We start from the raw sequence: 55,085 nt of genomic DNA, 5'->3' as shown, positions 1-55,085 counted from the left end.
GCCGACCGCGGGCACCTTGCCCACTGACCGCCCGCTCTTCGGCGCGCTGCTCGCCGGCACCGTCGTCCTCGTGGCCGCACTCACCTTCCTCCCGGCGCTCGCGCTGGGTCCGCTCGCGGAGGCATTGACATGAGCACCCCCACCGACCTGCGGTCCGCCGAACCCGCCGCGTCGGCCACGCCGTCGCCGGTGCCGGCGGGCGCGTTCCACCCCCGGCAGATCGGGGCCGCGCTCCCCGAGGCGTTGCGCAAGCTCCATCCCCGCGCGCAGCTGCGCAACCCCGTGCTGTTCGTGGTGTGGGTCGGCTCGGTCCTGGTCAGCCTCGACGCGATCGTGGCCCCGACGGTGTTCGGTTGGCTGATCGCGCTCTGGCTGTGGTTCACCGTCCTGTTCGCGAACCTCGCCGAAGCCGTTGCGGAGGGGCGCGGCAAGGCGCAGGCGGAGAGCCTGCGCCGGACCAAGCGCGACATGGCCGCCCGCCGGCTGGGCCAGGACGGGCGCGAGGAACACGTCAGCGGTAGTGCGTTGCGGATCGGCGACCGCGTCGTCGTCGAGGCGGGGGAGATGATCCCCGGCGACGGCGATGTCGTCGACGGGATCGCCACCGTCGACGAGTCGGCGATCACCGGGGAGTCGGCCCCGGTCGTGCGGGAGGCGGGCGGGGACCGCTCGTCGGTCACCGGGGGCACCACCGTGCTGTCCGACCGGATCGTCGTGGAGATCACGACGAAGCCGGGGGAATCGTTCGTGGACCGGATGATCGCGCTCGTCGAGGGCGCGGCGCGGCAGAAGACGCCCAACGAGATCGCCCTGACGATCCTGCTGTCCGCGTTGACGATCATCTTCCTGCTCGCGGTCGTCGCCCTGCAGCCGATGAGCGCCTACGCCGGCGTCGTGCAACCCGTGGTCGTGCTGGTCGCGCTGCTGGTCTGCCTCATCCCGACCACCATCGGGGCCCTGCTCTCGGCGATCGGGATCGCCGGGATGGACCGGCTCGTGCAGCGCAACGTGCTGGCGACATCGGGTCGCGCGGTCGAGGCGGCCGGGGACATCGACACGCTGCTGCTCGACAAGACCGGCACGATCACCTTCGGCAACCGGCAGGCGACCGCGCTGATCCCGGTCACGGGCACGGAGTCGGAGGCGCTCGCCGTGGCCGCCCGGCTCTCCAGCCTGGCCGACCAGACGCCGGAGGGTCGCAGTGTCGTGGCGCTGTGCGCCTCGGAGCACGGGCTGCCCGCGGACGCGTCGGCGGAGGAGGCGCGCGCTCGGTTCGTGCCGTTCTCCGCCCGGACCCGGATGTCCGGGCTCGACCTGGAGAACCGGGTGATCCGCAAGGGGGCGGCCGCCGCCGTGCTCGCGTGGGCCGGGGTGGAGTCCCCGGAGGTCGACGCGTTGGTCGAGCAGATCTCCGACGACGGCGGCACACCGCTGGTGGTCGCGCAGGCCCTCACGGACGACGGCGCCGACGCGCGGGTGCTCGGCGTGATCCGGCTCTCCGACGTGGTGAAGCCCGGGATCGCCGCCCGCTTCGCCGAGTTGCGGGCCATGGGGATCCGCACCGTCATGGTCACCGGCGACAACCCGCGCACCGCTCGGGCGATCGCGGCCGAGGCCGGCGTGGACGACCACATCGCCGAGGCCACCCCCGAGGACAAGATGGCCTACATCCGCAAGGAGCAGGAGGGTGGTCGCCTCGTCGCCATGACCGGCGACGGCACCAACGACGCCCCTGCGCTCGCGCAGGCCGACGTCGGGGTCGCGATGAACTCGGGCACGGCCGCGGCGAAGGAGGCCGGCAACATGGTCGACCTCGACTCCGACCCCACGAAGCTGATCGAGATCGTCGAGATCGGCAAGCAGTTGCTGATCACCCGCGGTGCGCTGACCACGTTCTCCGTGGCCAACGACCTCGCGAAGTACTTCGCGATCCTGCCCGCGATGTTCGCCGCCCTCTACCCGTCGCTGGGCCTGCTCGACATCATGGGCCTGGCGTCGCCGGAGTCGGCGATCCTGTCCGCGGTCGTGTTCAACGCGCTGATCATCATCGTGTTGATCCCGCTCGCCCTGCGCGGGGTGCGCTACCGGCCGACGTCGGCGTCGCGGCTGCTGCGGCGCAACCTGCTGATCTACGGGATCGGCGGCGTCGTCACCCCGTTCATCGGGATCTACCTCCTCGACCTGCTCCTGCGACTCGTCCCCGGGATCTGACGTGCTGACCACTCTGACCAGGCAGGCCGTCACCGGCCTGCGCCTGCTGATCGTCCTCATCCTGCTGTGCGGTGTCGCCTACCCGCTGACCGTGTGGGCGGTGGCGCGGGTACCGGGTCTCGCGCACTCCGCCGAGGGCTCGGTGATCACCGGTGCCGGCGGCGCACCCGCCGGCTCCTCCCTGATCGGTGTCGACCCGGTCGCGCCCGACCCCGCCGCGGACCCGTACTTCCACACGCGGCCCTCGGCGTCGTCGACCGATGTGCTCGGCCCGGCCGACACCACCACATCCGGCGGATCGAACCTCGGTGGGTTCGACCAGGGCCTGCTCGAGACGATCGCGCAGCGCCGGGCCCTCGTCGCCGCGCGGGAGGGCGTCGCCGCCGCGGCGGTGCCACCGGACGCGGTGACCGCGTCCGCATCCGGCCTCGACCCGCACATCAGCCCGGAGTACGCGGCCCTGCAGGTCGAGCGGGTGGTGCGCAACACCGGGCTGCCCGCCGACACGGTGCGCGACCTGGTCGCGCAGGCCACCACCGGCCGGGTGGCCGGATTCCTGGGGGAGCCGACGGTGAACGTCACCGAGCTGAACCTCGCGGTGGCGACGGCCCGGTGATCACCGGTTCGAGGACACCGGGGCTACCGCGTCAACTGCCCGGCGGTGGTGCTGATGAGCTCGTCGGTGACCCACCGCGCCACGCCGGCGGGGAAGGGCGCCGGCAGCCCGAGGACGATGTGGCCGAAGCCGGCATCGATCGCCTCGCGGATCGCGTCCCGGGTGGTATCGGGCCGGTCGTAGGAGACGGGCACGTGGATCGAGCGGGTGATCGAGGCGGGGTCGCGCCCGATCTCGGTGCAGTAGCGGTCCAGCAGCGCACTGCGGCTGACGGCGTCGTCGATGTCCCCGCCGGGGATGTTCCAGACGTCGGCGTGCTCGGCCACCACGCGCAGCGTCGCGGACGCCCGACCGCCGATCATGATCGGCGGATGGGGGCGCTGCACGGGCTTGGGGTTGCCGAACGCCCCGGTGAGCTGCACGTGGGCGCCGTGGAAGTCGAACGGTTCGGCCTCGGTCCACAGCCGCCGGATCACGGTGCACGCCTCGCCGAGGGCGGCCACGGCGTGCGCGGCGTCGTGGTAGGGCAGGCCGTGCGCGTCGTACTCGCGCCGGGCCAGCGGGTGGCTGGGCCGGGAGCCGGCGCCGATGCCGAAGTCGAGCCGTCCGCCGGAGACGATGTCCACGGTCGTGGCGATCTTGGCCAGCACCGCGGGGGGCCGGAAGCGGTTGCTGGTCACGAGCAGGCCGAGGCGTAGCCGCCGGGTCTGTGCGGCGAGCGCCGAGAGCAGCGTCCAGCCCTCGAGGATCGGGCCGTCCGGGTCACCGCCGATCGGCATGAGGTGGTCGAACAGCCAGGCGTGCTCGATCTCCGGGATCGTGTCCGCCTCGCGCCAGACCCGCAGGATGTCGTCGTAGTCGACCTGCATGGGGGCGGTCAGGATCCCGAATCGCGGCCGGAGCGGGTGCGACATGGTGATCAGTGGTCCTCTCGGGGTCGCGAGCAAGTGGAGCGCTGCTCCGGTAACGATACGGAGCGGCGTTCCACTTGGCAAGGTGGCCCCGTCTTCAACCCCACGAAGTTCGGCCTGTAGGGAGGCATCGTCGTGTCCAGACGCGGGTCCGGGGAGACCGGCCGGACCGGCAGGCGTTGCTGGCCTCGTTGCAGGTGATCCAGCAGGGAGCGGCGCTCGGGCTGCGCACCGTCCGCAAGGTCTTCCTCACCGACCGCTCCAACCTGCCACGAAGCTCCTCGTCGGTGGCCTCCGGTGGGGCCGACCTCGTGCAGCTGATGCCCTGGCCGGTGCTCGCGCACGTGGGCAGTGCCCGGCTCGCGCCGTTCGGCTCGTTCATCGCCGGGGGATTCGTCGCGGACTGCGACAGCATCGAGCAGGCGATGGACCTCGGTGCTGTCGGCGTCTCCACCAGCGACACCGAGCTGTGGGACTACACCCGGCCGGACCGCTGACCGGTGGGGTCAGCGGATCGCGACCAGCAGGTGGCGATCGGCGACCTGGCGCATCACCGCGACCTCGGCGAAGCCGGCACCACGCAGCGCCGCGGTGAACTCCCCGAGCGTGGCACCGCGGTGATCGGCAGCGCGGGCGCCGAAGCGTCGCTCGCGCTCGGTGAACTCCGCCGGGTACAGCTGCGCCGCGCGCAGCCCCTCCCACCATCCCGCCCAGTCGTCCGCACCCGAGGACGCGAGCGCGCCGGCGGCGAGTGCTTGCCGATGTTCCTCGGCCAACGCTCGCAACCGGGGCGTCGCCGCGTCGAGGGGGAGCGTGTCGTAGTTGACGAACACGGCGCCCGGGCGAAGCGTCGCGGCGAGTCCCGCGACCAGCCGGTGCAGCTCGGCCGGGGTCAGCCAGTGCAGCGCGGTGGCGGAGACGGCGGCGTCCAGCGGTCCGTCCGCCGCGGAGGCGAGGTGGTCGAGGGCTCGCGCGTCGCGCAGGTCGTCCTCCACCCAGGTGATCGCCCGGCTCGAGGTCTCCCGGCCCAGCGCGAGCAGCACCGGGTCGAGATCGATGCCGAGCACGTGTGCCTGCGGCCAGCGCTCTGCGGCGCGGCAGGCCAGCGTTCCCGGGCCACAGCCGAGGTCGACGAGCGCACCCGGTGTGGCACCGAGCCGGTCGACGATCTCGAGCATCAGGTCGACGACGGTGCCACGGTCGGGGACGTAGGCCGCCTGCTGTCGGTCCCACCGGCGCCGCCACATCGCCGGTGCCCCCGACGTCGTGGTGGTGATCATGCCGTCTCCCGCTGCCGCAGGCCGAGCAGCGCGGCGGCCATCCGATCGATCGCCCTGTCCAGGATGTCCGGGGCGCTGGCGAAGTTGACCCGGAGGAACCCCTGCCCACCGGCGCCGTGCTCCTCCCCGGAGGTCGTGGCCACGCCGGCCTCGCGCAGCAGGAACTCCCGGGGGTCGTCGATCGCGAAGGAGCGCAGGTCGAACCAGGCGAGGTAGGTCGCCTCGGGCATGCCGACGACCTGGTCCAGCCCGACGGCGGCCGTCCGCTCGACGAGCAGTCGCCGGTTGGCGTCGAGCAGCCCGAGGACCTTCTCCAGCCAGGGACCGCCGTCCCGGAACGCGGTGATGGTCGCTTCGATGCCGAGCGGCGAGATCCCGCCCTTGGCGGCGCGGGGGAGGCGGTCCCACAGCCCGAGGTCGGCAGGGTTGGTGAGGGCGACGATCGCGCAGCGCAGACCGGGGATGTTCCAGGCCTTGCTGGCACTGGTCAGCGTCACGGAGTGCGCCGCGGCGGCCGGTCCGAGCGATGCGTACGGCGTGAACGTCGCCCCGTAGCTCAGCGGGGCGTGGATCTCGTCGCTGATGGTGCGCGCACCGTGGGCCTCGACGAGCTCGGCGAGGGACGCGAGTTCGGCGGCGGTGAAGACCCGCCCCACCGGGTTGCTCGGGTTGCACAGCAGTACGGTCCGAGCGCCTTCCACCAGGGCGCTGCGGATCGCGTCGAGATCGAGGGTGTAGCGGTGTCCGCAGCGCTGCATCGGCACCTCGATCGTCCGGCGTTCGGCCGCGTCGACCGCGTCGCGGAACCGGCTGTAGGTCGGGGTGATGACCGCCACCGGGCTGCCGGCCGGCGTGAGGTGCTTGATCGCCAGGACCATGCCCTTGATGACGTCGGGCATCAATCGGATCTGCTCGGCGGGGACGGTCAGGCCCCGGTCCGTGAGCCACTGCGCGGCGACCTCCGGGAGCCCGCTCATCGCATCCGGCAGCGGATAGCCGAACGCCTGCCGCTCCACGGCGTCGCGCAGCCGCACCATGATCGGCCCAGCCACCGGGACGTCCATCTCGGCGACGGTCAGGTCGATGACGTCCTCGGGGTAGACCGACCAGCGCTTGTTGTGCCGGGCCCGGGAGTGGGCCGCCGTCCAGCCCAGCAGCGCGCGCCGCTCGTCGGCGAGCGACGGGTCCGCCTTCGCGGTGGTCATCGGGCCGCCGCCGCGTCGGATCGGTCGGTGCGCGTGACCCGGGCCAGGAAGGTCTGGGTGCGGGCATGCCGCGGGGAACGGATGACCTCGGCCGGCGTACCGCTCTCGATGATCGAGCCTTCGTTCATGACGTGCACGTGTGTCGCCACTTCCTCTGCGAATGCGATTTCGTGGGTGACGACGAGCATCGTCACCCCGTCGTGGGCGAGGTCCCGCATGACGCCGAGCACCTCACCCACCAGCTCCGGATCGAGAGCCGAGGTCGGCTCGTCGAACAGGAGGACCTTCGGTGCGGTCGCCATGGCGCGGGCGATGGCGACACGTTGTTGCTGCCCGCCGGACAACTGCGCGGGATAGCGCTGCGCGTGGTCGGCGAGCCCGACCCGGTCGAGCAGTTCGAGCGCCCTGGTCCGGGCCGCGTTCCTGGCGACCCCGTGCCCGTGCACCTGGCCTTCCGTGACGTTCTGCTCGACCGTCAGGTGGGCGAACAGGTTGAAGTGCTGGAAGACCATGCCGGTGACGCGGCGTTGGGCGGCGAGCCGCCGGGGACTGCACTGCACCGGACGCTTTCGCCCCTGCTCGAAGCCGATGACGACCCCGTCGATCTCGACGTAGCCTTCGTCCGGCGTCTCCAGCCGGTTGAGGCAACGCAGCAGCGTGCTCTTCCCCGATCCGGACGGTCCGAGCAGGCACGTCACGCTGCCGCGATGGATCTGCAGGTCGACGCCCCGCAGGGCGTCGACCTGCCCGAACCGCTTCTTGATGCCCACGGCGCGCAGGAACGGTCGGTCGCTCATCACGCTTCCGCCAACCGGGCGTCGTAACCACGGGAGTAGCGCACTTCCACCCGGCGTTGCACCGCCGTCAGCAGGGCGACGATGACGAGGTACCAGCCGATGACGACCATCAGCAGCGGAATCTGCTGGAAGTTCTGCGTGTAGATGAGCTGGGCCTGGGTCATCATGTCTCCCGCGCCGATCACGAACACGACAGAGGTGTTCTTCAGATTGATGATCAGTGCGTTGCCGTAGGCGGGTAGCACGATCCGCATGGCTTGCGGCGCGACGATCCGGCGGAACGTGGTGACGGGGGTGAGCCCGCACGCGGCGGCGGCCTCGATCTGGCCGCGCGGCACCGCGGTGATGGCGCCCCGGAAGTACTCGGCGAGGAATGCCGCCTCGCCGAGTGCGAGCCCGAGAACGGCCGCGGTGAACTGGGTGATGAGCTTGGTGCTGTCGAACACCACGAGGTCCGGGCCGAACGGCAGGCCCACCCCGATGTAGGGGAGGATCGCGGCGAGGTAGTACCAGAACAGCATCTGGATGACGGTGGGAACGGTGCGGAACACCATCACGTAGAGGCGCGCCGCACCCACCAGCACCGGGTTCCCGGACAGCCCGGCCAGCGCGACGAGCAGGCCGAGCACCGTCGCCACCACCTGGGAGACCGCCGTGAGACCCAGGGTGATCAGCAGGCCCTCCAGGATCCGCGGGTCGAAGAGGTACTCACCGACGACGTGCCAGGACAGCCGCGGGTTGGTGGCCGCGCCCCTGACCAGGTCGGCCAGGAACACGAGCACGACGGCGGCGAGCACCCAGCGCACGACGTGGCGCCGGCGTCGCGGCGCGAAGTCCGCCGGGTCGAGGTCGGGCCCCGCAGGTGGGCGGGGTGGGGCAGCGGTGAGGACCGGCGGCTCGACGCTCACGAGTTCCCCCCGCCGTCGAGACCCTTGCCGAGGTTGACGGCGAAGAAGCCGGCGTCGGGCGGCACGATCTCGGTGAGCGCCCACTGCTGCGCGATCCGCTGGTACTCCCCGCTCTGCCAGAGCCTCCGGAACGCGTCGGCCACGGCCTGCACGAGCTCGCCCCGCCCCTTGGCGAACGGCATTCCGAGCGGTTCGCTGCCGTCGACGGCCAGCTTCCCGACGAGCTCCAACTCCTCGGTGTTCTGGGCGACCACGTAGGGCGTGGTCGTCATCCCGTCGACCAGCGCCTCGACCCGCCCGGTCTCCAGCGCCGTGCGGGAGGCGTCGTCGTTCTGCAGCGTCTGGACATCGATCGCCGGTAGGCCGGCCTGGGAACAGAGCTCTGCGACGCGCGTGGTCAGCACGCTGAACTCGTAGTCCCCGCTGGTGACGGCGACGACGCGGCCGCACAGCGAGGTGGGGTCCGTGGTGACGCCGGGGTTCTCGCCCTTCCGGACGACGATCACCGAACCGGACACCGCGTAGTCGACGAAATCGGCGGCCTCCTGCCGCGCCTCGCTGTCGCTCATGTTGTAGAGGGCGGTGTCGTACCGGCCGGACCGGACTCCCGCCAGCACCCCGTCGAACGGAACGGCGGCGAGCTCGACGGCGATCCCGAGTTCCCGGCTCAGCGCCCGCGACAGGTCGATGTTGAACCCGACCAGCTCGCCCTTCTCGTTCTTGAAATGGGTCGGGACCTTGTAGTCGCCGGTCGCGACCACGAGCTTTCCGGCGGCGACCACGTCGGCGGGAAGGCCGGTCGCGCTCACCGGACCGTCCTGCGCGATCTCGTCCGGGTCGACCACCGCGCCGCACGAGGCGAGCAGCGCCACGGCGGCGCCCGCTGTCAGACCCCGGCTCATGCGGTGGAACCAGCGTTCACCACGGTGGGAACTGCTGCGTGCCATCGGATTCTCCTCAAGATTCAGCAGGTGTTGGCGTCCCCCTCGATCACCTGCTAGGAGTCTCGGGTATGTGGTGGACCCGAGGTAGACGTCCGTTCCCTGCCCCCGGTGTGAGGCCCAGCCTGTGACCGGGACGGCACGGTCGACGACACCGCTGCTGGGGGAGAGCGTCGAGACCCTCGACCTCATGGTCTTCCTCGCCGTGGCGCGTTGCGGCAGCTTCACCGCCGCCGCGGCCGAGCTCCTGCTGGCAACCCCGTCGGTCAGCGCCCGGATGACCTCGCTGGAGCAGAAGGTCTCCAGCGAGCTGTTCGTGCGCACGCGGCGTGGTTCGACCCTGACGCCCGCAGGCGAGCGGTTCCTCGCCTACGCCCGCCGGTGCCTCGAACTGCTGCACGATGCGCACGACGCCGTCCGTGCACCGGAACGACGGCGGCTGGTGGTCGCGGCTCCGGCGAGTCTCGGCCTCGTGGTCTTCCCCGCGGTGCTGGACGTGCTGAGCGCGGCCGCGCTGAACGCGCACACGCGCGTGTCGCACTCGTCCGAGGTGATCGGACAGCTGCTCGACGGAACCGCGGACGTGGGCCTGCTGCTCAGCCGGATGGCCCGCCCGGGGGTGATCGTGCGGCGGCTGCTGCGCTCGAACATCGTCACCGTCGCGCACCCGGACAACCCGCTGGCCGGACGGCGGGCCGTCGCCGTCACCGACCTGCTGGACAGCGCCGTGGCCGTGTACCGGTGGAACGTCGAGGCGGAGGTGCTCGCCGAGACGTTCGCGCACCCCCGCCGTCCGTCGGACCGTCCCGTGCACTTCGTCGGCCTGCCGTCGGTGGCCCTCGACATGCTGGATCACCACGGCTACGTCGCGATCGTGCCGGCCTTCGCCGCTGCGGACGCCCTGCGGGCCGGGCGGGTCGTGGAGCTGCCGTTGGCGCTGCCCGGCTGGGCCTTGGAGGTGCAGCTCGCCCACCGCGCCGACGCGGCGGAGAGCGCCGGCGTCCGTGCGTTGCTGGCTTCCGAATCGCGCATCGTCGCCGCCCTCACCGCCGGGCAGAGTGGTGCCGACGGGTGAACGACGGTGCGCTCAGCGCTCTGCCGCGGAGCGCCTCGCCAGACCGTTCTGGTAGGCCCACACCACGGTCTGCAGCCGGTCCCGGGCGCCGATCTTGGTCATCGCGCGTCCGAGGTGCGACTTGACCGTGCTCGTCTCGATGTACAGCTCGTTCGCGATCTCGGCGTTCGACAGGCCCGTGGCGAGCAGGCCCACGATCTCGGTCTCCCGCGCCGTGAGCTGGTCCGCCGCCGCGGTGTCGGCCGCGGGCGCCGGCCTGCGCCGGGCGAACTCCGCGATCACCCGGCGGGTCACGGCCTGGTCGACGAGTCCGTCGCCGCCGGCGAGGCGCCGGACCGCGTCGACGCGGAAGCCGGCCCGCACGACCGCCTGGTCGTCGACGAGCATCACGGTGATCATGCGGGGTTCGTGTCCCTTCGCCATCGCCGCTGCCGACGGCGCGTGCTGCCGTGCGTTGGGGTGTGACTCCTGCGCCACCCCGACCGCGCAGCCGGCTCTCTCAGCGGGCCGGCTGCGCAGGCTCGTTCGGCGGGCTCCGCGGTCAGACCGTAGCCGGGGTGCCGACCGACGCCTTGGGGTCCGGCCCGTAGGAGTTGGTGGCGGTGTTGCCCGCGGTCGCGAGGAACACGATGAGCACGATCGCCCCGATCACCGGGATGAGCGCGATGAGCACCCACCACCCGGACCGGCCGGTGTCGTGCAGCCTCCGAACGGTCACGCCAAGGCCGGGCAGCAGAACGGCCAGGGAGTAGAGCAGGCCGAGCACGCCGGAGCTGCCCGCTGAGAACGACAATCCGAGCAGGTTGTCCAGCCCTGCGAGGACGATCGCGATGATCGCGCTGAACAGGACGAACATCCAGTACTCCGTCCGCCGGCTGCGGCCGGCGAAATCGACGTACTGGCGGAGCACCTTGAGATACCACTGCATGAAAAATCCCCACAGTTGCGAGTGAAGTCGCCTGACGGCGGGCGTGATCATGGCACATCGGCTCGGCGAGCGATGACACGGTCGGGTATCGGATCCGTCCGAACGTGGCACCAGCGAGAGTACGCCGGGTAAACTGCGCGCCGCCCGATCAGTTGCCGATCCCTGCCCGATGGCGTGCCGCCGCTCCTGGACACGGTGAATCGAGGAGACGGCCGCTGTCGCGAGGAGGAGGTCGGATGGGCGCCGGGGCGCCGCACTAGGGTGTCCGGGTGCCGATGACCGCGAAGTTCGCGACCACCTGCGGGGTCTGCTCGTCCGCCATCCGGCCCGGCGAGGAGATCCGGAAATCCGGCAGCAGGTGGGCGCACACCGGTTGCGCCGGCGATGCGGGAGCAGCCGGTCGGTCGGGCGGCGTCGCCTCCGACGCCGGTCCGGCGCGGTCCCCTCGCCACGAGATGCCGGCCGCCGAGGGGGCGCTGGAGGTGTGGACCGACGGCGCGTGCTCGGGCAACCCGGGCCCGGGCGGTTGGGCGTGGGCCACCCGGGACGGGCGGCAGGGCAGCGGCGGGGACCCGGCCACGACCAACCAGCGGATGGAGATCCGGGCGGCGCTGGAGGCGGTGCGGGCGCTGGAGGGCCCGCTCGTGATCGTGAGCGATTCGACGTACGTCGTGAACTGCTTCCGCGACGGCTGGTGGAAGGGCTGGCAGGCCCGCGGGTGGGTCACCAGCGCGCGCAAGCCCGTCGTGAGCCGGGATCTCTGGGAGCCGCTGATCACGCAGGTGAACGAGCGCGGCGACGTCTCGTTCCGGTGGGTGAAGGGCCACTCGGGCGACCTGATGAACGACCTCGTCGACGCCCTCGCGGTGGAGCAGGCACGCGCGGTGGTCTGAGGGGCGGTGGCCCCGCGGTCACCAGTTCGCGGGGGCGTAGTCCTTGAGGAAGCAGGAGTGCAGGTCCTCGCCCGCCTCGCCGCGCACGATCGGGTCGTACACGCGCGCGGCGCCGTCGACCAGGTCCAGCGGGGCGTGGAAGCCCTCGTCGGCGAGCCGGAGCTTGGTGGGGTGCGGCCGCTCGTCGGTGATCCAGCCGGTGTCGACCGCAGTCATCAGGATGCCGTCGCTCTCGAGCAACTCGCCCGCGCTGGTGCGGGTGAGCATGTTCAGGGCGGCTTTGGCCATGTTGGTGTGCGGGTGACCGGGGCCCTTGTAGGCGCGGCTGAACTGGCCTTCCATCGCGCTGACGTTCACCACGTACTTGCGCCGCGCGGGCGACGCGGCCAGCGCAGGCCGCAGCGCGCTGATGAGGATGAACGGGGCGGTCTGGTTGCAGAGCTGCACCTCGAGCAGCTCGAGCGGGTCGATCTCGTGGACACGCTGGGTCCAGCTGTTCTCCGGCGCCGTGTCGGGCAGCAGCCCGCCCGCGTCCACCGCGGTACCCGCGCTGATCCGCTCCGGTGAGGCGCTGCGGGCGGTGAGGGCGAGCGCGGTGAGGGCAGCGGGGGTCCGGTGCCCACCGACGACGCCGGTGAGCGCGGGCGGGTGGTCGTCACGGACGTGGTCGAACGTGAGCACCTCCACCGGCGAGCCGGCAGGCAGCGGCGCGCGCTCGGCCGCGACGAGGGGCGCGTAGGCGTCGGGGGAGCGGCGCACGGTCTGCGCCGCGTTGTTGATCAGGATGTCGAGTGGGCCCTGCGCGGAGACGGTGTCGGCGAGGGCGGCGACCTGGGCCGGGTCTCGCAGGTCGATGCCGACGACGCGCAGCCGGTGTAGCCAGTCGGCGCTGTCGGGCAGGCTGGAGAAGCGGCGCACGGCGTCGGTGGGGAACCGCGTGGTGATCGTGGTGTGCGCGCCGTCGCGCAGCAGGCGCAGGGCGATGTGCATCCCGATCTTCGCCCGGCCGCCGGTGAGCAGGGCGCGCCGCCCGGTGAGATCGGTGCGGGCGTCGCGCTTGCTGCGGTTCAGGGCCGCGCAGGGCGGGCAGAGCTGGTGGTAGAACGCGTCCACCTCGTGGTAGCGGTTCTTGCATGTGTAGCAGGCGCGCGGGCGCAACAACCTGCCGGCGGTGGCTCCGACAGCCTGCGACACCAGCGGCAGGCCCTGCGTCTCGTCGTCGATCCGGCCGGGCGCGCCGGTGGCGGTGGCCGCGGTGACCGCACCGTCGGCCGCCGCGACCGCATCCCGTTTGGCGGCCCGCCGGGCCAGCTTGACCGACTTGTAGATGCCTGCGGTGGCCCGGCGGACGCGGACCGCGTCGGGGTGTTCGGGTGGGAGGGCGGTGACCTCGGCGAGTACCCGGAGGCACGCCTGCAGATCGTCGGGGTCGATGCCGGACACCCGGGAAGCTTACGTGCGGGCTATTCCTCGATCTCCGCCAGCGCCTTGCGCGCCTGCTCGAGCTCGGCCTCCAGCGCCGCGACCCGGGCGGCGCGCTGCTCCCGCGCCGCGCCGATCACGGCGTCGATCGGACCGGCCAGCTCCGCGTGCAGCTCCTGCACCGCCCTCGACACGGCCGTGGCCGACACGGGCAGGCCGCGGCTGAGCCACGTGCTGCCCTGCTTGAGCTCGGCCTGCCAGTCGCCGTCGGCCGTGCCGGTGACGGTGAGGGTGAGCTCGATCGTGCGGGTGGTGCGCGCGGTGGAGCCCTTCGGCCTGCCGCGACGCGGCTTCGCGGGCTCGGTGGCGGTCGGAGCGTCCGGGCTCGCGGTGCTGCCGGCTTCTTCGGGCGTGCTCATCGCTGCGGGTGCTCCCTCGTGACGACGTGGTGGGCCGGGCTGATCCTAGAACAACTGTTCGACGGCCTCGTCGGCGGCACGGCTCGGCCGGAGTTCCTGCCGCGCAACGGCGGTACGGGTAGGGTCAGCGGGTCAGGTCGGGCGGGCACACCGTGTGCGCCTCGTGCAGATCGCCGCCTGACGCACGGTCGCGTCGGCCGCAAGCCCACCGGCGCGACGATCGAGGGAGTACGGACGCATGAGCTGGACCGGAGACCCTTCCCACGCCAACGAGACCGGGCGCTTCGCCGCCGCACAGGCGGCCGCGGCGGTCGAGTCGGACATGCAGCACCGGCGCGCCGCTCGCGTCGTCGCCGGACACTCCACCGACGCCGAGGACTGCGCGGAGATGCTGGCGATGCTCGGCCTGGCCGGGCGTGGGGAACCCGTGGCGCGCTAACCGGACCCGCCGTGCAGGTCCGAGACGTCGGTGCGGAACTGCATGGACCGGTAGGGCCAGTTCGTGGCGGTGTTCCACTGGCTCACCACGAGGTGCAGCTCGCGCACCGTGGAGCCGGGTAGCACGTACCCGCCGTAGAGCTGCGCGACGTGCCCGCCCGCGTGGTCCTCGCCGTCCCAGCCGCAGCCGCGCAGCACCGTGGCCAGGGGGGCGGCGTGCAGGTCGGCCGTCGGCCCGTCCAGCACCCGGACGTCGATGCGGTAGCGGCCGTCGTCGAACACCGACAGCACCCAGCGCTCGCGTTCCCCGTCGGGGACGCGGCGCAGGGACAACTCCCCGAACCGCCCGTCGAGCACGAGGGTGGGCGGGTTGCCCCATCCCCACCGGCCGGCGTCGAGGCCCCAGGTCTGCCACGCCGCGGGGTCGGTGAGCGCTGTCTCGGGCACCCGGTGCAGCAGCAGGCCGTGCGCGCGCTGGAAGCCGGTGGTGAGTGCATACACCCAACCGTCCGCGCCGCGTTCCCAGGTGAGCATCTGGAACAGTCCGTCGTGCCGCTCCGCGGGCCAGCGGGTGCCGGTGGGACGCCAGGTGCGCCCGCCGTCCCGGGAGCGGTGCAGCTCGGTCCAGAGCACGTTGCCCAGCTCCCGGCACACCATGACGTGCAGGTACATGTCGTCGCCGATGGTGAGGACGTCGGTGGGCAGGACGGTCGTCAGTCGACGCAGCCGCAGGCCCCGGCGGCGCCAGCCGTGGTGCAGGTAGCGCACCACCTGGCGGGCGTGCGCACCGCGCCCGGCGGAACCCGTCCAGCGCAGCCCGGTGCGGACGCTCGCCGGGTCGGCGAACAGCACGACCGGCGAGCGCCAACCGGGGCCGCCGACCCCGGCGTGGCGGAACGTGTCGCCGAAGACCGAGACCAGGTGCCCGTGCGGGGCGGTGGTGGTGGTGCCCAGGTCGGTGCCACCGATCCCGAACCGGTCGGTGATCCCGGGGCCCGTGAGGTCGGTGACCTTGGTGGCGAGCCGGTCGGTCACGCCTCTGCGGACGAACGGCGCCGCCCGGACGGACTGGTGCTGCGGAGCCTGGGCCTGCCCAGCCGGAGGTAGAGGCGGGTGGTCGTGCCGTGCGGCCCGACGTGGGTGCGGACCAGGTCCGCGATGTGGTGCACCACCTGGAGCCCGCGGCCGCCGAGGCTCGTGTCCGGCGGGCGGCGGCGGCCCGCGAGCGGATCGTCGAACCGTCCGGAATCGCGGACCTCGCCCGCGAGCATGCCGTCCTCGACCCAGACGTGCAGGGTGCCGCGGCCGCCTCCGTGCTGGATGCTGTTGGCGGTGAGCTCGCCGATCCCGAGGACGAAGTCGTCGACCCGGTCCTCGGAGAGCCCGGCGTGCTCGGCCCCGGCGGCCGCGATCCGTCGGGCGGCGCCGAGGAGCGAGGCGTCGAAGTCGAACGGCCGCGCCGGCGGCTCGGGGAGTGCCGTGTTCATCCTGGAGACGGCGCGCTCGGGCGCGTAGGTGCTGCTGGCCCGCCGCCCGCCGTCCTCGATCAGGAGGGGATGGGTCTGCGCGGCGTCCGCGAGAACCGCCGCGTCGAGACCCTCCGCGTCGTAGGGGCACAGGACGGTGACGTGCCGCCCGCGGAACGACAGGTTGATCAAGGCTTCGTGCTGCACGCAGGCCGGGTACTCCAGCGTGGTGCGGCCGGGCCAGATCGGCTCCCCGATGATCCGCACGTGCCGGTCCGGATGCCGGTCGGCGGCGGCGTGGAGCACCTCCGCCAGGATCCGGCCGGGGTTGCGCCCCACCTCGGACATGTCGAGCAGCAGGACGTCCTGCGCGGCGTCGCCCAGCGCGGTGCGCAGCAGCGACAGGTTCGGCCGGGGGACCGCCACCGCGACGGGATCACCGGCGGCGAGGCCGTCGCGGACGAACGGCAACGTGCCCGCGAGATAAGCGTCCTCGCCCCGGTAGAACAGGGCCGGATGCGCGAACCGGTCACCGTCGAGCGCCGTTGCCGCCTGCATCGCCTACCGTCCCGTCTCCGGTGGTCGCGTCCCCGCCGCCCGAGCCGTCCATGCTACGGGCCGTCCGTCGCCCGGCTACGGCGCCGGCCTCCTGGCGTTCTCGGGCAGAGCGCGATGCAGGTCGGGGGTCGTGCCGGCGCGCCCCTTCGAGATCACCGGGATGGCGCGGGTGGTGAGCGTCCACCACAGCGTGGACGAGGCGCTCTCCGCTCCCGGTGGAGATGCGCGCTGAGCGTTCCGGGCGGGAGCCGGCCGGGCGGTCACGGCGAGTGGTGCGAGACGTCGATCCGGCCCTCGATGACGTCGGTGGCGAGATCGGTGAGACGCCGGTTGCCGCTGCGGGCGTGCCGCCGCAGGAGGCCGAAGGCTTCTTCGGCGTCGAGGTTGAGCCGTTCGGCGAGCATCCCCTTGGCCTGCTCGATCAGCACCCGGCTGGTGAGGGCCGCCTGGAGCTGCTCGACGAGCACCTCCTGCTCGCGGCGCGCTCGCTGCTGCAGGATGCCGATCGTGGCCACGTCGGTGAACCCGCGCGCGATCGCTGCGGTGGTGGCGTCCAGCTCGCCGGGCGCCCGGTGGAACAGGTTCATCGCCCCGATCACCTCCGCCCGGCACCGCATCGGCAACGCGTGCACCGCGGAGAAGCCGAGCTGCTGCAGCGCCGGGGCGAGCTGTGGCCATCTGCGGCCGGCCGTGGCGAGGTCAGCGGCGGCCGCCGGCCGCCCGCTGTGGTAGCACTCCACGCAGGGGCCCTCGTCGACGTGCAGCTGGAACGTCTCGACCAGGCGGGCGTCGTCGCAGGTGGCGGCCACCACATACAGCTCGCCCGCCCCGTTGCCGAGCACCAGTCCGGCGGCATCGACCGGGAGGAGCTCGACGCACCGGTCGGTGAGCCGCTGGAGGAACTCGACGATGTCGAAGTCGGCCACCAGCGTGTCCGCGAACTCGACGAGCGCTCCGGTGAGCTCATCGCTGCGCATACCGTAGGCCCCCTTCTCTGCGAGGGGCGCGACGCGACCGCCGTCGGTCGCCTGTGCAGCGTAGCGATCGGGGGCGGTCGCCGCGAGGTCGGAGGACGTTCCCCCGGACGGACCTAGCCACCTGCCCCGACCTGGGAGTACTTCTCATAGTCACCGCTCCGGACCCCGGCGGCCGATCCAGATCGATGCGCCGGGCCGTCCTACGTCGCGCTGTGCCCGGCGGGAGCGAGGTGAGCATGTGCACCGGTAACGGACGACGGCCGCAACCGTCCCCCGCGCCACCACCACCGCCCTCGGGCGGGCAGCCGCCAGGGGCTCGTAGCGGCGGTGGTCCGGAGGTCGCCGCGCCGTGACGCCTTCATGAACTCGCATCTCGCGAACTGGGGAGCGCGCGAGGTGCTGCCCGCCGTACCGGTCCCGGCGAGGGGGTCGGGACCGGTACGGAATGAGTTGCTCAGGAACTCCTGCCCAGGAGCTCGCAGATCGCGGCCGCGCCCGCCGCGGCGCCCCCGTCCGCGGACAGGGTGGCGGCCAGCGCCCGGGCCGAGGTGCGGTGTGCCGGGTCGGTGAGCGCTTGCTCGACGGCGGCGCGCAAGGCCGCAGGAGGCACGGGTCGGTTCGAGAGGTTGTGGCGCAGGACGACCGCGGCGCCGCGGTCGGCGACGGCGCGTCCGATGACCAGCTGCTCGAACTGCTGGGGGAGCACGACGAGTGGCACCCCGTTCACCAGGCCTTCCAGCACGCTGTTCATGCCCCCGTGGGTGACGAACACCGCGGTTCGGCGCAGGACCTGCAGCTGCGGCACCGACGCGCGGACGAGGGTGTTCGCGGGGGGCCGGCCGAGCCGAGCGGGACCGGGGTGGGAGCCGACGGAGAGCAGGACGCGTGCGGGGAGGTCGGCGAGCACCTCGAAGCAGGTGCGGAAGAACTCGTCGGCGCCCGCGTGCAGCGTGCCGAGGGACACCAGGACGAGCGGTTCGGGAGCGTCCAGGTGGGCGGCGAGCTCGCTGTCCAGCTCCTCGTCGCGTGCCTCGGTGTCGAGCGTGGGGCCGACGAAGTGGCAGCGCTCGTCGACCAGCGGGTTGGGCGGCTGCATCCACCGCGGGATCGGGAAGATCGTCACTTCGCCCCGGATCGGGAACGTCGGTCGGGGCGGGAAGAGCTCTTCGCCGAAGCGGCGCACCACCCGCCGTTTCGCCGCGCGCACCGCGGGGACGTCCGGCACGGCGGCCCGGGCGAAGTGCAGCCCTTCCCGGATCGTCATGCTCCTGAGCTCGCGGCTGCCCACCATCATGGTGGTCATGAGCGAGATGCCGGGGAGGCGGGCACCCGTCGCGGCCATGCGCCCCCAGACGGCGTTGGAGTCGAACGCGACCGCGTCGGGCCGCTCGGCGCGGAGCTCGGCCAGCAGGAACGGCAGCAGCGATTCCGTGGCGGTCAGGATCCGGGTGACCACTCGTAGCGGGCTGCCGCTGCGGGTGGCCTCGGCGATGTCCGCCGCGGAGATCGTCCCCGCCGGGTAGGGGTGGAACCGGGCGCCGGCCCGCTCGACGGGGCCGCGGAACTCCTCGGCGGTGTAGTAGATGACCTGGACACCGTGGTCCACCAGAGCCCGCACGACGGGCAGGCTCGGGTTGACGTGCCCCGCCGCGGGCATACCGGCCATGACCACTCGACTCATCCTCGGCACCTCGTCAGCTCGGTCCGGGTGCCCCGGCGGGCTGCCCGGTGGTGGTGGCCGGCGTGGCCCGGAACTGCCGGTACCGCGCGAGCACCGCCGGAGCCACCGCGGCGAGGGCGGCGAGCGGGTCTCACACCGCTCCGAGTGCGCGTGCCAGGGCGTCGCGCACGTCGAGGTCGGCAGGTGCCGGGCGACCCGCCTCGTCGGCGAGGACCCGCAGGGACGTCATGGGGTCGGCCAGGCCGCAGGAGACGAACCCGTCGAAGACCTGCATGTCCGGGTCGACGTTGAGCGCGAACCCGTGGGTGCTGACCCCACCGCGGATCCGCATGCCGATCGAGGCGACCTTGCGGTGGTCGGGCGTCCAGACCCCCACGAGGCTCGAACCGCCCGGGGGCGTGTCGCGTCGGCAGGCCGGGAAGCCGAGCGAGGCGAGTGCGGCGATGACGCCCGCCTCCATCCAGCGCACGACGTCGGCGGGGCCGCGCTCGCGGACGTTCGCGACGAGGTAGCCGACGATCTGACCAGGACCGTGGTAGGTGGCCTGGCCGCCGCGGTCGACCTCGACCGTGGGCAGCCCGGACGCCGCGGACGGCAGGTGCCGGCGCGGCGTGCGCGGCCCGTAGGTCACGACCGGCGGGTGGGAGAGCAGGAAGAGCCGGTCGCCCGCGCTGCCGGCCCGGCACTGCGCGGCCCACCCCTCCATCGCGGCGACGGCCTCCTCGTACGGGATCTCGCCCAGGTCCATCCGGGTGAGACGGGGGAAGGGGGCCCTGCGCGTGCCGGTCGTCGTCACGGGTCGATCCTCGCGCGACGGGACGAGGGTGTTCCCGCCGGCCTCGCCACTATGGTCGCGGCATGCGTGCCGAGATGCGGACCGACCTGACCGCGGCGCTCAAGGCCCGCGACCGCGTGGCCACCGCAGCGCTCCGGTCCGCGCTCGCCGCCATCGAGAACGCCGAGGCCGTGCCCGCCGAGGCACGGCCCGCCGAGCACGGGGCAGACCGCGGGGGAATGGCGACCGGACCGGGGGCCACCGACGTCGAACGCCGCCGGCTCACCGAGGCCGACCTGCGCGTGATCGTCGAGACCGAGGTGCAGGAGCGCTCGGCCGCTGCGAGGCGGTACCAGCAGCTCGGCCGCAGCGACCTCGCCGAGCAGGCGCGCGCGGAGGCCGAGGTCCTGGACGGGTACATGTAGCGGCGTCGAGAGGTTCTGACAGGTGCAGAGCTGGTTGCCCGGGGCCGCCGCCACCCGGGAGGACCCCGCCGGGTCGGAGGGGTTCGCCCACGACCTGGCCGAGCTCATCGCCGACCTCCGCGGCATCGACGCCGTGATCGAGCTCGTCAGCCCGAATCCTCGCGGATCTCGTGGCGGCGGAGCATGGCGGTGATGCCCTCGGCGGGAACGGCCTTCGCGAAGAGCCAGCCCTGCCCGACGTCGCACCCGAGCGAGCGCAGCCGCTCCAGCTGGTCGGCCGTCTCGATGCCCTCGGCGGTGACCGTGAGGTCCAGACCGTGCGCCAGGTCGATCAGGGTGGACACGATCAGCTCGTCGGTGCGGTCCGTCGCGTCGCCGCCGCGCAGCGTCCTGACGAAGGAGCCGTCCAACTTCAGCCCGCGAACGGGGAGCCGGGGCAGGGCGGAGAGGTTGGAGTAGCCGGTGCCGAAGTCGTCGACCGCGATCCCGACGCCCAGGTCGTCGAGCGCCCGCAGGGCCTTCAGCGGTCCCGGTTCGTCGCGCATCACGGCCTGCTCGGTGAGCTCGAGCTGGAGCTGCGCGGCCTGCAGGCCGGTGTCGAGGAGGATCGCGGTGACGTCGGCGACCAGGTCGGGTTCCTCGAGCTGGCGGGGGGCGAGGTTGACCGACAGGAACGGTGCCGCCGCACCGAACTCGTCGCGCCACGACCGGGCCTGCGCGCAGGCGTGCGCCAACACCCAGCGGCCGAGCGTCACGATCGCCCCGGTCTCCTCGGCGAGCTCGATGAAGCGGTCGGGCTGCAGCAGGCCGAAGGTCGGGTGCTGCCAGCGCACCAGGGCCTCGACCCCACGGAGCGCACCGTCAGCCAGAGTGATCAGCGGCTGGTAGTGCACCACGAACTCGCCCCGCTCGACCGCCGCGGGCAGCGTGGCGGAGAGGGTGAACCGGGCGATCTCCTGGTCGGTGCGCCCCCGGTCGAACACGGCGTAGCGTCCCTTGCCGTCGTGCTTCGCGCGGTAGAGCGTGATGTCCGCGGCCGACATCAGCTCGGCCGCGGTCGTCTCCGCGACCGCCTGCTCCACGATCCCGATGCTGGTGGTGACGCTCAGGTCCCGGCCGTCCAACCGGATCGGGGCGGTCATCGCTGTGATGATCTCCTCGGCGAGCTCGACGAGCTCCGCGGCCCCCGAGGAACCGTCGATGAGCACGACGAACTCGTCGCCCCCCATCCGGGCGAGCAGCCGGTCCGGGCCGCAGCACTCGGCCAACCTGCCCGCGACGGCCACCAGCAGCTGGTCGCCGACGTCGTGGCCCAGGCTGTCGTTGACGCGCTTGAACCCGTCGAGGTCCAGGGAGCACAGCCCGACGCGCCGCGGGTTCACGGGGTCGGCGAACACCTCGGCGAGGCGCGTCGAGAACAGGGCGCGGTTGGGCAGCCCGGTGAGCGGGTCGTGGTAGGCGAGGTGCGCGAGCGTGGCCTGCAGCTGCTGCCGCTCGGTGACGTCCTCGAGCATCGCCACCTGGTAGGCGGGCGCGCCGTCGGCGTCGCGCACCAGGGAGACGGTCAGGTTCGTCCAGATGATCGCGCCGTCGGCCCGGAAGAAGCGCTTCTCGACACGGAAGTGGTCCCGCCGGCCCCGCACGAGCTCCTCGTAGAGCTGCCAGACGCTCGGCGCGTCGTCCGGGTGCACCATCGCGCTGACGTTGCGCTGCGTGAACTCCTGCGCCGGGTAGCCGAACATCCGCACGAGGGCGGGGTTGACCTCCTGGATGTTGCCCTCCAGGTCGGCGATCCCGATCCCGATCGCGGCCTCTGTGAACATCGCCCGCAGCCGGGACTCGCTGGTGGCGAGCTTCGCCTCGGACTCCCGGCGCGCCGCCAGCATCGCGCGCCGGATCGCCTCCTGCTCGTCGAGGGTCCGCTCGCACAACGCCTCGGCGTACCCGGCCGCGAGCGCGCCGAGCGTGGAGCCCAGGCGGCGCGCGAGGTCCGGTGGGAGCGGGTCGGCGACCAGCGTGGGGAGCTCCTCGCCGAGCACGGTGAGCGAGCGCCGCATGGTCTCGGGGCCGGTGAAGTGCGCGGCGACCAGCTCGACACCGATCCGGTGGGCCGGCGCCGGATCGTGGCGGGGGGCGGCGAGCGCGTCGACCAGCCGGTCGGTGAGCCCGGCCAGGTAGTCCGTGAGCTCGTCGGGCTTCAGCGACACGTAGCTGGTGCCGGCGACGGCCGCCGACCAGCGCTCGGCGAAGCGGCGGCGCACGCAGGCGGTGCCGTCCTCCGGTCCGATGACCACGCCTCCGGTCCCTACTCCCGACGCCCCACCGCGACGAAACCGGTGAACCGCTCGGGGCGGTCGTCCGGATCGGTGCCCGGGTCCGGGCGCCACTGCGGGAAGAACACCACCCCCGGCTCCACCAGCTCGAAGCCGGTGAACAAGGCGGTGACCTCGGCGCGCGAGCGCATCGTCATCGGCGTGCCGGTGCGTTGGTAGAGGGCGGTGTGCGGGCCGGCCTGGTCCGGCTCGCCCTCGTGCGTGGCGTGGGAGACGGCGAGGTAGCTGCCCGGCGCCATCCGGGCGCGGTAGCGCTGGATGATCGCCGCCGGGTCGGCCTCGGGGGGCACGAAGTGCAGCAGCGCCACCATCAGCACGCCCACCGGTTCGGACAGGTCCAGCAGCCTGGTGGTGCGGGGGTCGCCGAGCACCGCGTCGACGTCGCGCAGGTCGGCCTGGATCACCTCGGTGCGGTCGTTCCCGGCGAGGATCGCCCTGCTGTGCGCGACGGCCACCGGGTCGATGTCGACGTAGACGACGCGGGCGTCCGGCGCGCCCGCCTGTGCCACCTCGTGCACGTTGCCGACCGTCGGGATGCCGGACCCGATGTCGAGGAACTGCCGGATGCCCCGATCGAGCAGGTAGGTGACGGCGCGACGCAGGAAGGCGCGGTTGGCCTGCATGATCTGCGGGAGCTCCGGCCACATCTCGATCGCGCGCCGGGCCATCTCCCGATCGGCCGGGAAGTTGTGCGATCCGCCCAGGTAGAAGTCGTACACGCGCGCCGCGCTGGGACGTTCGGCGTCCAGGTCACCGGACGCCCAGTCACCGGACGCCAAGTCGGCGGACTCCGTCATCGACTCCTCCCGCGAGTGGCGTTGCACCCTCGGAACTTACATGGTCGCCCGCAGGCGAGCGCGTTGATCGATCTGCGCGCTTTCAGGACGGCGGGTCCGGGCGGCGCAGGCCCACCCCGGTTGCCTGCTCGAAGGCGTGGCCCGCCCGCAGCACGGCCAGCTCGCCGCGGTGCGGACCGACGATCTGCAGCCCGACCGGCAGCCCGTCGGGGGTGAAGCCGCCGGGGACCGACAGCGCGGGATGACCGGTGGCCGAGACGAGGTAGGCCGAGCGCATCCAGCCCAGGTAGTCCGGCTGCACCTCGCCGGCGACCTCGGTGGGGTACTCCTGCTCGACCGGGAACGGCGGGACCTGGCACACCGGCAGCAGTAGCAGGTCGTAGCGGGTGAAGAACTCCCGCATCCGGTGGAAGAGCGCGGCATGGAGCACCGCGGCCCGGGCGAGGTCGGCGCCGGTGAGTGCGCGGCCCTGTTCGATGTTGGTGGCGAGGCTGGGCTTGACCTGGTCGCGGTGCCGGTCGAGCACGGGCCCCAGCGCCAGGTCGAACTGCCAGGCCCGCAGGGTCCGGAACACCTCGTCGGCTCCGGTGAGGTCCGGGCACGCCTCCTCGACGGTGCACCCGAGGTCGGTGAACGCCGCGATCTGCGGCGCGAGCGCCGTCACGACCGCGGGGTCCACGGGCACCGTGGCGCCCAGGTCGGGCGTCCACGCGACGCGCAGGCCCGAGAGGTCGCGCTCGAGCGGGCCGGCGAACACCGAGCCGGGCTCGTCGATGGCGATCGGGGAGCGCGGGTCGGGGCCGGCGATCACCGAGAGCAGCAGCGCCGCGTCGGCGACGGTGCGCGCCATCGGCCCCTGGACCGACATCGTCGCCCACGGTGCCTGGTTCGGGTAGGTGGGGACGCGGCCGGGCGCGGGCCGCAGGCCGACGACGTTGCAGAACGACGCGGGGTTGCGCAGCGAGCCGCCCATGTCGCTGCCGTCGGCGATCGGGTGCAGGCCCGCGGCCAGCGCGGCCGCGGCCCCACCGCTGCTCCCACCCGGCGTGCGGCCGGCGTCGTAGGGGTTGCGGGTGGCCCCGAACACCGGGTTGAACGTGTGCGAGCCGGCTGCGAACTCGGGCACGTTCGTCTTCCCGATGGTGATCGCCCCGGCGGCGCGGATCCGCTCGACGATCAGCTCGTCGGCGTCGGGCACGTGGTCGCTGAGCAGGGGGGAACCCGATGTCGTGCGGATGCCGGCGGTCAGGTGCGTGTCCTTGTGCGCCACCGGCAGGCCGTGGAGGGGGCCCACCGGCTCGCCGCGGGCCAGCCGCTCGTCCGCGGCGGCGGCCTCGGCGAGCGCCCGCTCGGGCACGAGCGTCACGATCGCGTTGAGCGCCGGGTTCACCCGCTCGATGCGCTGCAGGTGCGCGGCGACGACCTCGCGGGCCGACACCTCCCGGCGGCGCAGCAGGTCGGCCAGGTCGCGCGCGGTGCGGTAGCAGAGCTCGGTGGACACGAACACCTCCGTCAGTCGGGCGGAAGCCCCATCGTCTCCCCGGGTGCGGCGTCGTCGACCACCGGGCCGGGGAGGGGTTCGCCGCGCAGGCACAGGCCGTCCAGCACGATGCGCAGGTGGCGCATGCAGTCGTGGCTGCCTGCGCCTGCGTGCACGCGTGTCGTTGCGCGATCAGGAGGCGCCTGCGAGCGTGAGGGCGGCGAGCCCGGCGAGGGCGACGAGCCCCGTGGAGAGTGCCCCGAGGACCAGGCCGCGGCGACCGGTGCGCAGCAGGGCGCCGATCCGCACGGCGCTGCCGAGGCCGAAGAGCGCGGCCGCGAACAGCAGGGTCGTGAGGACCTGCGCGGCCGACGCCACGGCCGGCGCCACGATCCCGGTGCTGCGCAGCAGCATCGTGGCGAGGAATCCCAGGACGAACAGCGGCACGAGGGGTGGGCGCTTCCCGCCGCCGGCACCGCATCGGTGGCGCTGCACGAGGCTGACGCCTGCGACCATCGGCGCGAGCAGGGCGACCCGCGTCAGCTTCACGACCACGGCGACCCCGACGGCGGCCGAACCCGCGGGCGAGGCCGCGGCCACGACCTGGGCGACCTCGTGCACGCTCAGCCCGGCCCACGCCCCGAGCTGCGGGGCGCTCATGCCGAGGCTGCGTCCGACCAGCGGGACCAGCGCGATCGCGGCGCTGCCGTAGAGCGTCACGAGGGTGACCGCGGTGGCCACGTCCTCCTCGTCGGTCTCCGCCACGCTGTCCATGGCCGCGATGGCCGAGGCTCCGCAGATGGAGAAGCCGGTGGCGACCATGAGGCCCAGGCCGGGGGAGACGCCCACGACGCGCCCGAGGAGCAGCGAGCCGGCGAAGGCGACGAGCACCGTCACGACGACGGCGATCACCGTGGCGGCGCCGAGGCCGAACACCTCGTTCAGGCCCAGCTGGAGGCCGAGCAGCACCACGCCGAGCCGCAGGAACCGCGAGGTCGCGAAGCGAAGGCCCGCGCGGGCCGACCCCGGCATGAGCTGCCCGACGAGGACCCCGAGCACCACAGCGACGGTCAGCGCGCTGACCGCCGGGAGCAGCGCGCTCGCGCCGAACGCGATGCCGGTGGCGATCGCGGCGGCCAGCACGCCCGGCAGGAGCGGGCGGGCTCTGCCGAGCGCCCGCCCGCCGCTGCCCGTGGTCTCGTCGGTCCTGCTCATGATGTCCACGGTCGCCGTTGCGGGGGTCCTCCGGTAGCGGTCGGTCCGACCTGACGTCATAACCTGGGGGCATGACCTGGCTTCCCGACGTCGAGTCGTTGCGGCTCCTGGTGCTGGTGGCCGACCGCGGGAGCCTCACCGCGGCCGCGGTGCAGGCGGGCACGACCCAGCCCGCGGCCAGCAAGCGGATGAGCGCGCTCGAGCGCAGGCTGGGCGTGCGCCTGCTCGACCGCAGCCGCCGGGGCACCGCGTTGACGGCGGCCGGTGAGCTCGTCACCGGGTGGGCGCAACGGGTGCTCGACGAGCTGGACGTCCTCGTCGAGGGGGTCGAGGTCCTGCGGCAGGAGGGGCCGGCGCAACTGCGGATCGCCGCGAGCCTGACCGTCGCCGAGCACCTGCTGCCGGCCTGGCTGGGCGAGCTGCGTCGATCGGAACCCGAGCTGCGCGTCGGCCTGCAGGTGATGAACTCGGCCCGGGTGTGCGACCTCGTGCGCGACGCCGCCGTCGAGCTCGGGTTCATCGAGTCGCCGGGCCGCCTGAGCGGGCTGCGCTCGCGGGAGGTGGGGCGCGATCGCCTGGTGCTGGCGGTGGCGCCGGCGCACCCCTGGGCTCGGCGGCGCCGCCCGGTCGACGCCGCCGAGCTGGCGCGCACCCCGTTGATCAGCCGGGAGGTCGGCTCGGGGACCCGGGAGACCGCGGAGCAGGCCGTCGCGATGCACGGTGAGCACCTCGTCCGGCCGTTGCTGGAGCTCGGCTCGAGCACGGCCATCCGCAGCGCGGCGCTGGCAGGCGGCGGTCCGGCCCTGCTCAGCGAGCTGGTCGTGGCCGCGGACATCGCCGCGCGGACGCTCGTCGAGGTGCCGACCGCGGGAATCGAGCTGTCCCGGACCCTGCGTGCGGTGTGGCACGCGGGCACCCGTCCCGCCGGTGCGGCCGCGGCCCTGCTCCGGCACGCCCAGCCCGGAGCCAGAGCTCCCGTTCGCGTCGTTCGACGGCTACGGTGACGCGCGGAAAGCGCTTCAAGCGCCCCGCTCGATCGGCGCGGGGGCGACGAGAACGAGGTACGAGCAATGATGCTTGGGCAGTTCCGGCGGACCCGCGCGCGCCTGGTGGCGGGCGGGATGGTCCTCGCGTGCGCGTTCGCGGCCGGGTGCAGCGAGGGTGACCCGGTCGCCACCGACACCGGCGGCGGGCCGGGCGCCGAGGTCGAGGCGATCGGGCTGATGGTCCAGGACCTCAGCAACCCGTTCTTCCAGTCGATGGCCAACGGCGTGCAGGCGGCCGCGGAGGAGCTCGGCGCCACCGTCAACGTCCAGGACGGGCGGCAGGACCTCGGCGCCCAGAACGAGCAGATCGACGCGTTCATCCAGCAGCAGATCGACGTCCTGCTGATCAACGCCGTCGACTCCGAAGGCATCGGGCCCGCGGTCGACCGCGCCAAGGAGGCCGGCATCCGGGTGGTGGCGGTGGACGTGGCGGCGCGCGGCGCCGAGGCGATGGTCACCCTGGACAACACGGCGGCCGGCGAGATCGCCTGCACCTACCTGGCCGACCAGATCGGCGGCGCGGGGGAGATCCTGCTGGTCAACGGCACGCCGATCTCGTCGGTGCAGGACCGGGTCACCGGCTGCAAGCGTGCGTTGGAGGCCTACCCGCAGATCGCGATCGTCGCCGAGCAGAGCGGCGACAACGGGCGCGCCGAGGCGCTGACCATCACCACCGACATGCTCACCGCGCACCCGGACGTGGCGGGCGTCTTCGGGATCAACGACCCCACGGCGCTGGGGGCCACGCTCGCGGCCCAGCAGGCGGGGATCACCGACCTGGTGATCGTCGGCGTCGACGCGTCCCCGGAGGCCGTCGCGGAGCTGCAGAAGCCCGACTCGATGTTCCGCGGAACGGCCGCGCAGGACCCCAACACCCAGGGCGCCATCGCGCTGGAGATGGCCCGCCAGCTGTTCGCGGGTGAGCCGCTCGAGCAGGAGTCGGTGCTGGTGCCGACGCAGATGATCACTCGGGACAACCTCGCGGAGTACGAGGGCTGGCAGTAGGCGCGGGACCACGGATGTCCACACCGACGGCCCTGCTGACGATGCAGGGCATCACCAAGTCGTTCGGGGGCGCACCGGCGCTGCGCGGCGTCGACTTCGACCTCGCGGCGGGCGAGGTGCACGCGCTCATGGGCGAGAACGGCGCGGGCAAGTCCACGCTGATGAAGGTGCTCGCCGGCGTGCACGCCCCGGATGCGGGAACCATCCGCATCGACGGGCAGCCGGTGACGATCTCCTCGCCGAGCGAGGCGACGGCGCTGGGCGTCGCGATCATCCACCAGGAGCTGAACACGGTCCCGGACATGACGGTGGCCGAGAACCTCGCTCTCGGGGCCGAGCCCCGGACACGGCTGGGGCTGCTGGACCGCAAGCGCGTGCTGCGCGACGCGGGCGAGAAGCTCGCGCGCGTCCGCGCCGACGTCGACCCCCGCTCGCCGATGCGGCGCCTGTCCGTCGGCCACCAGCAGCTGGTCGAGATCGCCCGGGCCCTCGCGGAGGACGCGCGGATCCTGGTCCTCGACGAGCCGACGGCGGCGCTGTCGGACCGGGAGGCCCGGCAGCTGTTCGACCTGATCGACGAGATGCGGGCCGCCGGGATGGGGCTGGTGTACATCAGCCACCGCATGGAGGAGGTATGGCGGCTCGCCGACCGGGTCACGGTGTTCCGCGACGGCGCCGGGGTGGGCACGAGCGAGCGGGCCGACGTCACCCCGGAGCGGGTGGTGGGCCAGATGATCGGTCGCGACGTCGAGGAGCTCTACGTCCACGACGACCGCGTCCCGGGTGACGTCGTGCTCCGGGCCGAGGGCCTCACCGACGGCGCCGGCACCGGGCCGGTCGACCTGGAGCTGCGGGCCGGCGAGGTGGTCGGGATGGTCGGCCTGATCGGGGCGGGCCGCACCGAGATCGCCCGGCTGATCTACGGCGCGGACCGGGCGCGGGGCGGCTCCGTCGCGCTCGACGGCGAGCGGCTCGAGCGCCGTTCCCCGTCCGCGAGCATCAGGGACGGCATCGGGCTGCTGCCCGAGAGCCGCAAGGAGCAGGCCCTGTTCCCGCAGATGTCGATCCGCGACAACCTCGTCGTGTCGGCGCTGCAGCGGCTCAGCCGGCTCGGGGTGCTGCGCCGCGGCGCCGTCGCCGACTCGGCCCGCAGGCAGATGGAGGCGCTGAGCATCCGCAGCACGTCCCCGCTCCAGGAGGTGGGGCACCTCTCGGGCGGGAACCAGCAGAAGGTGGTGCTCGGGCGGTGGCTCACCGTCGGGCCGCGGGTGCTGATCCTCGACGAGCCCACCCGGGGCGTCGACATCGGCGCCAAGTACGAGATCTACCGCATCATCAACGAGCTGGCCCGCGACGGCGTCGCCGTGCTGGTCGTCTCGTCGGACCTGCCCGAGGCCCTGGGCATCAGCGATCGCGTGCTCGTGGTGCGCGGTGGGCGGATCGTCGCCGAGCTCGATCGGGCCGAGGCCACGGAGGAGGCCGTCATGCTGCACGCCACCGGGGTCGCCGACCAGGGCGGAGGCCGCGGGAGGTGACCGCGACCGAGACCGCGAACGCCCCTGGGCGCCGCTCCTTCGCGCAGGTGTGGGACCGCTACGGCATCGTCCTCGTGCTGCTCGCCATGATCGTCTTGATGGCGGTGATCGCGCCGAACTTCTGGAGCCTGAGCAACGGCTTCAACGTCGCCCGCGCGGTCTCGATCAACGCGGTACTGGCCGCCGGCATGACGGTCGTGATCCTCACCGGCGGCATCGACCTCTCGGTCGGCTCGATCATCGGCGTCGCGGGGGTGTCGTCGGTGCTGCTGTGGAACAGTGGCGCGCCCGCCGTCGTCGCGGTCGTCGGGGGGATCCTCGTGGGCGCCGCGGCCGGCCTGCTCAACGGCCTGCTGGTGGCCTACCTCGCGCTGCCCGCGTTCATCGTGACCCTCGGCGCGCTGACCTACCTGCGTGGCACGGCGTACGCCCTGACCGACGGCCAACCCCTGATCGCCGAGGGCCAGCTGGGCTTCCGGCTGCTCGGCAACGGCAACTTCGCCGCCATCCCCTCGCCCGTCCTCGTCATGGTGATCACCTACGTCGTCGTCTGGTTCATCCTGGAGCGCACCACCTTCGGACGGCACGTCTACGCCGTCGGCGGCAACGTCGAGGCCGCCCGGCTGGCCGGCATCAAGGTGAAGTCGGTGCTGCTGCGGGTCTACCTGCTCGCCGGGTTCACCGCCGGGCTGGCCGGTGTCATGTTCGCCGCGCGCGTCGAGTCCGGGCAGCCGCGCGCGGGGGAGGGGTACGAGCTGGATGCGATCGCAGCGGTCGTGCTCGGCGGCACGTCGCTGTTCGGAGGGCGTGGACGCATCTACGGCACCTTCGTCGGTGCCTTGATCATCGGGGTCCTCAGCAACGGGCTCGTGCTGATGAACGTGCCGTTCTTCACCCAGCTCATCATCAAGGGCGCGGTCATCGTCGTGGCCGTCGCGCTGGACAGCCTCAAGAACTGGCGGGCGCGGTGATCCGCGCGGTACCGCCGCTCCCGGACGACGGCGGTCCCGGACGCCCCCGCCCGCCAGCGGTCGCGCGCCCCGCCGCGGATGGCCATGCTGTGGGCGTGACGGGGGTGACGGGGTACTACCGGATCCGGTTCGCGGCCGACCCGGTGCAGCTGATCTTCTTCCGCGGTGGCCTGAACGCGTGGCTGGAGCAGCTGCGGTGGCCGGAGGCCGACCGTGTCGACGCCGTCCTCGCGATCAGCGAGGCGTGCACGAACGCGGTGGACCACGCGTACGCGACGGGGGACCTGGGAGACGTCGAGGTCGTCGGCCGGCTCGTCGTCGGTGCGCACGACCGCAGCATCGTGGTGGTCGTGCGTGACGAGGGCCGGTGGCGCGACCCGGGCAGCGGCGGACCCGGCTACGGGCTGCGCGCCGTCCACGAGTGCATGGAGCAGGTACGGATCCGTCATGACGGGGGCGGGACGGTCGTCACGATGACGAGCAGGCCCGTGCCGCTGCTCGACGCCGTCGCCGACGAACCCCGCGACGAACCCCGTGACGAACCGGCCGACGAGCCGGTGGGCGAGGGCCGGGTCACCCGACTTCGCACGCACTGAGGCTGCGACCACCCGGGCCACCTCCCCTGGCGGTGCCGATCAGCGGGAGAGCAGGTGGCGCAGGGCCTCGAGCACGTCCGCCGGGGCCTCCTCGGCCATGAAGTGGCCCAGGTCGAGGGTCAGGTGCTCGAGGTCGCGGGCCCAGGGCTTCCAGAGCGCGGCCGCGTCGTAGCCGAGGGCGGCGCCCCAGTCCTGTTGCACGACGGTCACGGGCATGGTCAACACGTGCCCGGCGGCGCGGTCGGCCCGGTCGTGCTCGAGGTCGATCCCGGCCGAGGCGCGGTAGTCGGCGACGATCGAGGGCACCGTGTTCCGACAGGCGCGCAGGTAGGCTGCACGGACGTCGGCCGGAATCGCGCCCGGGTGCCGGCTCCAGGCGTCGAGGAAGAACCCGAAGAACTCGTCGCTGCTGCCCTCGATCATCCGCTCGGGCAGGCCCGGTGGCTGCGCCATGAGGTAGAGGTGGAACGCCACGGAGGCATCGACACCATGGAGGATGTCCCACATGTCCAGGGTGGGCAGGACGTCCAGCGAGGCCAGGTGCGTCACCGCCGCGGGGTGGTCGAGGCCCGCGCGGATCGCGACCAGCGCGCCGCGGTCGTGACCTGCGAGCGCGAAGCGGTCCGCGCCGAGGTGCCGCGCCACCGCCACGACGTCAGCGGCCATGGTGCGCTTGGAGTAGACCGACGGGTCGGTGGCGGCAGGCGTGTCGCTGGCGCCGTAGCCGCGCAGGTCCGGGCAGATCACCAGGTGGTCGCGGGCCAGCTCGGGGGCCACGTGGCGCCACATGAGGTGGGTCTGGGGGAAGCCGTGCAGCAGGACGACCGGGCTGCCGTTGCCGCCCACCGCGACGTTCAGCCGCACTCCGTCGGCACCGGGTACACGCTCCTGGTGGAAGCCGGGGATGGTCGGTTCCATCGTTGTTGCTCCTCTCAACGGGGTGGCACCGATGCTCGACCCCGCCGATCAGCGTTCGATCAGTGACCGCACCGGTGGTCCGGGTCCTCGGCCCGGTCGAGGTGCACGACCCCCGCGGGCACCGGCTCGACGTCAAGGGGCCGCGGCACCGCGAGGTGCTGGCGCGCCTGGTCGTGGCCCGGAGGCGGGTGGTGCCGGTGCCGGTGCTGGTCGAGGACCTGTGGGGCGCGCACCCGCCGCGTCGCGCGGTCGGGGCCGTGCGCACGTTCGTCTCGGACCTGCGGGCGGCGCTCGATCCGCACCTGGGCGTGGACGGCGCCCGCTCGATCGTGACCGAGGGCACCGGGTATGCGTTCCGGGCCGCCACCGAGGTCGTGGACGCCTGGCGGTTCGACGCCGCGGTCGGCAGCGCGGCCGGGCGCCGCGGCGGTTCCGTGGACGAGCTGCGGCGCGCGTTGGACCTGTGGCGGGGAACGCCCTACGCCGACTTCCCCGATTCGCACTGGGCGCACGCCGAGCGGGCTCGGCTCACCGAACTGCGGCTGGCCACCGTGGAGCAGCTCGCCACGGCGCTGCTCACCGCGGCCCGGCCCGCCGACGCCGTGGCGGATCTCGACGCGCACGTCACCGAGCACCCGTGGCGGGAGGAGGGCTGGCGGCTGCTCGCGCTCGCGCTCTACCGCTGCGACCGCCAGGGCGACGCGCTCGCGGTGCTGCGGCGCGCGGCCACGCGGCTCGCCGAGGAGCTCGGGATCGACCCCGGCCCCGCGCTCGGGCAGCTCCGGACCGACATCCTCCGCCGTGCACCGCACCTCGACCTGAGCGGCGTGACGGGCCCGGCGCAGCAGATGTGGGCGGCATGGGGCCGCAGCACGACCGTGAGCGAGCGCGCCGCGCTCGTGTCGACGACCGCGCTGCTGCGCAGCCTCACGGTGCACGGCGGGCAGCCCGGGTCGGCGATCGCCCAGCACGCGGCCACCGTCGCGGCGGCCGAGGACCTCGGCGACCCCGAGCTCACCGCGCGCATCCTCGCCGCGTACGACGTGCCGAGCATCTGGTCGCGGGCCGACGACCCCGACGCCTCCGCCGCCGTCGCCGCGGCCGCCGAACGGACCCTGCGGCGGCTGCCGGGAGGGGGTCGGCCGCCGCTGCGCGCGCGCCTGCTGACGAGGATCGCCGTGGAGACCCGCGGCCTGCCCGGCGCCCGCGGCCGGGAGGCCGCGGGCGAGGCCGAGGCGCTCGCCCGGGCGTCGGCCGATCCGGCCCTGCTGGTCACCGCGCTCTCGGGCACGTTCCTGCAGACCTTCTCCCGCGCCGGCCTGGCCGCGGACCGTGACGCGATCGGGCGCGAGATCGTCGGCATCGCCGACGAGCACGACCTGCCGACGTCGTCGATCCTCGGGCGGATCATCCGTCTGCAGGCGCTCAGCGGCCTCGGAGATCTCGACGGGGCCGCCGCGCACGCCGATGCGCTCGCCGAGCTGGGCGAACGCCTCGACCGTCCCCTCGCCGGCATCTTCGTCGCGTGGTTCCGGGCCATGCGGGCCGCGGAGGACGGGGCTCCCGACGCCGAGGACCGGTACCGGCGTGCGGCGGACGCGCTCGCGGGTGCGGGGATGCCCGGCGTCGAGACCGGACTGCGCGCGTTCGCCCTCGCCTGCCTCCGGCTGCGCCGCGGCGATCCGCTCGGGCGGGTCGGCGACCTGGGCCCCTACGAGCCCTGGGTCCGCCCGCACGTCCTGCTGGCGCAGCAGCGCCACGAGGAGGCCGCCGCCGCGGTGAGCGCGCTCCCCGACCCACCACCGGGCCAGCTGCACGAGGCGCTGTGGTGGCTGGCCGGCCGCGCGGCGCTGGTCACGGGCGACGTGCGCGTCGCGGCCCGTGCCGAGGCGGCGCTGGCACCCGCCGCGACGGAGCTCGCCGGGGCGAGCAGCGCGATGGTGAGCCTGGGCCCGGTCGCCGACCTCCTGCGCGCACTGCGCGGTTAGCAGCTCTCCGGGGTCACGACGGACGGCGACGGGCCTCGCACACCGACTCCTGTGCTGCCACACCGACTGCAACCGGTGTGTGAGCGCGGTGATCGGTGTGTGAGCGCTGGGCCGGGCGTGCCCAGCGTTCCTGATCTGTGGGTGCGAAGCTGGAGGCATGAGGATCGCGCTCGGTAATGACCACGCCGGGATCGGGCTGAAGCAGCACGTCGTCGACGTGCTCACCGAGCTCGGTCACGAGATCATCGATCGGGGAGCTCCGGACGACTCGCCGGTCGACTTCCCCGACATCACGTTCGCCACCTGCGACCTCGTCCGCCGCGGGGAGGCCGATCGCGCGGTGCTCGTCTGCGGCACGGGGGTGGGTGCCGTGATCGCGGCCAACAAGATCCCCGGCATCCGCGCAGGCCTGGGCCATGACGTCTACTCCGCGCACCAGGGGGTGGAGCACGACGACACCAACGCGATCGCGATGGGAGCGTGGCTCATCGGGCCGGCGATGGCGCGGGAGGTGCTCCTCGCGTTCCTCGACGCCCGGTTCGACGACGACGAGGACACCCGGCGCCGGGTGGAGAAGCTGCGCCGGATGGAGCTCGACGCGGCCCGCGAGCTCGCCGACCGCATCTGAGGCGCCCGACCGTCAGTGGATCGTGTAACCGCCGTCGACGAGCAGGGTGTGGCCGGTGACCATCGCGGCGGCGTCGCCGAGCAGGAACGCGACGGCGCCGACGACGTCGTCGGGCTCGCCGAAGCGGCCGAGGGGGATCCGGCTCAGCAGCGCGTCGGCGCGGGGGCCGGGGGCGAGCGTCGCGGCCGTCAGGTCGGTGCGGACGAACGTCGGGGCCACGTTGTTCACGCGGATGCCGTGGGGCGCCCACTCGAGGGCGAGGTTGCGCGTCAGCTGCGCGACCGCCCCCTTGCTCGCGCCGTACGTCGCCCGGTCCTCGATGGCCACCTCGCCCGCCTGCGACCCGATGTTCACGATCGAGCCGCGCACCCCGCGCTCCACGCAGCCGCGGGCCACCGCCTGGCTGACGAAGAACAGGCCCTTGACGTTCGTGTCGTGAACGGACTGCCAGTCCTCGGGGCGGATGTCGAGCGCTGCGTCGACCACGTTGATGCCCGCGTTGTTGACCAGCAGGTCGATCCCGCCGACGGATTGCTGGAGCCGGGTGACGGCCTCGGTGGCCTGCGCGACGTCGGCGACGTCGAGCACCACCGGCTCCGTCCCGTGGCGCCGGGCGATCTCCTCGGCGCTCGCCCGGTCGCGCGAGGTCCCGTAGACCGTGGCGCCGAGCTCCTGGAGGCCCTGGGCGATCGCCGCCCCCAGCCCCCGGCCGGCCCCGGTGATCAGGGCGCGGCGCCCGTCGAGCCGGAAATCGAGGGTCATGACGGGGTTCCCTTCGAGAGGCAGCGGGCGGCGGTGCGGGACTGTATGCGTATCCATCTCGACGTGACAACATCACGACATCGGGGCGGGGCGGGCCCACGAGCGCGACCGCTCAGATCGTCCAGGCCATCCCGCCGTCCACCCCGAGGGTCTGGCCCGTGATGTAGGTGTTGCGCGGCGAGCCGAGGAGCAGGGCAGCGGGCACCGCCTCGTCGGGCCTTCCGAACCGCTGGAGAGGGATGTTCGCCTCGGCGAACTCCGCGCGCGCCTTGTCATCGGGGTAGGCGCGGTCGAGCTGCGCACTGCGGATCCGGCCCGGAGCCAGGCAGTTGGCCAGGATGGCGTCCTGGGCGAGTTCCCGGCTGAGGGACTTGGCGAGCGCGGCGGCGCCCGCCTTGCTCACGTTCGACACCACGTGGTTGGCGCGCGGTTCACGTGCGGAGAGTGCGCTGACGACGACGATGCGTCCCCCGCGTTCACGCAGGTGTGGGACGGCGGCCCGGAGCAGGCGCATCACGCTCAGGAGGTTGAGGTCGAGCCCGGTCGCCCAGGTCTCGTCGGATGCCGACTCGACCGTTCCGGTCACCGCGCCACCCGCTGCGGCGATCACGGTGTCGAGACCGCCCAGGTGACCGACGGCGGTACTGATCACGCCCTCGGTCGCACCCTCTGCCGTGAGGTCGGCGTGGACGGCCCCGACGACGCCGTCGGGCACCGCGTGGTCCGGGTTCCGGCCGCACGCGACGACGCGCGCGCCCTCGTCGACGAAACCCTGCGCGATGGCTCGTCCGATGCCGCTGCCGGCGCCGGTGACAAGTACCCGCCAGCCTGTCAGCCCAAGATCCATGTCCCGTCCTTCGTCTCGACCTTCGTTCAGCGCCGTTCGTAGTTCGCCGGGCGCTTCTCGATGAAGGCCCGCAACGCCTCGCCGTGGTCCCGGGTGGCGATCATCTGGAGGAACTTCTCGCGCTGCAGGGCCATCGCCTCCGCGGTGGAGAGGTCGAACGCCTGATTGGCGCACTCCTTGGTCGCTTCGACCGAGAGCGGTGCGCGCGTCGCGATCCGCTCGGCGAGGGCGAGGGCCGCGGGCACGAGGTCGGCGGGGTCGTGGAGCCCGCTCACCAGCCCCCACCGCTCCGCCTGCTCCGGGCCGTACATGGCGCCGCTGAGCAGCATCTCCTTCGCCCTGCCGAGCCCCACCACCCTGGGCAGGCGGAACCAGCTCAGGATCAGGCCGACGTTGACCCCCGCGCAGACGAACCGGGCGTCGGTGGAGGCGAGCCGGATGTCGCAGCACAGGGCGACCTCCAGGCCCCCGCCGAGGGCATAGCCGTTGATCGCGGCGATCACCGGGAAGCGCGCGGCCTCGATCCGCGCCATGATGCTGCCGAGTCCCTCGTTCGAATCGGCGTACTTCTCGAAGTCCGCCGGTGTCAGCTCCTCCTGGTGGCGCAGGTTCGCGCCCGAGAGGAACGACTTCCCGGTGCCCGTGACGACCAGGCATCGGATGTCGGGGTCCTGCGTGAACTCTTCGAAGGCCGCGATGAAGGCGAGGCACTCCGCGCGGCCGAACGCGTTCCTCGGAGGGCTGTCGATCCGCAGCACGCCCACGTGCGGGGTCGCCCGGGTGGCGACGACGAGAGGTGAGCTCGTGTCCGGGGCGTCGTCGGTCGTCGTCATCGGTCCTCTACAGGGGGTCTCGGCGGCGGGGTCTCGGCGGCGAGCGATTCGATCGAGAAGGCACTGCGGTCGGTCAGCAGCCGGTCGATGCCGGCGCGGTCGTATCCCACCTCGAGCAGCACCTCCTCGGTGTGCTCCCCGAGCAGGGGCGCCCCCGTGCGCAGCGCGCCGGGTGTGGCACTGAGCTTGGCCGGGATGCCGAGTGCGGGCATCGGGCCCTCCACGCCGTGCTCCAGCTGCTGGACCATGTCCCTGGCGCGGGTCTGGGGATGGTCGAGGGACGCGGCGTAGTCGTGGATCGGCCCGGCCGGGACGCCGGCGTCGAGCAGGTCGCCCAGCCAGTCGTCGACGGTGCGGGTCGCGAGGGCCGCCTCGATCTCCGGGACGAGCTCGCCGAGGTTCGTGCGCCGGTCGGCGTTCGTGGCGAAGCGGGCGTCGCCGATCAGGTCGACGCGGTCGATGACCGTGCAGAACGTCCGCCAGAACCGCTCGTTGTTGACGCCGATGGTGAGGTAGCCGTCCCGCGCGCGGACGGCCTGGTAGGGCGCCGACCCGCGGTGCGCCGAGCCGAGCGGACGGGGGACCCGTCCGGTGGACCACAGCTCGGTGCTCTCCCACACCGACAGGGCGAGCGCTGCCTCGAACAGTGAGGTGTCGATGTACTGGCCCACCCCCGTCCGCTCCCGGGCGATGATCGCGACGAGGACGGCGTTCGCGCAGATCAGCCCGGCCGCCAGGTCGGAGACGGGCAGACCGCACTTCACGGGCGGGCCGCCCGGCTCGCCGGTCACGCTCATGATCCCGGACATGCCCTGCGCGATCAGGTCGTATCCGGGTCGGTCCGCGTACGGGCCGGTCTGGCCGAACCCGGAGATGCTCGCGTAGACCAGGCGGGGGTTGAGCGCCTGCAGGGTCGGCCAGTCGACGCCGAGGCGCCGCGTCACGCCGACGCGGTAGTTCTCGACGAACACGTCGGCCGTCGCCACCAGGTCGTGCAGCGCCCGCCGCCCTGCGGCGTCCTTGAGGTCGAGCGCGACGCTGCGCTTGTTGCGGTTGAGGGCGATGAACCCGGATCCGTCCTCACCGGTGAGGGGGAAGCCCATCCTGCGCTGGGCGCGGTCGGCCTGCTCGACCTTGATGACGTCGGCACCCATGTCCGCGAGCGTCATCGTGCAGAACGGCCCGGCGAGCACCTGGGTCATGTCCAGGACGCGTACGTGTTCCAGCGGCAGCATCGGCGGCGTCATCCGGCGGCGACCGGTGAGGTCCCGTCGCCGACCGCCTCGAAGGAAGCGGGTTCGACGATCCCGACGGTGCTCGGCACGTGCTCGTCGGCCGGAACGATCACGGTGCCGCGAAGGCGACACCGCAACCGCATCCCGGCGCGCACCCCGACGTACGGGCTGAGCGTCGCGAGCAGGTCGGTGTCGAGGTCGGGGACGCGCAGGACCACCTCGATCGCCTCACCGAGGAAGAGCAGGTCCTCGACGGTGCAGTCGAACACGTCCGCATCGCTGCTACTCGCGTCCGGGACGATCTCGACCCCGACCGGACGGATGATGCCGAACACCTTCGTGCCGGGTGCGAGCTCGCGGGGGTACGTCCCGGCCAGCTGTCGTGCCCCGATCGTCATCGTGCCGGCCGGGCCCGCGACACCGGGAACGATGTTGGCGCGGCCGAGGAAGCCCGCGACGAAGGCGTTCGCGGGCCGCATGTAGAGGTCCTCAGGACTGCCGACCTGCTGCACCTGCCCGTCCTTCAGCACCACGATCCGGTCCGCCAGTGCCATCGCCTCGCCCTGGTCGTGGGTGACGTAGACGGTGGTGAACCCGAGTGCCGCGTGCAGACGGTGCAGTTCCGTGCGCATCTCCTCGCGGAGCTTCGCGTCGAGGTTGGACAGCGGTTCGTCCATCAGGAGGATCTTCGGTTCGACCGCGAGAGCACGGGCGAGCGCCACTCGCTGCTGTTGACCGCCGGACAGCTCCGCGGGGTAGCGGTCCCCGTGGCCCTCCATCCGCACCGTCGCCAGTGCCCGGTGCACCTCTGCCGCCAGGTCCTGCTTGGCGACACGCTTGAGCTTCAGTCCGTAAGCGACGTTCTGGTGCACGGTCATGTGGGGCCACACGGCGTAGCTCTGGAACATCATCCCCATCTCTCGACGCTCCGGAGGCACCACCCGCCGCGGGGAGGAGACCGGACTGCCGTCGACGAGGATCTGCCCCTCGGTGGGTGTCTCGAACCCCGCGACCATGCGGAGCGTGGTGGTCTTGCCGCAGCCCGACGGGCCCAGGAGGACGACGAACTCGCCCTCCTGGATCTGCAGGTCGAGCCGGTCGACCGCGGTCGTCGAGCCGAACCGCTTGACGATCCCGTCCAGTTCGAGGAGGGACACCGCGTCACCTGCTTCCGCTGAGGAGGAACTGGCGGCCGATGAGCACACGTCCGAGGACCACCGCGACCATCGTGAGCGCGACCATGAAGATGCCGATCGCCGCGATGCGCTCGTAGAGGGCCTGCTCGTAGAGATTGACGACCAGCGTCGGGAGGACCTGGGTGTCGATCGACACCAGCAGGAGCGCCGCGCTGATCTCATGGGTCGACAAGACGAAGCTGAAGATCCACGCCGAGACCATCGCGCTGCCGGCCAGCGGTGCGGTGATCCGCCCGAGCGTCCGGGTGATCCCGGCGCCCATGATCCTCGACGCGTGTTCGAGCTCCGGGTTGATCGACGCGATCGCCGGCTGGATGTTCTGCAGCGCGATCGGCATGAATCGGCCCCAGAACGCGATGACCAGGATCAGGCCCGTGCCCGACAGCAGGAGCGGCGGACGGGAGAAGGCCGCGAACATCCCGACGCCGAGGATGATCCCCGGCAGGACCAGGGGTGCGGTGGTGAGGAAGCTCAGCAGGCGGCTGACGCGCGAGTCCCGGCGCTCCCCGAGGTAGGCCACGGTGAAGCCGAGCAGCACGCACAGCGTGGCGGCGCCGATCGAGAACGTCAGGGTGTTCGCGATGGCCGTGCCGCCGTGGTCGAACAGCCACTCGTAGTGCCGCAGGGTGAAGAGGAACCCTCCCTGGGTCCACCGGGGCACCAGGGACACGTAGAGCAGCGTGACGCCGGGAAGCAGGACGGCGATGCTCCAGAGGCCCCATGCCCCGGTCGCGGCCAGCCAACGCCACCGGCCGAGCCGGATGATGTAGCGCTGGGAGCCCTTGCCGCCGACCGTCACGTAGCCGCGGCGCCCGATGATCTTCCGTCGGGCGTACAGGAAGGCCGCCGCCAGCAGGACGAGCGGGATGCCGTACGCCGCCGCGAGTTCCGGTCGGCGCGGGAACCCGAAGAAGAGGAACAGTTGCGTCGTGATGACGTGCTCGCCCGCGGGTACGGCGATGAGCGCCGGCGCCCCGTACAGCGAGACCGCCTGCAGGAAGGAGACCGTCATCGAGGCGAGGACGGCCGGGGTGACCAACGGCAGCGTGACGGTCAGGGCACGGCGCAGCGGCCGGGCTCCCATGATGGCGGCCGCCTCCTCGGTCTCGGCGCCGATGGTGTCGAGGCTCGAGATCGTGAAGATGAACGTGTACGGGAAGAGGCTGAACGCGATCACGACGGCGAGGAACTCCATCGTGAAGACGTTGAGGAAAGCGACGCCGAAGAGCGATTCGGTCAGCTTGTTGAGCAGGCCGGCGTTCGGGCTGGCGAGCATGACCCACGACACCGCGCTGAGCAGGGACGGGAGGATGAAGGACGCGTAGACGCACACGCGCAGCCCGCCCCGCCCCGGCAGGTCCGTGCGGGAGACGAGCCAGGCCAGCGGCACTCCCATCGCCACGCACAGGACCATCACCGAGGCGCCGAGCTTGACGGAGTTCCAGATCGGCCGCAGGTGGAGCGGGTCGGTGAAGGCGTCCACGTAGTTGGACAGCGTCACGCCGCCGCCCTGGCCGCTGCGCACGCTGTAGACCAGCAGCCAGATGGCCGGTGCGACGACCGTGACCACGAGTGCGAGCAGCGCCAGCCCGGTGGGAACGCCCCACAGCAGCCGCTCACTGATGCGCGGGGCGCGGCGCCGGCCGCTCGGCGGCGAGCTGATCGGGGCCGGTGTCACGACGTCGGAGATCTTCGCGGGTGCCACGATCCCCTCCCTTCCGGCCGGTGTCAGACTCCGAAGAGGCGGCGCCATTCGCCGATGACGGTCTCGAGGTTGTCCGTGAGTTCCTGGAGCTCGGGGCGGACGTAGGTCGCATCCGGGCGCACGTGCGCCGGAGGCTCGATGCCGGGAGTGAGCGGGATGAGCGCCTCGGACTCGACGAGGAACTGCTGCACCGGCTTGCTGATGATGAAGTCGGCGAGGAGCTTGGCGGCTGCCGGATGAGGCGCTGCCGCGGGGATGGCGTTCGGCGTCGGCATGACGACGGCGCCGTCGTCGGGGTAGATGATCCCGATCGGATCGCCTGCCGCGGCGGCCTTGGCGGTGGTCTGGTCGGAGGAGACACCGACGGCGCGTTCTCCGGCGGCGACGCGGGGAATGGTGTCGGTGATGGACTGTCCGACGAGCACGTCCTGCGCGGCGAGCTGTTCGAGGTAGCCGGGGCCGAACTCGAGGTAGGCCCATGTCGCCCAGGTGCCGACGTAGCCGCTCGCGCCCGGGTTGCCGGTGGCGATCTGGCCCCTCCACTTCGGATCCAGGAGGTCCTGCCAGCTGTGCGGGGCCTCCTGCTCGGACAGCATGTCGGTGTTGTAGGAGATGATGTTGTTGCCCACGTTCGCGACGTGGTAGTAGCCGTCCGGGTCGTTGTACGCGGCGTAGGCCGGATCCACCTCGGCGGCGTTCGTCGGGACGTAGCGGGCGAGCTGGTTCTTCGAGGCGAGGTCGGCCACCAGGCTCACCTCGGTGATCCCCAGCAGGTCGGCGACGGTCTGGCCGGCTTCCTGTTCCTGCGCGAAGCGCTGGTAGATGCGCTGCGCCGTCTGGCGGTAGAGCGTCACCGTGATACCGGGATAGGCCTCTTCGAACAGGCCCGCGATCGCTTCCGCGGTCTCGCTGCTGTAGTGCGACGTGTACCAGGTCACCTGGCCCTCGGCGCGCGCCGCTTCCAGATGGGGTGAGTCGGGCGCCGCCAGTTCGGCCCCGCTGCCTCCGCCGCCCCCGGCATCGCTCGCGGTGTCGGCGCAACCCGCGGCGAACACCGCCAGCGACAGCACTGTCGATATCAGAACGATGAGACGGCGTCGGCGCAATTTCTGATCCTCTCGACTGACGCAACGCTGCGACGCGGGAGGGCTCGTGAGAGCCCGCCCCGTCCGGGTCGAGTGAATTGCGCTTCCCGCATTGCGGGAAGCCATGCTGAGATACGGGAACAGTAGGTCGCGGTGGCGAGCCCGGTCAAGGCCTGGAGCATGCTCACCTGCATGGATGCGAAGGGCGCGGTGTTGGCAGACGACGGCGAGCGCGGTGAGCGCGCCCGCTCCGGCGTGCAGTCGATCGACCGGGCCGTGGCCGTCCTGCGATGCTTCGACGCGCGCAGGCCGGAACTCGGGATCAGCGAGATCGCCCGCTTGACGGGCCTGTCGACGAGCACGACCTACCGGCTCCTGACGGCCATGCAGGCGAACCACTTGGTGCGTCCGGCGCCCGGGAAGCGCTATGCACTGGGTCCCCTGCTCGTCCAGCTCGCCCGCAGCGGCGCGATCCCCACGACGCTGCGCGACGCGGCGCTTCCCCTGATGACGGCGCTGCGGGACGAGGTGGACGAGACGATCGGCTTGCACGAGGCGCTGCCGACGGGAGAGCGCATCGTGGTCGACCAGGTGGAGAGCCGCCAGGAACTCAGGCGTACCTACACCGACATCGGAGTGCCCCTGCCGCTGCCGCACGCCGCTCCGGGGCGGGCGATCCTCTCGGTGCTCCCGCTACGGCGGCAGGACGAGCTGCTGTCGCGCCCGATCCGGCCGGTCACACCTCTGACGATCACCGATGCCGACGTGCTGCGCACCCACCTCGCGCGAGCGCGGGCGCGTGGGTGGACGGTGTCGAGGTCGGAGCGCAGCCCCGGGATATGCGCGGTCGCCGCTCCGATCTTCGACCACGCCGCGCACGCCGTCGGGGCGCTCAGCGCGTCGGTGCCGGAAAGCCGGATCGACGCCGCGCGCGTCGAGGAGCTGGGGACCCGGATCAAGGACGTCGCCTGGCAGATCTCGGAGACGCTCGGCGCCACCGCGGCCGCTGTCCAGATCACCGTGGAGGCGGCCGGGCCGGCCGTCGAGTAGCCCGGCGCCCATCCACTTACGGTGCGCTGCTCATCCTTGCGGCGCGGCGCAGTGCGCGGCGAGCTCGTCGCTCGTGCAGAACCACACCTCCGGCGTGCCGACGATGGCCCGCAGCACGCGCGCGAGGTACTTCGTGCGGAGCGGCTGGCCCATGATGAACGTGTGCAGCGGCAGCGCCATGACCCGTCCGGTCCGGGCGGAGTCGGCGAGCAGCTGCTCGAACTGGTCGAGCGCCATCTGCTCGTAGTCGGCACCGGTGAGGCCGGGCCCGCGCATGAACATCACGAAGTCGTTGACCTCGAGCGAGTAGGGGACCGACTGCATGCCGGGCACGGTCAGCGGGAAGGGCTGGTCGTCGCAGCACCAGTCGAGGAGGTAGGTGAAGCCGGCGTCGGCGAGCAGCCGGGGCGTCGCGTGCGTCTCGGTGAGGCCGGGGCCCAGCCAGCCCGTCGGGCGTGCCGGCAGCGTGGCGTCGTACACGGCGCACATCTGCGCCAGGTGCTCCTGTTCCTCGTCGGGGGACATGCCCGAGAGGTACGTCGAGTTCGTCTGCCCGTGCGCCACCCAGGCCCACTGCCGCTCCACGCCCGCCTCGACGATCTCGGGGTAGGCGCGGGCGGCATCGGAGTTGATGATGCCCGAGACGGGGATGCCGAGGTCGTCGAAGACGTCCATCAGGCGCCAGATGCCCACGCGGCTGCCGTAGTCGCGCCAGCCGTACGCCAACGGGTCGGGCACGGGCCCCCCGGAGGGGTCGACGGGGAGGTCGGGACGGAAGCGCTCGATGTTGAGCCCCACGTAGACGGCCAACCGCGCCCCTCCGGGGAAGGTCAGCGGCGGGCGGGAGACGATCGACGAATGCTCGTAAGGGAGCGACTGTTCCTCGGTCACAGTGAGAAGGTACGACGTGACACCGGTGTGAGATACAAGTCCGGAGCGGGGGTGGCGGTGAAGATCGGTGAACTGGCGCGCCGGACGGCGGTGAGCGAGCGGTCGCTGCGCTACTACGAGGAGCAGGGGCTGCTGGTGTCCGAGCGCACGGCGGGCGGGCACCGGGTCTACGCCGAGGCGGCGGTGGCGCGCGTCATCCGCATACAGGAGCTGCTGGCAGCAGGGCTGGGCACCGCCCTGATCGCGCAGGTGCTGCCCTGCATGCGTGATGACGACGGTGGGCCTGCCGCCGATGCCAGCCCACGGTTGGTGGCGATGCTGGCCGCGGAGCGCGCGCGGATCGACCGGATGATGGCGGACCTGGCGCGCTCGCGAGAGGTGCTGGACGACGTCATCGCCACCGCCTCCCACGGATAGGGGCTCGACGTGGCGGGCGAGCTGGTCGCGGCGCTGGACCTGGGCACGAGCGGCGTCAAGGCCGCGACGTGCACGCCTGGGGGTGAGGTACTCGGCACCGGCTACGTCGCGTATCCGACGGTGCACCGGCGGCCGGCGTGGGCCGAGCAGTCGCCGCTGGACTGGTGGGAGGGTGCCTGCCGCGCGCTGGCGGCCTGCCCCCGACGTGACGAGGTCGGCGTGCTGGTGGCCACCGGGCAGATGCAGGACGTCGTGCTGAGCGATGGGGGCATCCCGCGTCGCGCCGCCCTGCTCTACTCCGATCTGCGCGCGGTGGCCGAGCACCGCGACGCCGAGGAGGCGCTGGGCACCGGCTGGGCCGCCGCGAGCGGCAACCTTCCCGACGCGTCCTGGCTGGTCGGGAAGCTCCGGTGGCTCGCGGCGCGCGAGCCGGAGGTGGTGCGCGGCGCGCAGCTCACGCTCGGGCCTGCGGGCTGGCTGCTGCACCGGGCCGGTGGCCGGGCGGTCGCGGACGTCACCACCGCGTCCACCACCGGCTTGTTCGACGCCGCCGCCCGCGCCTGGTGGGAGCCGGCGCTCGCGCATGCGGGGTTGGAGCCGGGACAGCTCCCGGATCTCGGTGAGGGCGTCGTCGGCGAGCTGTCCGCCGCGGCAGCCGCCGATCTCGGGCTGCCGGCAGGGACGCTGCTGGTGGCCGCGGCGGGGGACGCGGCGACGACGACGGAGGGGGTGGCCGGTGCCTCCGGGCGCGCGTACGCCTACCTCGGCACGAGCGGGTGGGTCGCGCACCGCGAGGAGGCGGGTGACGGTGTCCCGGATCCGGCGTTGCACCTGCTGGCCCTCGCCGGCGGGGAGTGGCTGCGGATCGGTCCGCTGCTGAGCGTCGGTGCGGCGGCCGACTGGGCGCTGCGCACCTTCCTGCCCGGCCTCGACCACGATGCGGCGGCATCTGCGGCCGCCTCAGTGGGGCCGACGCGGGTGCTGGTCCTGCCCAGCCTCGCCGGGGAGCGGTCTCCGGTGCGCGCCCCGCACGCGCGGGCCGCCGTCGTGGGCGCGGACCCCGGCACCGACGGGGTCGTGCTCTACCGCGCGGCGCTGGAGGGAGTGGCGCACTCGCTGCGCGCCGTCCTCGACGTGCTCGGGGCCCCGCGGAACGAGGTGCTGCCCGTGGCGGGCGGGGGCGCGCGCTCCGCGCTGTGGCGCCAGGTGCTCGCGGACGTGCTCGACATGCGGGTCGCGCCGGTATCGGGGGACGTCGCGGGCCTGGTCGGCGCGCACCGGGCTGCGGCCCGGGCGGTCGGCGGGCCCGAGGTCGCGCCGCTGGTCGAGCGCATCCGGGCCGACGAGGTGGTCGTGCCCGACCCGTCGGCGGCCCGCCACCACGCCCGGCTGCACCCCACGCACCGCGGGCTGCAAGAGGCGTTGCACGCCACCTTCACGGCCCTCGCCACGGAGCAGGGCGCCGACGTCGGTTGAACGCCGGTGGGTCAGGCCGGTCGCCCGGATGCGCGTGGCAGTGCCGGGAGGCCGAGGTTGTCGCGCAGGGTCGTGCCCGTGTACTCGGCGCGCAGCGAGCCGCGCTCCTGCAGGAGCGGGACGACCCGGTCGACGAACTCGTCGAGGCCCCACGGCACCAGGTGTGAGCCGATGATCAGCCCATCGGAGCCGTCGTTCTGGACGAAGTCGTCAATTTGCTGTGCCACCTGCGTGGGCGTGCCGACGAACGGGCCGCGCTCGAACTGGTCGATCACGAGCTCGCGCAGGCTGAGCTTCTTCGACTCGGCGATCTCGCGCCACCGGGTCACCGTGGCAACGCGGTCCTGGTGGACGAGAGCGCGGCCCTGGATGATCGGCGGGGCGTCGGGGTCGGGTTCGACGTCGGGGAGCGGACCGTCCGGGTCGTAGGCCGACAGGTCCCGGTTCCAGACCTGCTCCAGCAGGATCTGCGCGGTCTTCCCGGTGATCTGCTCGCGCCGCAGGTGCTCGTACCGCTCACGCGCCTCGGCCTCGGTGTCGCCGAGCACGAAGCTCGCCGACGGCAGGATCTTCACCGCTTCCGGGGCGCGCCCGAACCGCGCGGCCCGGGCCTTGACGTCGCGATAGAACTCGGCGGCCTCGGGCATCCTCCCGTACGGCGAGAAGATCGCGTCGGAGTGCGTCGCGGCGAAGTCGCGGCCTTCGGGGGAGACACCCGCCTGCAGGATGACCGGGCGGCCCTGGGGGCTGCGGGGCACGGTGAACCGGCCGCGGATGTCGAACTGGCTGCCGCTGATCGCGAACGCGCCGGCGTCGCGGCGGCCCAGGAACCGGCCGGCGGTCGCGTCGGCGACGAGGTCGGCGTCGTCCCACGAGGCCCACAGGGTGCGCAAGGCCTCGATCATCTCCGCGGCGCGCTCGTAGCGCTGCGCGCGGTCGAGGAATCCGCCCCGGCGGAAGTTCTGCCCGGTGAACGCGTCGAACGAGGTGACGACGTTCCAGGCGGCGCGGCCGCCGGAGAGGTGGTCGAGGGTCGCGAGCTGGCGGGCCAGCTCGTAGGGCTCGTTGAAGGTGGCGTTGATCGTGCCGGCGAGCCCGAGGTGGGTGGTGACGGCCGCGAGCGAGGTGAGTACCGGCAGGGTGTCGGGTCGCCCGACGATGTCCTGGTCGAAGATCTGCCCGGCACGTTCGCGCAGAGCGAGTCCCTCGGCGAGGAAGAAGAAGTCGAACTTGCCCCGCTCGGCGGTGCGCGCGGTGTGCGCGAAGGTGGAGAAGTCGATCTGGCTGCCGGCGTCCGGGCGCCACCAGGCCGTGTGGTGGTTCACCCCGCCGAGGTAGGCGCCGAGGATGATCTGCTTGCGGGGACTCATGCGGTCGCCTCTCCGACGCCGGCGGCGTAGCGGTTGGGGACGGTGATCGGCAGGCCCAGCAGCCCGCGCAGGGAGGAGTCCTCCGGGTAGGCCGTGCGGAACAGGCCGCGTCGTCGCAGCTCGGGCACGAGGTCCTCGACGATCCGGTCGAGGTCGTCGGGGAGCGTGGCGGGTCGTAGGCGTGCGCCGCGGTAGCCCAGTCCGTGCCAGGACGCCAGGAGGTCGGCCAGCTCCGGGGCGGAGCCGGCGAACACGGTGGTGTCCGACGTGTAGGGCTCGCCCGCGGCGTCGTCGAGGCGGCGCAGCCGGGCCGCGCCCGGTTCACCAGGGCCGTCGAGCGCGACCACGACGTCGGCGTAGACGTGCAGCGGCTCGCCGGTGCGGCCGGCGCCGGTGGCGGCGCGCGCCACGTCGGCGAGCACGGCTTCCGCACCGTGTGCCGGTGTCGGGGTGACGAAGACCAGGTCGGCGCCCCGCGCCGCCAGGTCGTAGGGTTCGCGGCGGTGCGCCAGCAGCCCGACCACCGGCTGACCCTGCGGGGGGCGCGGGGTGATCGACGGCCCGCGCACGGAGAAGAACCGGCCCGCGAAGTCGATGTGGTGCACCTTCGCCCGGTCGACGAACCGGCGGGTGGCGACGTCGCGGATCTCGGCGTCGTCCTCCCAGGAGTCCCAGAGCCGGCGCACGACCTCGATCACGTCGCCTGCCTCGGCGAACAGGTCGGACAGCGCGGGCGGCATTCCGTCGCCGAGGTCGGAGGGGTCGTACTGCGGCAGGTCACGGCGACCGAAATGGGCCGCTTCGGCCGGCCGGGCGGACACCCGCACCTGCCAGCCGGCGCGGCCGAGCGAGGTGTGGTCGAGCGTGGCGAGCGCCTTCGCGACGTGGAACGGCTCGGTGTGGGTGGTCGTGACGGTGGGGACGAGGCCGATGCGAGTGGTCAGCGGCGCGACGAAGGAGGTGACGAGCAGCGCGTCGAGCCGCCCGCGCACCTCGTCGACGCGCTCGTCGGGAGCCCACGACCGATGCGTCTGCAGGGCGAGCGAGTCGTCGATCGTGACGAGGTCGAGCAGCCCGCGCTCGGCCGTGGCGACCAGATCGGCCCAGTAGCGCGGGGAGAACAGCTCGCGGGGCCGTGCGGTGGGTTCCCGCCACGCAGCGGGGTGCCATCCCGCCCCGTCGAGTGCGACCGCGAGGTGCAGTTCCGAGAACATGGAGTGCCTTTCCGTCGAAGCTCGAGCAGGATTGCAGCATTCAATCCTGACGGCGTGCGCTGGGCATCTGCGCAAGTTTGACGAAACGTCGACCAGTTGTCGTGGCATCGACTACCGGGGCAACGGTATGCAGGTCGCGGCGTCCTCACAAGGCGGCGTGGTCTGCGTCACGGCAGGGTGTCGATGCCGTTCTGGCGGCCATTTCCGTGGAATATGTCCGGTCAATTCGGTGGGGTTGCGGATTGGTCGCACAGCATCTTATCGTTGCATTCTCACGCCAGGAGTGATGGGAGAACTCGTGCGCACCAGGACGCCGGCCAGGCCACGAACGGCCGGGACGCGGCGCAGGCACGTCGACCTGTGCCGCACGCAGACCGCGCTCTGTCGCAGCGCCGCGTAAGAGCCGTCCGCCTGCGAGGTGGCCGGTCCGTCCTGCCCCCCCTGCGCTGCTGCGAGCGGCGTTCCTGGAGGTTCTGCGATGAGTGCCCCGGCGCTCGATGTCCGGCTGGTCGCCTACACCGCCCCCCTCGTGCAGCCGCTGCTGGTCGAGCTCGACCGCGAGTACACGGCGCGTTACGGCCACACGCTGGGCGACCTGCGGGCGGAGGCCCGGCGGGGCGCGGCGGAGTTCGGCCCTCCCGATGGCGGGCTGCTGCTCCTGCTGCTCGCCGGTGTGCCGGTGGCCGGTGGCGCGTTCCGGCGGTTCGACGAGCGGACGGCCGAGCTGAAGCGCATCTGGACCGGTTCGGCCCACCGCCGCCAGGGCCTGGCCCGGCGGGTGCTGGCCGAGCTGGAGCGCGAGATCTCCGTGCGCGGCTACCGGCGCATCTACCTCACGACGGGGCCGCGCCAGCCGGAGGCGAAGGGTCTCTATCTCGCCAGTGGTTACACGCCGCTCTACGACCCGCGGCTCCCGGCCGAGCAGATCGGGCCCCACCCCTTCGAGAAGGAGATCAGGCAGTGACCACGTCCGACACCACCGCACCCTCCCCGGTGTCGGTCCCTTCGGGTCCGGGCGAGGAGCTGACCGTGGTGCCCGCCCGGCGCCCGTGGCGCTGGGTGGCCTCCGTCGTCGTCGCCGTGCTGGTCGCGATGGCGGTGAACGCGCTGGTGACCAACCCGGCGTGGGACTGGCCGACCGTGGGGGAGTACCTCTTCGCCCCGTCGATCCTGCGGTCGGTGGCCCTGACGCTGCAACTCACGGCCCTCGGCATCGTGGTCGGGTTCGTGCTCGGCACGCTGCTCGCGCTGATGCGGCTGTCGGACAACCCGCTCCTGCGCGCGGTGAGCTGGGCCTACATCTGGATCTTCCGCTCGGTCCCGCTGATCCTGCAACTGCTGTTCTGGTACAACCTGGCGCTGCTCTACCGGTCGATCGGGATCGGTGTCCCGTTCGGCCCGACGTTCGTCGAGTTCGAGACGATGGACCTGATCGGTCCGGTGACGGCAGCGGTGCTCGGCCTCGCGCTGCACCAGGCCGCCTATGCGGCGGAGGTGGTGCGCGCCGGGTTCCTGTCGGTGGACCAGGGCCAGCTGGAGGCGGCGGCCGCGCTGGGGATCCCGAAGCTGCGCCAGCTGCGGCGGATCCTGATCCCACAGGCGATGCGCACGATCGTGCCGACGGCGGGCAACGAACTGATCGGCCTGGTCAAGGGCACATCGGTGGTCTACATCATGGCGCTGTCGGAATTGTTCTACCAGGTACAGGTGATCTACACGCGCAACGGGCGCGTGATCCCGCTGCTCCTGGTCGCCGCGATCTGGTACCTGGCGCTGACCACCGTCATGTCCATCGCGCAGTTCTACGTCGAGCGCTTCTACGCCCGGGGTGCCCTGCGGACCCTGCCCCCGACCCCGGTCCAGCGCCTTCGCAGGTCGTTGCGCGCGCTGACGGGGTGGGCGTCGTGAGCGCGGCGATGGTGGAGCTGCGCGGCGTGCACAAGAGCTTCGGCGCCCTCGAGGTGCTGCGCGGGGTGGACCTCACCGTGCGTGCGGGCGAGGTGACCGTGCTGCTCGGTCCCTCCGGATCGGGCAAGTCCACGCTCCTGCGTGCGATCAACCACCTCGAGAAGGTGGACAAGGGATTCGTCCTGGTCGGTGGTGAACTGATGGGCTACCGCCGTGCGGGCTCCCGGCTGCACGAGCTGCCGGAGCGCCACATCCTGCGCCAGCGCACCCGGATCGGGTTCGTGTTCCAGGGCTTTCACCTCTTCGGCCACCTCACCGTGCTCGAGAACGTGGTCGAGGCCCCGGTGTCGGCGCAGGGCCGGGACCGGGCCGAGGCCACCGCTCACGCCGAGGAGCTGCTCGCCCGCGTCGGGCTCTCGGAGAAGGCGGGGGAGTACCCGCGACGCCTGTCGGGCGGGCAGCAGCAGCGCGTGGCGATCGCGCGGGCTCTCGCGCTGCGACCGCAGCTCGTGCTGTTCGACGAGCCGACGTCGGCCCTGGACCCCGAGCTGGTCGGCGAGGTGCTCGACGTGATGCGCGGCCTCGCCCGCACCGGCACGACCATGGTCGTGGTCACCCACGAGATCGGCTTCGCCCGCGAGGCCGCCGACACCGTGGTCTTCCTCGACGCCGGCCGCATCGTCGAGCAGGGCCCGCCCGCGCAGGTGCTCGATGCGCCGCGCGAGGAGCGCACCCGCGCCTTCCTGGGCGCCGTCCGCCAGTGAACCCACCCACCCTGCATCGGAGGCACACCGTGTCGACCTTCGTGAACCGACTGCGGCCGCTGGCGGCGCTGCTGCTGCTGGCCGCCGTCGCCTGCTCCGGGCCCGATCCGGACCAGATCGCCCGCCCCGCGGCGCCGCCCGGTGCGACCGTGAACACCAGCGCCGAGCAGGACCGCGTGCGCGCAGAGCGGGTGGACGCGATCGCGGCCACGGTGCCTGCGGAGATCCGGGAACGCGGCACGCTCGTCGTCGGCACCACCGGCCAGGGCAACCCGCCGCTGTCCTTCCGCGCCGACGACGACACCACCGTGATCGGCGTCGAACCCGACATCGCCCAGCTCGTGGCCGACGTGCTCGGTCTCGAGCTGCGGCTGGAGCCCACCTCGTGGGAGAACCTGTTCCTCGCGGTCGAGTCCGGGCAGTACGACGCCGGGCTCTCGAACGTCACCGTCACCGAGGAGCGCAAGGACAAGTACGACTTCGCCACCTACCGGGTGGACACCGTCTCGTTCGAGGTGCCGGTGGACTCGCCCGTGCAGCAGATCACCGGCCCCGCCGACGTCGCCGGGTTGCGGGTCTCGGTGGGCTCGGGGACCAACCAGGAGCAGATCCTGCTGCGCTGGGACGAGCAGAACCGCGCTGCCGGGCTCGCGCCGGTCGAGTTCCTGTACTACCAGAACGCCGGCGACTACTACCTGGCGCTGGACTCCGGGCGGATCGACGCCTACTTCGGGCCCCACCCGTCGCTCGCCTATCACGTGGCCGTCAGCGGCACGACCAGGATCGCGGGCTCGGTCTCCGGTGGTGGAGACGTGACCGCCGAGATCGCCGCCATGACCCGCAAGGACAACGGGCTCGTCGGTGCGCTCCACGCCGCGCTGGACGCCGTGATCGAGTCCGGGCGGTACGGAGAGGTGCTCGGCCGGTGGAACCTCACCGAGGAAGCGGTCGCCGACTCGCAGGTCAACCCGCCCGGCTTGCCCCGGACGCCGCCGGCATGACGTCTCACTCCCCGCTGGGCGCGGTCTCGGGCTCCGGGTCGTCGGCCGGCTCGGGACGCAGCGGCTCCAGGGCGGTGGTCTCGCCGAACCAGAGCAGCGCGTCGTAGCGGTCGCCCAGCGTGGAGGGCACGTAGTTTCCCCGGCGCTCCCGTTCGGGGTGGTAGACGACGCCGATCGCCCGGTGGCCGAGCGAGGTGCGCAGCCAGCGCGGGTGGTCGGCGGCGGGCGGGAAGACCACCAGCGCGGGCTCGTCGCCCAGGGCGGCAGGATCCGCAGCACGACCCGCCGCCGCGTCGCGCGAACACCTGGGAACCGCTGCCCCGTGACCTCGGCGCCCACGGCGAGTTCGACGACGAGGCGCACGAGCGCAGCCCGCAGGCCTGGCTGACCCGCCACCGCGGCGCCTTCCTGACCGGCGGGCTCGCGATCGCCGGGACCGCGGCGTTGCCGACGCGCCGGGGACGCCCTTGATCACATCGACACCGGGGCTGTGAGACGTCCGACTCCCGCCCGCCCGGCGGCGGGCTACCGTGATCGGCATGGTCCTGCACACCGTGCGGCTGCCGGCTCGTCGCTGGTGTGTGGTGGCCGCGCTGGCGGTCAGCGCGACCGCGGGGTACGGGGTTCTCACCTACGCCTTCGCCGTCCTGCTGGTGCCGATGCAGGAGGCGCTGGGTGCCGACCGGACCGTCATCACCGGCGCGCAGACCGTGGCGCTGCTGGCAGCGGCGCTGGCCGCCGTCCCGGCAGGACGGTGGCTCGACCGGTGGGGCGGGCGCCGGCTCATGGTCGGGTGCTCGGTCCTCGCCACGCTGATGGTGCTCGCCTGGTCGCGGGTGGACAGCGTTCCCGTGGCGTCCTCGGTGCGGCCGGGCTGCTCGCGCTCGGCCGTGCGGGACCGGCCGTGGGCGCGGAGGATGCCCGGTAGGTCGGAGCGCCGTCCGGGAGCCGAGGAGGTGGCATGGCCACGCTGCTGCAACAGGCGTTCCGGCGCAAGCCGGTGGCGGACATGGCCGCGGAGACCGGTGCCGACGGCCACGGCGGGGGCCAGCTCGCCCGCTCCATCGGGCTCTTCCCACTGACGATGATCGGTGTCGGCGCCACGATCGGGACGGGCATCTTCTTCGTCCTGACCGAGGCCGTGCCGGTCGCGGGGCCTGCGGTCGTCTGGTCGTTCGTGATCGCCGGCGTCGTCGCAGGGCTCACCGCGGTCTGCTACGCGGAGCTCGCGAGCGCCGTCCCGGTGTCGGGGTCGTCGTACTCCTACGCCTACGCGACGCTCGGCGAGGTGGTCGCGATGGCCGTCGCGGCGTGCCTGTTGCTCGAGTACGGCGTGTCCTCCGCCGCGGTCGCGGTCGGCTGGTCGCAGTACCTCAACCAGCTGCTGGGCAACCTGTTCGGGTTCCAGATCCCCGACGCGCTGTCCCAGTCGCCCGAGGGCGGCGGGGTGCTGAACCTGCCCGCCGTGGTGCTGGTGGCGGTGTGCGCGGTGCTGCTGGTGCGCGGTGCGAGCGAGTCGGCCACCGTCAACGCGGTCATGGTCGTCATCAAGATCGCCGTGCTGGTGATGTTCGTCGTCATCGGCATCACGGGCTGGAACAGCGACAACTTCGCCGACTTCGCGCCGTTCGGGGTCACGGGCATCACCGGTGCGGCCGGCATCATCTTCTTCGCCTTCATCGGCCTCGACGCCGTGTCGACCGCGGGGGAGGAGGTCAAGAACCCCCGCCGGACGATGCCGCTGGCGATCCTCTCGGCGCTGGTCGTCGTCACGCTGGTCTACGTGGCGGTGGCACTGGTGGCGGTCGCCGCCCAGCCGCAGGCCGACTTCGAGGGCCAGGAGGCCGGGCTCGCGGCCATCCTGCAGAACGTGGTCGGCGCCGACTGGCCGGGCACCGTGCTCGCGGCGGGCGCCATCATCTCGATCTTCAGCGTGACGCTGGTGACGATCTACGGCCAGACCCGCATCCTGTTCGCGATCGGCCGTGACGGGTTGCTGCCGCGGTTCTTCCAGCAGGTGAACGCGCGCACCAGCACGCCGGTGAACAACACGGTCGTCGTCGCCGTGGCCGTGGCCCTGCTGGCCGGGCTCCTGCCGATCAACTTCCTCGCCGAGATGACGAGCATCGGCACCCTCGTCGCGTTCCTCGTCGTCTCCATCGGGGTGATGGTCCTGCGGCGCACGGCGCCCGACCTCCCGCGCGGCTTCCGCGTGCCCGGCTACCCGGTCACACCGGTCCTGTCGATCCTGGGCTGCCTGTGGATCATCATCGACCTGCGGCCGATCACGATCGTGGTGTTCGCGATCTGGGTGGCCGTCGTGCTCGTCTGGTACTTCACCTACGGGATCCGGCACTCGCGGCTGCGTCGCCGGGCCCCGGACGCGAGGGAGGACCTCCGATGACGCTCCTGGTGGGGCTGCCGCGCGACGAACGGGCGGCGGCAGTGGTGGATCTCGGGGTGACGATCGCCCGCTCGCTCGACGAGGACCTGCTCGTGTGCACCGTGGTGCCGCCGCCGTGGCCGCCGGGGGTGGGCCGGGTCGACCCGGAGTTCCAGGCCCACCTCGACCGCGAGGCGGAGGAGGCCGTGGACCGGGCACGGGCGCTGGTGCCCGCCGACCGCGAGGCGGAGTTCGTCGTCGCCAGGGCGCGATCGACGTCGGCGGGGCTGCTCGACGTCGCGCAGGAGCACGACGCCCGCCTGCTGGTGCTCGGCTCGTCCACGGCGGGGGTGCTCGGCCGGATCGCGTTCGGCAGCGTCGCGGAGCGGCTGCTGCACAGCTCGCCGCTGCCGGTGGTGCTCGGTCCCCGGGGGTTCCGCTGCCGGCCCGGCGCCCGGGTGCGCCGGGTGACGACCGCCTTCGGTGCCACCGAGGGCGCCGACGAGCTGG

Annotated in this window: 58 protein-coding genes (2 of these 58 cut by a window edge); 26 read left to right on the top strand and 32 right to left on the bottom strand. The window is 72.8% G+C overall.

The genetic code is table 11. From position 1 onward, the window contains the following. The 3 genes in view from kdpA to CFP66_RS32900 are tightly spaced (at most 4 nt apart) and all read left to right on the top strand, a layout consistent with a single transcriptional unit that may run on beyond the window. Positions 1 to 133: the end of a potassium-transporting ATPase subunit KdpA gene (gene kdpA, locus CFP66_RS32910; RefSeq protein ID WP_094929106.1), read on the top strand. The gene continues 1,538 nt to the left of window position 1, outside the view; 133 of the gene's 1,671 nt are visible here — the last part of the coding sequence; its start codon lies off the left edge, out of view; it ends in the stop codon at positions 131 to 133. Further along, positions 130 to 2,211 carry a potassium-transporting ATPase subunit KdpB gene (kdpB, locus tag CFP66_RS32905; protein ID WP_094929105.1) on the top strand — a complete coding sequence of 694 codons (2,082 nt, stop codon included), beginning with the start codon at positions 130 to 132 and terminating at the stop codon, positions 2,209 to 2,211. Before kdpA ends, kdpB begins: the two co-directional genes overlap by 4 nt. Positions 2,212 to 2,215: 4 nt before the next feature. Beyond that, a complete protein-coding gene (locus tag CFP66_RS32900; RefSeq protein ID WP_198961822.1) occupies positions 2,216 to 2,827 on the top strand; it encodes a potassium-transporting ATPase subunit C in 612 nt (203 codons plus the stop codon). 23 nt (positions 2,828 to 2,850) lie between these two features. Here the strand turns inward: CFP66_RS32900 and CFP66_RS32895 are convergent, their stop codons facing one another. Further along, positions 2,851 to 3,741, bottom strand: coding sequence for an LLM class flavin-dependent oxidoreductase (locus tag CFP66_RS32895; protein WP_094929103.1), 891 nt, complete (start codon positions 3,739 to 3,741; stop codon positions 2,851 to 2,853). Positions 3,742 to 3,935: 194 nt separating this feature from the next. On the opposite strand from CFP66_RS32895, the gene CFP66_RS32890 reads away from it, so the two are divergent. Next, positions 3,936 to 4,235, top strand: coding sequence for a glycerol-3-phosphate responsive antiterminator (locus CFP66_RS32890; protein WP_158228294.1), 300 nt, complete (start codon positions 3,936 to 3,938; stop codon positions 4,233 to 4,235). A gap of 9 nt (positions 4,236 to 4,244) precedes the next feature. On the opposite strand, the gene CFP66_RS32885 is transcribed toward CFP66_RS32890, so the two are convergent. The 5 genes from CFP66_RS32885 to CFP66_RS32865 are packed head-to-tail and all read right to left on the bottom strand — an operon-like array spanning position 4,245 to position 8,875. Beyond that, positions 4,245 to 5,018 (bottom strand): trans-aconitate 2-methyltransferase, encoded by a 774-nt coding sequence (locus CFP66_RS32885; protein WP_094929101.1) that lies wholly within the window; start codon positions 5,016 to 5,018, stop codon positions 4,245 to 4,247. After that, positions 5,015 to 6,223 (bottom strand): MalY/PatB family protein, encoded by a 1,209-nt coding sequence (locus tag CFP66_RS32880; protein WP_094929100.1) that lies wholly within the window; start codon positions 6,221 to 6,223, stop codon positions 5,015 to 5,017. Before CFP66_RS32880 ends, CFP66_RS32885 begins: the two co-directional genes overlap by 4 nt. Next, complete coding sequence (locus CFP66_RS32875; protein WP_094929099.1) at positions 6,220 to 7,020, bottom strand: amino acid ABC transporter ATP-binding protein; 801 nt, start codon at positions 7,018 to 7,020, stop codon at positions 6,220 to 6,222. Before CFP66_RS32875 ends, CFP66_RS32880 begins: the two co-directional genes overlap by 4 nt. Continuing rightward, positions 7,020 to 7,928 carry an amino acid ABC transporter permease gene (locus CFP66_RS32870; protein ID WP_158228293.1) on the bottom strand — a complete coding sequence of 303 codons (909 nt, stop codon included), beginning with the start codon at positions 7,926 to 7,928 and terminating at the stop codon, positions 7,020 to 7,022. The genes CFP66_RS32875 and CFP66_RS32870 overlap by 1 nt, the downstream gene beginning before the upstream one ends. Further along, positions 7,925 to 8,875, bottom strand: coding sequence for an ABC transporter substrate-binding protein (locus CFP66_RS32865; protein WP_158228292.1), 951 nt, complete (start codon positions 8,873 to 8,875; stop codon positions 7,925 to 7,927). Before CFP66_RS32865 ends, CFP66_RS32870 begins: the two co-directional genes overlap by 4 nt. A 121-nt stretch (positions 8,876 to 8,996) precedes the next feature. Between CFP66_RS32865 and CFP66_RS32860 the strand changes: the two genes are divergently transcribed. Further along, the gene (locus CFP66_RS32860; protein WP_158228291.1) at positions 8,997 to 9,944 is read left to right on the top strand and encodes a LysR family transcriptional regulator; all 948 of its coding nucleotides are present in this window, start codon (positions 8,997 to 8,999) and stop codon (positions 9,942 to 9,944) included. 12 nt (positions 9,945 to 9,956) lie between these two features. Here CFP66_RS32860 and CFP66_RS32855 read toward each other — a convergent pair whose 3' ends face one another. Further along, positions 9,957 to 10,343, bottom strand: a complete 387-nt coding sequence (locus CFP66_RS32855) for a response regulator transcription factor (RefSeq protein WP_233159925.1) — start codon at positions 10,341 to 10,343, stop codon at positions 9,957 to 9,959. Between the two features lie 142 nt (positions 10,344 to 10,485). Next, positions 10,486 to 10,872 carry a DUF805 domain-containing protein gene (locus tag CFP66_RS32850; RefSeq protein ID WP_094929096.1) on the bottom strand — a complete coding sequence of 129 codons (387 nt, stop codon included), beginning with the start codon at positions 10,870 to 10,872 and terminating at the stop codon, positions 10,486 to 10,488. 275 nt (positions 10,873 to 11,147) lie between these two features. Between CFP66_RS32850 and CFP66_RS32845 the strand changes: the two genes are divergently transcribed. After that, positions 11,148 to 11,765: a ribonuclease H gene (locus CFP66_RS32845; RefSeq protein ID WP_094929151.1), complete on the top strand. Its 618-nt coding sequence runs from the start codon at positions 11,148 to 11,150 to the stop codon at positions 11,763 to 11,765. A gap of 18 nt (positions 11,766 to 11,783) precedes the next feature. Here CFP66_RS32845 and CFP66_RS32840 read toward each other — a convergent pair whose 3' ends face one another. Both CFP66_RS32840 and CFP66_RS32835 read right to left on the bottom strand, forming a co-directional pair. Further along, a complete protein-coding gene (locus CFP66_RS32840) occupies positions 11,784 to 13,208 on the bottom strand; it encodes an SDR family NAD(P)-dependent oxidoreductase (RefSeq protein ID WP_094929095.1) in 1,425 nt (474 codons plus the stop codon). Between the two features lie 20 nt (positions 13,209 to 13,228). Then, positions 13,229 to 13,606, bottom strand: a complete 378-nt coding sequence (locus CFP66_RS32835) for a DUF6319 family protein (protein WP_094929094.1) — start codon at positions 13,604 to 13,606, stop codon at positions 13,229 to 13,231. A 238-nt stretch (positions 13,607 to 13,844) separates the two neighbouring features. Between CFP66_RS32835 and CFP66_RS32830 the strand changes: the two genes are divergently transcribed. Then, entirely contained in the window at positions 13,845 to 14,045 is a 201-nt protein-coding gene (locus tag CFP66_RS32830; protein WP_094929093.1) for a hypothetical protein, read from the top strand. Here CFP66_RS32830 and CFP66_RS32825 read toward each other — a convergent pair. The 5 genes from CFP66_RS32825 to lipB form a co-directional block, all read right to left on the bottom strand. Then, a complete protein-coding gene (locus CFP66_RS32825) occupies positions 14,042 to 15,079 on the bottom strand; it encodes a DUF4185 domain-containing protein (RefSeq protein ID WP_094929092.1) in 1,038 nt (345 codons plus the stop codon). The genes CFP66_RS32830 and CFP66_RS32825 overlap by 4 nt on opposite strands. After that, a complete protein-coding gene (locus CFP66_RS32820) occupies positions 15,076 to 16,068 on the bottom strand; it encodes a sensor histidine kinase (RefSeq protein WP_094929091.1) in 993 nt (330 codons plus the stop codon). Before CFP66_RS32820 ends, CFP66_RS32825 begins: the two co-directional genes overlap by 4 nt. A 260-nt stretch (positions 16,069 to 16,328) precedes the next feature. Continuing rightward, the gene (locus CFP66_RS32815; protein ID WP_094929090.1) at positions 16,329 to 17,045 is read right to left on the bottom strand and encodes a GAF and ANTAR domain-containing protein; all 717 of its coding nucleotides are present in this window, start codon (positions 17,043 to 17,045) and stop codon (positions 16,329 to 16,331) included. A 454-nt stretch (positions 17,046 to 17,499) separates the two neighbouring features. Next, positions 17,500 to 18,726 (bottom strand): macrolide family glycosyltransferase, encoded by a 1,227-nt coding sequence (locus tag CFP66_RS32810; RefSeq protein ID WP_233159924.1) that lies wholly within the window; start codon positions 18,724 to 18,726, stop codon positions 17,500 to 17,502. Between the two features lie 130 nt (positions 18,727 to 18,856). Beyond that, entirely contained in the window at positions 18,857 to 19,522 is a 666-nt protein-coding gene (gene lipB / locus CFP66_RS32805; protein WP_233159923.1) for a lipoyl(octanoyl) transferase LipB, read from the bottom strand. Positions 19,523 to 19,584: 62 nt separating this feature from the next. Here lipB and CFP66_RS32800 point away from each other — a divergent pair, with 62 nt between their 5' ends. Both CFP66_RS32800 and CFP66_RS48105 read left to right on the top strand, forming a co-directional pair. Beyond that, on the top strand, positions 19,585 to 19,926 hold the full coding sequence (locus CFP66_RS32800; RefSeq protein WP_094929089.1) for a GatB/YqeY domain-containing protein: 342 nt from the start codon (positions 19,585 to 19,587) through the stop codon (positions 19,924 to 19,926). Positions 19,927 to 19,948: 22 nt separating this feature from the next. Continuing rightward, a complete protein-coding gene (locus CFP66_RS48105) occupies positions 19,949 to 20,119 on the top strand; it encodes a hypothetical protein (RefSeq protein WP_158228290.1) in 171 nt (56 codons plus the stop codon). Here the strand turns inward: CFP66_RS48105 and CFP66_RS32795 are convergent. From CFP66_RS32795 to CFP66_RS32780, 5 genes are all read right to left on the bottom strand, one after another. Next, a complete protein-coding gene (locus CFP66_RS32795; RefSeq protein WP_198961813.1) occupies positions 20,073 to 22,220 on the bottom strand; it encodes a bifunctional diguanylate cyclase/phosphodiesterase in 2,148 nt (715 codons plus the stop codon). The genes CFP66_RS48105 and CFP66_RS32795 overlap by 47 nt on opposite strands. Before the next feature lie 11 nt (positions 22,221 to 22,231). Beyond that, positions 22,232 to 23,056, bottom strand: a complete 825-nt coding sequence (locus CFP66_RS32790) for an SAM-dependent methyltransferase (RefSeq protein ID WP_094929088.1) — start codon at positions 23,054 to 23,056, stop codon at positions 22,232 to 22,234. An 82-nt stretch (positions 23,057 to 23,138) separates the two neighbouring features. Next, positions 23,139 to 24,557, bottom strand: coding sequence for an amidase (locus CFP66_RS32785; protein ID WP_094929147.1), 1,419 nt, complete (start codon positions 24,555 to 24,557; stop codon positions 23,139 to 23,141). A gap of 11 nt (positions 24,558 to 24,568) precedes the next feature. Continuing rightward, positions 24,569 to 24,712: a hypothetical protein gene (locus CFP66_RS48100; RefSeq protein ID WP_158228289.1), complete on the bottom strand. Its 144-nt coding sequence runs from the start codon at positions 24,710 to 24,712 to the stop codon at positions 24,569 to 24,571. A 16-nt stretch (positions 24,713 to 24,728) separates the two neighbouring features. Beyond that, the gene (locus tag CFP66_RS32780) at positions 24,729 to 25,751 is read right to left on the bottom strand and encodes a YeiH family protein (RefSeq protein ID WP_094929146.1); all 1,023 of its coding nucleotides are present in this window, start codon (positions 25,749 to 25,751) and stop codon (positions 24,729 to 24,731) included. Between the two features lie 71 nt (positions 25,752 to 25,822). On the opposite strand from CFP66_RS32780, the gene CFP66_RS32775 reads away from it, so the two are divergent. The 5 genes from CFP66_RS32775 (at position 25,823) to CFP66_RS32755 (ending at position 30,904) form a co-directional block, all read left to right on the top strand. After that, the gene (locus CFP66_RS32775) at positions 25,823 to 26,755 is read left to right on the top strand and encodes a LysR family transcriptional regulator (protein WP_094929087.1); all 933 of its coding nucleotides are present in this window, start codon (positions 25,823 to 25,825) and stop codon (positions 26,753 to 26,755) included. A gap of 66 nt (positions 26,756 to 26,821) precedes the next feature. Next, positions 26,822 to 27,802: an ABC transporter substrate-binding protein gene (locus tag CFP66_RS32770; protein WP_094929086.1), complete on the top strand. Its 981-nt coding sequence runs from the start codon at positions 26,822 to 26,824 to the stop codon at positions 27,800 to 27,802. A 14-nt stretch (positions 27,803 to 27,816) separates the two neighbouring features. After that, positions 27,817 to 29,337, top strand: a complete 1,521-nt coding sequence (locus CFP66_RS32765; RefSeq protein WP_094929085.1) for a sugar ABC transporter ATP-binding protein — start codon at positions 27,817 to 27,819, stop codon at positions 29,335 to 29,337. Beyond that, a complete protein-coding gene (locus tag CFP66_RS32760; RefSeq protein WP_198961812.1) occupies positions 29,334 to 30,308 on the top strand; it encodes a ribose ABC transporter permease in 975 nt (324 codons plus the stop codon). The genes CFP66_RS32765 and CFP66_RS32760 overlap by 4 nt, the downstream gene beginning before the upstream one ends. Positions 30,309 to 30,403: 95 nt before the next feature. After that, a complete protein-coding gene (locus CFP66_RS32755; RefSeq protein WP_158228288.1) occupies positions 30,404 to 30,904 on the top strand; it encodes an ATP-binding protein in 501 nt (166 codons plus the stop codon). Positions 30,905 to 30,943: 39 nt separating this feature from the next. Here the strand turns inward: CFP66_RS32755 and CFP66_RS32750 are convergent, their stop codons facing one another. Beyond that, positions 30,944 to 31,822 carry an alpha/beta fold hydrolase gene (locus CFP66_RS32750; protein ID WP_094929084.1) on the bottom strand — a complete coding sequence of 293 codons (879 nt, stop codon included), beginning with the start codon at positions 31,820 to 31,822 and terminating at the stop codon, positions 30,944 to 30,946. Positions 31,823 to 31,884: 62 nt separating this feature from the next. Between CFP66_RS32750 and CFP66_RS32745 the strand changes: the two genes are divergently transcribed. Both CFP66_RS32745 and CFP66_RS32740 read left to right on the top strand, forming a co-directional pair. Beyond that, the gene (locus tag CFP66_RS32745; protein ID WP_233159922.1) at positions 31,885 to 33,810 is read left to right on the top strand and encodes a BTAD domain-containing putative transcriptional regulator; all 1,926 of its coding nucleotides are present in this window, start codon (positions 31,885 to 31,887) and stop codon (positions 33,808 to 33,810) included. A 157-nt stretch (positions 33,811 to 33,967) separates the two neighbouring features. Beyond that, positions 33,968 to 34,438, top strand: coding sequence for an RpiB/LacA/LacB family sugar-phosphate isomerase (locus CFP66_RS32740; RefSeq protein ID WP_094929083.1), 471 nt, complete (start codon positions 33,968 to 33,970; stop codon positions 34,436 to 34,438). A 12-nt stretch (positions 34,439 to 34,450) separates the two neighbouring features. Here the strand turns inward: CFP66_RS32740 and CFP66_RS32735 are convergent, their stop codons facing one another. From CFP66_RS32735 to CFP66_RS32705, 7 genes are all read right to left on the bottom strand, one after another. Then, on the bottom strand, positions 34,451 to 35,200 hold the full coding sequence (locus CFP66_RS32735; RefSeq protein ID WP_094929082.1) for an SDR family NAD(P)-dependent oxidoreductase: 750 nt from the start codon (positions 35,198 to 35,200) through the stop codon (positions 34,451 to 34,453). Between the two features lie 112 nt (positions 35,201 to 35,312). After that, a complete protein-coding gene (locus CFP66_RS32730) occupies positions 35,313 to 36,047 on the bottom strand; it encodes an SDR family NAD(P)-dependent oxidoreductase (RefSeq protein ID WP_094929081.1) in 735 nt (244 codons plus the stop codon). Between the two features lie 26 nt (positions 36,048 to 36,073). Then, positions 36,074 to 36,880 carry an enoyl-CoA hydratase/isomerase family protein gene (locus CFP66_RS32725; RefSeq protein ID WP_094929080.1) on the bottom strand — a complete coding sequence of 269 codons (807 nt, stop codon included), beginning with the start codon at positions 36,878 to 36,880 and terminating at the stop codon, positions 36,074 to 36,076. Next, positions 36,877 to 38,127 (bottom strand): CaiB/BaiF CoA-transferase family protein, encoded by a 1,251-nt coding sequence (locus CFP66_RS32720; RefSeq protein WP_198961811.1) that lies wholly within the window; start codon positions 38,125 to 38,127, stop codon positions 36,877 to 36,879. Before CFP66_RS32720 ends, CFP66_RS32725 begins: the two co-directional genes overlap by 4 nt. Further along, a complete protein-coding gene (locus CFP66_RS32715) occupies positions 38,124 to 39,272 on the bottom strand; it encodes an ABC transporter ATP-binding protein (RefSeq protein ID WP_094929078.1) in 1,149 nt (382 codons plus the stop codon). Before CFP66_RS32715 ends, CFP66_RS32720 begins: the two co-directional genes overlap by 4 nt. Positions 39,273 to 39,276: 4 nt before the next feature. Next, positions 39,277 to 41,016 carry an iron ABC transporter permease gene (locus CFP66_RS32710; protein WP_158228287.1) on the bottom strand — a complete coding sequence of 580 codons (1,740 nt, stop codon included), beginning with the start codon at positions 41,014 to 41,016 and terminating at the stop codon, positions 39,277 to 39,279. A gap of 23 nt (positions 41,017 to 41,039) precedes the next feature. Continuing rightward, a complete protein-coding gene (locus tag CFP66_RS32705) occupies positions 41,040 to 42,086 on the bottom strand; it encodes an ABC transporter substrate-binding protein (protein WP_158228286.1) in 1,047 nt (348 codons plus the stop codon). 168 nt (positions 42,087 to 42,254) lie between these two features. On the opposite strand from CFP66_RS32705, the gene CFP66_RS32700 reads away from it, so the two are divergent. Next, a complete protein-coding gene (locus CFP66_RS32700) occupies positions 42,255 to 43,151 on the top strand; it encodes an IclR family transcriptional regulator (RefSeq protein ID WP_198961810.1) in 897 nt (298 codons plus the stop codon). A gap of 30 nt (positions 43,152 to 43,181) precedes the next feature. Here the strand turns inward: CFP66_RS32700 and CFP66_RS32695 are convergent, their stop codons facing one another. Then, positions 43,182 to 44,042 carry a polysaccharide deacetylase family protein gene (locus CFP66_RS32695; RefSeq protein WP_094929075.1) on the bottom strand — a complete coding sequence of 287 codons (861 nt, stop codon included), beginning with the start codon at positions 44,040 to 44,042 and terminating at the stop codon, positions 43,182 to 43,184. A gap of 27 nt (positions 44,043 to 44,069) precedes the next feature. Here CFP66_RS32695 and CFP66_RS32690 point away from each other — a divergent pair, with 27 nt between their 5' ends. Together CFP66_RS32690 and CFP66_RS32685 are read left to right on the top strand one after the other, a co-directional pair. After that, positions 44,070 to 44,459 (top strand): MerR family transcriptional regulator, encoded by a 390-nt coding sequence (locus tag CFP66_RS32690; RefSeq protein WP_369805228.1) that lies wholly within the window; start codon positions 44,070 to 44,072, stop codon positions 44,457 to 44,459. Positions 44,460 to 44,468: 9 nt separating this feature from the next. Further along, a complete protein-coding gene (locus CFP66_RS32685; RefSeq protein ID WP_094929074.1) occupies positions 44,469 to 45,935 on the top strand; it encodes an FGGY family carbohydrate kinase in 1,467 nt (488 codons plus the stop codon). Between the two features lie 11 nt (positions 45,936 to 45,946). On the opposite strand, the gene CFP66_RS32680 is transcribed toward CFP66_RS32685, so the two are convergent. Both CFP66_RS32680 and CFP66_RS32675 read right to left on the bottom strand, forming a co-directional pair. Further along, positions 45,947 to 47,305, bottom strand: coding sequence for an NtaA/DmoA family FMN-dependent monooxygenase (locus CFP66_RS32680; RefSeq protein ID WP_094929073.1), 1,359 nt, complete (start codon positions 47,303 to 47,305; stop codon positions 45,947 to 45,949). Then, positions 47,302 to 48,519, bottom strand: a complete 1,218-nt coding sequence (locus CFP66_RS32675) for an LLM class flavin-dependent oxidoreductase (protein WP_094929072.1) — start codon at positions 48,517 to 48,519, stop codon at positions 47,302 to 47,304. Before CFP66_RS32675 ends, CFP66_RS32680 begins: the two co-directional genes overlap by 4 nt. A 478-nt stretch (positions 48,520 to 48,997) precedes the next feature. On the opposite strand from CFP66_RS32675, the gene CFP66_RS48665 reads away from it, so the two are divergent. The 4 genes from CFP66_RS48665 to CFP66_RS32660 are packed head-to-tail and all read left to right on the top strand — an operon-like array spanning position 48,998 to position 52,192. After that, complete coding sequence (locus tag CFP66_RS48665) at positions 48,998 to 49,483, top strand: GNAT family N-acetyltransferase (RefSeq protein ID WP_198961809.1); 486 nt, start codon at positions 48,998 to 49,000, stop codon at positions 49,481 to 49,483. Next, positions 49,480 to 50,427: an amino acid ABC transporter permease gene (locus tag CFP66_RS48660; protein WP_233159921.1), complete on the top strand. Its 948-nt coding sequence runs from the start codon at positions 49,480 to 49,482 to the stop codon at positions 50,425 to 50,427. Before CFP66_RS48665 ends, CFP66_RS48660 begins: the two co-directional genes overlap by 4 nt. A gap of 8 nt (positions 50,428 to 50,435) precedes the next feature. Beyond that, the gene (locus CFP66_RS32665) at positions 50,436 to 51,191 is read left to right on the top strand and encodes an amino acid ABC transporter ATP-binding protein (protein ID WP_094929140.1); all 756 of its coding nucleotides are present in this window, start codon (positions 50,436 to 50,438) and stop codon (positions 51,189 to 51,191) included. 29 nt (positions 51,192 to 51,220) lie between these two features. Continuing rightward, positions 51,221 to 52,192 carry an ABC transporter substrate-binding protein gene (locus CFP66_RS32660; protein WP_233159920.1) on the top strand — a complete coding sequence of 324 codons (972 nt, stop codon included), beginning with the start codon at positions 51,221 to 51,223 and terminating at the stop codon, positions 52,190 to 52,192. Between the two features lie 4 nt (positions 52,193 to 52,196). On the opposite strand, the gene CFP66_RS49420 is transcribed toward CFP66_RS32660, so the two are convergent. After that, a complete protein-coding gene (locus CFP66_RS49420) occupies positions 52,197 to 52,430 on the bottom strand; it encodes an erythromycin esterase family protein (RefSeq protein WP_233159919.1) in 234 nt (77 codons plus the stop codon). A 301-nt stretch (positions 52,431 to 52,731) separates the two neighbouring features. On the opposite strand from CFP66_RS49420, the gene CFP66_RS49415 reads away from it, so the two are divergent. The 3 genes in view from CFP66_RS49415 to CFP66_RS32645 are tightly spaced (each overlapping or abutting the next) and all read left to right on the top strand, a layout consistent with a single transcriptional unit that may run on beyond the window. Then, entirely contained in the window at positions 52,732 to 53,274 is a 543-nt protein-coding gene (locus CFP66_RS49415; protein WP_143517438.1) for an MFS transporter, read from the top strand. Beyond that, on the top strand, positions 53,202 to 54,596 hold the full coding sequence (locus CFP66_RS32650; protein WP_233159926.1) for an APC family permease: 1,395 nt from the start codon (positions 53,202 to 53,204) through the stop codon (positions 54,594 to 54,596). Before CFP66_RS49415 ends, CFP66_RS32650 begins: the two co-directional genes overlap by 73 nt. Then, positions 54,593 to 55,085, top strand: partial view of a universal stress protein gene (locus CFP66_RS32645; protein WP_094929069.1) — the 5' portion only. The gene runs 428 nt beyond the window's last position; the window shows 493 of its 921 coding nt (coding positions 1–493); the start codon lies at positions 54,593 to 54,595; its stop codon lies beyond the right edge, outside the window. The genes CFP66_RS32650 and CFP66_RS32645 overlap by 4 nt, the downstream gene beginning before the upstream one ends.

This window comes from Pseudonocardia sp. MH-G8, assembly GCF_002262885.1.
Taxonomy (GTDB): Bacteria; Actinomycetota; Actinomycetes; order Mycobacteriales; family Pseudonocardiaceae; genus Pseudonocardia.
This window is presented reverse-complemented; position numbering and strand designations above follow the sequence as displayed.

Bases quoted from the DNA above. Each gene is read 5' to 3' on its own strand.
- kdpB (WP_094929105.1), top strand. From the start codon at position 130: ATGAGCACCCCCACCGACCTGCGGTCCGCCGAACCCGCCGCGTCGGCC.
- CFP66_RS32895 (WP_094929103.1), bottom strand. From the start codon at position 3,741: ATGTCGCACCCGCTCCGGCCGCGATTCGGGATCCTGACCGCCCCCATG.
- CFP66_RS32885 (WP_094929101.1), bottom strand. From the start codon at position 5,018: ATGATCACCACCACGACGTCGGGGGCACCGGCGATGTGGCGGCGCCGG.
- CFP66_RS32880 (WP_094929100.1), bottom strand. From the start codon at position 6,223: ATGACCACCGCGAAGGCGGACCCGTCGCTCGCCGACGAGCGGCGCGCG.
- CFP66_RS32875 (WP_094929099.1), bottom strand. From the start codon at position 7,020: ATGAGCGACCGACCGTTCCTGCGCGCCGTGGGCATCAAGAAGCGGTTC.
- CFP66_RS32865 (WP_158228292.1), bottom strand. From the start codon at position 8,875: ATGGCACGCAGCAGTTCCCACCGTGGTGAACGCTGGTTCCACCGCATG.
- CFP66_RS32855 (WP_233159925.1), bottom strand. From the start codon at position 10,343: ATGATCACCGTGATGCTCGTCGACGACCAGGCGGTCGTGCGGGCCGGC.
- CFP66_RS32850 (WP_094929096.1), bottom strand. From the start codon at position 10,872: ATGCAGTGGTATCTCAAGGTGCTCCGCCAGTACGTCGATTTCGCCGGC.
- CFP66_RS32845 (WP_094929151.1), top strand. From the start codon at position 11,148: ATGACCGCGAAGTTCGCGACCACCTGCGGGGTCTGCTCGTCCGCCATC.
- CFP66_RS32835 (WP_094929094.1), bottom strand. From the start codon at position 13,606: ATGAGCACGCCCGAAGAAGCCGGCAGCACCGCGAGCCCGGACGCTCCG.
- CFP66_RS32830 (WP_094929093.1), top strand. From the start codon at position 13,845: ATGAGCTGGACCGGAGACCCTTCCCACGCCAACGAGACCGGGCGCTTC.
- CFP66_RS32820 (WP_094929091.1), bottom strand. From the start codon at position 16,068: ATGCAGGCGGCAACGGCGCTCGACGGTGACCGGTTCGCGCATCCGGCC.
- CFP66_RS32815 (WP_094929090.1), bottom strand. From the start codon at position 17,045: ATGCGCAGCGATGAGCTCACCGGAGCGCTCGTCGAGTTCGCGGACACG.
- CFP66_RS32810 (WP_233159924.1), bottom strand. From the start codon at position 18,726: ATGAGTCGAGTGGTCATGGCCGGTATGCCCGCGGCGGGGCACGTCAAC.
- CFP66_RS32800 (WP_094929089.1), top strand. From the start codon at position 19,585: ATGCGTGCCGAGATGCGGACCGACCTGACCGCGGCGCTCAAGGCCCGC.
- CFP66_RS32790 (WP_094929088.1), bottom strand. From the start codon at position 23,056: ATGACGGAGTCCGCCGACTTGGCGTCCGGTGACTGGGCGTCCGGTGAC.
- CFP66_RS32780 (WP_094929146.1), bottom strand. From the start codon at position 25,751: ATGAGCAGGACCGACGAGACCACGGGCAGCGGCGGGCGGGCGCTCGGC.
- CFP66_RS32775 (WP_094929087.1), top strand. From the start codon at position 25,823: ATGACCTGGCTTCCCGACGTCGAGTCGTTGCGGCTCCTGGTGCTGGTG.
- CFP66_RS32770 (WP_094929086.1), top strand. From the start codon at position 26,822: ATGATGCTTGGGCAGTTCCGGCGGACCCGCGCGCGCCTGGTGGCGGGC.
- CFP66_RS32765 (WP_094929085.1), top strand. From the start codon at position 27,817: ATGTCCACACCGACGGCCCTGCTGACGATGCAGGGCATCACCAAGTCG.
- CFP66_RS32750 (WP_094929084.1), bottom strand. From the start codon at position 31,822: ATGGAACCGACCATCCCCGGCTTCCACCAGGAGCGTGTACCCGGTGCC.
- CFP66_RS32740 (WP_094929083.1), top strand. From the start codon at position 33,968: ATGAGGATCGCGCTCGGTAATGACCACGCCGGGATCGGGCTGAAGCAG.
- CFP66_RS32735 (WP_094929082.1), bottom strand. From the start codon at position 35,200: ATGACCCTCGATTTCCGGCTCGACGGGCGCCGCGCCCTGATCACCGGG.
- CFP66_RS32730 (WP_094929081.1), bottom strand. From the start codon at position 36,047: ATGGATCTTGGGCTGACAGGCTGGCGGGTACTTGTCACCGGCGCCGGC.
- CFP66_RS32725 (WP_094929080.1), bottom strand. From the start codon at position 36,880: ATGACGACGACCGACGACGCCCCGGACACGAGCTCACCTCTCGTCGTC.
- CFP66_RS32720 (WP_198961811.1), bottom strand. From the start codon at position 38,127: ATGACGCCGCCGATGCTGCCGCTGGAACACGTACGCGTCCTGGACATG.
- CFP66_RS32680 (WP_094929073.1), bottom strand. From the start codon at position 47,305: ATGAGTCCCCGCAAGCAGATCATCCTCGGCGCCTACCTCGGCGGGGTG.
- CFP66_RS32675 (WP_094929072.1), bottom strand. From the start codon at position 48,519: ATGTTCTCGGAACTGCACCTCGCGGTCGCACTCGACGGGGCGGGATGG.
- CFP66_RS48665 (WP_198961809.1), top strand. From the start codon at position 48,998: ATGAGTGCCCCGGCGCTCGATGTCCGGCTGGTCGCCTACACCGCCCCC.
- CFP66_RS32665 (WP_094929140.1), top strand. From the start codon at position 50,436: ATGGTGGAGCTGCGCGGCGTGCACAAGAGCTTCGGCGCCCTCGAGGTG.
- CFP66_RS49415 (WP_143517438.1), top strand. From the start codon at position 52,732: ATGGTCCTGCACACCGTGCGGCTGCCGGCTCGTCGCTGGTGTGTGGTG.
- CFP66_RS32650 (WP_233159926.1), top strand. From the start codon at position 53,202: ATGGCCGCGGAGACCGGTGCCGACGGCCACGGCGGGGGCCAGCTCGCC.